The organism is Paracoccus subflavus, assembly GCF_004310345.1.
Classification (GTDB): Bacteria; Pseudomonadota; Alphaproteobacteria; order Rhodobacterales; family Rhodobacteraceae; genus Paracoccus; species Paracoccus subflavus.
On sequence record NZ_SISK01000002.1, the window covers coordinates 273,872 to 329,855 of the forward strand.

The 55,984-nt window shown below is 65.9% G+C and carries 57 protein-coding genes (1 of these 57 only partly in view); 46 read left to right on the forward strand and 11 right to left on the reverse strand.

Features of this window, described 5'->3' with window-relative positions; all coding sequences use genetic code 11:
• The 8 genes from mrdA to EYE42_RS04505 form a co-directional block, all read left to right on the forward strand.
• Positions 1-1,406: the 3' portion of a penicillin-binding protein 2 gene (gene mrdA / locus EYE42_RS04470; RefSeq protein WP_130990105.1), read on the forward strand. 538 nt of this gene lie to the left of the window's left edge; the window shows 1,406 of its 1,944 coding nt (coding positions 539-1,944); its start codon lies beyond the left edge, outside the window; it ends in the stop codon at positions 1,404-1,406.
• A 4-nt stretch (positions 1,407-1,410) separates the two neighbouring features.
• Positions 1,411-2,550, forward strand: coding sequence for a rod shape-determining protein RodA (gene rodA / locus EYE42_RS04475; protein WP_130990106.1), 1,140 nt, complete (start codon positions 1,411-1,413; stop codon positions 2,548-2,550).
• On the forward strand, positions 2,547-3,470 hold the full coding sequence (locus EYE42_RS04480; RefSeq protein ID WP_342772688.1) for a 2-hydroxyacid dehydrogenase: 924 nt from the start codon (positions 2,547-2,549) through the stop codon (positions 3,468-3,470). The genes rodA and EYE42_RS04480 overlap by 4 nt, the downstream gene beginning before the upstream one ends.
• A 104-nt stretch (positions 3,471-3,574) precedes the next feature.
• Positions 3,575-4,111 carry a biliverdin-producing heme oxygenase gene (locus EYE42_RS16145; protein WP_211657892.1) on the forward strand — a complete coding sequence of 179 codons (537 nt, stop codon included), beginning with the start codon at positions 3,575-3,577 and terminating at the stop codon, positions 4,109-4,111.
• On the forward strand, positions 4,108-6,690 hold the full coding sequence (locus tag EYE42_RS04490) for an HWE histidine kinase domain-containing protein (RefSeq protein WP_130990107.1): 2,583 nt from the start codon (positions 4,108-4,110) through the stop codon (positions 6,688-6,690). Before EYE42_RS16145 ends, EYE42_RS04490 begins: the two co-directional genes overlap by 4 nt.
• Positions 6,691-6,717: 27 nt before the next feature.
• Positions 6,718-7,767: an AbrB family transcriptional regulator gene (locus EYE42_RS04495; RefSeq protein ID WP_130990108.1), complete on the forward strand. Its 1,050-nt coding sequence runs from the start codon at positions 6,718-6,720 to the stop codon at positions 7,765-7,767.
• Positions 7,768-7,819: 52 nt separating this feature from the next.
• Positions 7,820-9,340, forward strand: a complete 1,521-nt coding sequence (locus EYE42_RS04500) for a malonate--CoA ligase (RefSeq protein WP_130990109.1) — start codon at positions 7,820-7,822, stop codon at positions 9,338-9,340.
• A gap of 153 nt (positions 9,341-9,493) precedes the next feature.
• A complete protein-coding gene (locus tag EYE42_RS04505; protein WP_342772689.1) occupies positions 9,494-10,534 on the forward strand; it encodes an endonuclease/exonuclease/phosphatase family protein in 1,041 nt (346 codons plus the stop codon).
• A gap of 294 nt (positions 10,535-10,828) precedes the next feature.
• Here EYE42_RS04505 and EYE42_RS04510 read toward each other — a convergent pair whose 3' ends face one another.
• Positions 10,829-11,389 (reverse strand): helix-turn-helix domain-containing protein, encoded by a 561-nt coding sequence (locus EYE42_RS04510; RefSeq protein WP_165455705.1) that lies wholly within the window; start codon positions 11,387-11,389, stop codon positions 10,829-10,831.
• A gap of 55 nt (positions 11,390-11,444) precedes the next feature.
• Here EYE42_RS04510 and EYE42_RS04515 point away from each other — a divergent pair, with 55 nt between their 5' ends.
• The gene (locus EYE42_RS04515; RefSeq protein WP_130990111.1) at positions 11,445-11,624 is read left to right on the forward strand and encodes a helix-turn-helix domain-containing protein; all 180 of its coding nucleotides are present in this window, start codon (positions 11,445-11,447) and stop codon (positions 11,622-11,624) included.
• 4 nt (positions 11,625-11,628) lie between these two features.
• A complete protein-coding gene (locus tag EYE42_RS04520; RefSeq protein WP_130990112.1) occupies positions 11,629-12,864 on the forward strand; it encodes a hypothetical protein in 1,236 nt (411 codons plus the stop codon).
• A 156-nt stretch (positions 12,865-13,020) separates the two neighbouring features.
• Here EYE42_RS04520 and EYE42_RS04525 read toward each other — a convergent pair whose 3' ends face one another.
• Genes EYE42_RS04525 through EYE42_RS04565 form a run of 9 tightly spaced genes read right to left on the reverse strand, consistent with a single transcriptional unit; the run spans position 13,021 to position 19,792 of the window.
• Positions 13,021-13,392 (reverse strand): hypothetical protein, encoded by a 372-nt coding sequence (locus EYE42_RS04525; RefSeq protein ID WP_130990113.1) that lies wholly within the window; start codon positions 13,390-13,392, stop codon positions 13,021-13,023.
• Positions 13,386-14,447, reverse strand: a complete 1,062-nt coding sequence (gene flhB / locus EYE42_RS04530; protein WP_130990114.1) for a flagellar type III secretion system protein FlhB — start codon at positions 14,445-14,447, stop codon at positions 13,386-13,388. The genes EYE42_RS04525 and flhB overlap by 7 nt, the downstream gene beginning before the upstream one ends.
• Positions 14,444-15,199 carry a flagellar biosynthetic protein FliR gene (locus EYE42_RS04535; protein WP_130990115.1) on the reverse strand — a complete coding sequence of 252 codons (756 nt, stop codon included), beginning with the start codon at positions 15,197-15,199 and terminating at the stop codon, positions 14,444-14,446. The genes flhB and EYE42_RS04535 overlap by 4 nt, the downstream gene beginning before the upstream one ends.
• On the reverse strand, positions 15,199-17,280 hold the full coding sequence (locus EYE42_RS04540) for a flagellar biosynthesis protein FlhA (RefSeq protein ID WP_130990116.1): 2,082 nt from the start codon (positions 17,278-17,280) through the stop codon (positions 15,199-15,201). Before EYE42_RS04540 ends, EYE42_RS04535 begins: the two co-directional genes overlap by 1 nt.
• On the reverse strand, positions 17,277-17,555 hold the full coding sequence (locus EYE42_RS04545; protein WP_130990117.1) for a hypothetical protein: 279 nt from the start codon (positions 17,553-17,555) through the stop codon (positions 17,277-17,279). Before EYE42_RS04545 ends, EYE42_RS04540 begins: the two co-directional genes overlap by 4 nt.
• Positions 17,555-18,421, reverse strand: a complete 867-nt coding sequence (gene motA / locus EYE42_RS04550; RefSeq protein WP_130990118.1) for a flagellar motor stator protein MotA — start codon at positions 18,419-18,421, stop codon at positions 17,555-17,557. The genes EYE42_RS04545 and motA overlap by 1 nt, the downstream gene beginning before the upstream one ends.
• A 3-nt stretch (positions 18,422-18,424) precedes the next feature.
• Positions 18,425-18,976: a MotE family protein gene (locus EYE42_RS04555; RefSeq protein WP_130990119.1), complete on the reverse strand. Its 552-nt coding sequence runs from the start codon at positions 18,974-18,976 to the stop codon at positions 18,425-18,427.
• Positions 18,969-19,328 (reverse strand): hypothetical protein, encoded by a 360-nt coding sequence (locus EYE42_RS04560; protein ID WP_130990120.1) that lies wholly within the window; start codon positions 19,326-19,328, stop codon positions 18,969-18,971. Before EYE42_RS04560 ends, EYE42_RS04555 begins: the two co-directional genes overlap by 8 nt.
• Positions 19,325-19,792, reverse strand: a complete 468-nt coding sequence (locus tag EYE42_RS04565) for a flagellar basal body-associated FliL family protein (protein WP_130990121.1) — start codon at positions 19,790-19,792, stop codon at positions 19,325-19,327. Before EYE42_RS04565 ends, EYE42_RS04560 begins: the two co-directional genes overlap by 4 nt.
• Before the next feature lie 118 nt (positions 19,793-19,910).
• Between EYE42_RS04565 and fliF the strand changes: the two genes are divergently transcribed.
• The 11 genes from fliF (at position 19,911) to EYE42_RS04620 (ending at position 29,064) form a co-directional block, all read left to right on the forward strand.
• Positions 19,911-21,479, forward strand: a complete 1,569-nt coding sequence (gene fliF / locus EYE42_RS04570; RefSeq protein ID WP_130990122.1) for a flagellar basal-body MS-ring/collar protein FliF — start codon at positions 19,911-19,913, stop codon at positions 21,477-21,479.
• Positions 21,476-22,051 (forward strand): hypothetical protein, encoded by a 576-nt coding sequence (locus tag EYE42_RS04575; RefSeq protein WP_130990123.1) that lies wholly within the window; start codon positions 21,476-21,478, stop codon positions 22,049-22,051. The genes fliF and EYE42_RS04575 overlap by 4 nt, the downstream gene beginning before the upstream one ends.
• On the forward strand, positions 22,039-22,296 hold the full coding sequence (locus EYE42_RS04580) for a FliM/FliN family flagellar motor C-terminal domain-containing protein (protein WP_130990124.1): 258 nt from the start codon (positions 22,039-22,041) through the stop codon (positions 22,294-22,296). The genes EYE42_RS04575 and EYE42_RS04580 overlap by 13 nt, the downstream gene beginning before the upstream one ends.
• The gene (gene fliP, locus EYE42_RS04585) at positions 22,293-23,036 is read left to right on the forward strand and encodes a flagellar type III secretion system pore protein FliP (protein WP_130990125.1); all 744 of its coding nucleotides are present in this window, start codon (positions 22,293-22,295) and stop codon (positions 23,034-23,036) included. Before EYE42_RS04580 ends, fliP begins: the two co-directional genes overlap by 4 nt.
• A 120-nt stretch (positions 23,037-23,156) precedes the next feature.
• On the forward strand, positions 23,157-23,873 hold the full coding sequence (locus EYE42_RS04590; RefSeq protein WP_246020579.1) for an energy-coupling factor ABC transporter ATP-binding protein: 717 nt from the start codon (positions 23,157-23,159) through the stop codon (positions 23,871-23,873).
• Positions 23,848-24,471 carry an energy-coupling factor transporter transmembrane component T family protein gene (locus EYE42_RS04595; RefSeq protein WP_130990127.1) on the forward strand — a complete coding sequence of 208 codons (624 nt, stop codon included), beginning with the start codon at positions 23,848-23,850 and terminating at the stop codon, positions 24,469-24,471. The genes EYE42_RS04590 and EYE42_RS04595 overlap by 26 nt, the downstream gene beginning before the upstream one ends.
• Before the next feature lie 3 nt (positions 24,472-24,474).
• Complete coding sequence (locus tag EYE42_RS04600; protein WP_130990128.1) at positions 24,475-25,020, forward strand: biotin transporter BioY; 546 nt, start codon at positions 24,475-24,477, stop codon at positions 25,018-25,020.
• Between the two features lie 125 nt (positions 25,021-25,145).
• On the forward strand, positions 25,146-26,270 hold the full coding sequence (locus tag EYE42_RS04605) for an extracellular solute-binding protein (RefSeq protein WP_130990129.1): 1,125 nt from the start codon (positions 25,146-25,148) through the stop codon (positions 26,268-26,270).
• A 52-nt stretch (positions 26,271-26,322) separates the two neighbouring features.
• Positions 26,323-27,387 (forward strand): ABC transporter ATP-binding protein, encoded by a 1,065-nt coding sequence (locus EYE42_RS04610; protein WP_130990130.1) that lies wholly within the window; start codon positions 26,323-26,325, stop codon positions 27,385-27,387.
• Positions 27,380-28,261, forward strand: a complete 882-nt coding sequence (locus EYE42_RS04615) for an ABC transporter permease (RefSeq protein ID WP_130990131.1) — start codon at positions 27,380-27,382, stop codon at positions 28,259-28,261. Before EYE42_RS04610 ends, EYE42_RS04615 begins: the two co-directional genes overlap by 8 nt.
• Positions 28,258-29,064, forward strand: a complete 807-nt coding sequence (locus EYE42_RS04620; protein WP_130990132.1) for an ABC transporter permease — start codon at positions 28,258-28,260, stop codon at positions 29,062-29,064. Before EYE42_RS04615 ends, EYE42_RS04620 begins: the two co-directional genes overlap by 4 nt.
• Here the strand turns inward: EYE42_RS04620 and EYE42_RS04625 are convergent.
• Positions 29,042-29,986 carry a LysR family transcriptional regulator gene (locus EYE42_RS04625; RefSeq protein ID WP_130990133.1) on the reverse strand — a complete coding sequence of 315 codons (945 nt, stop codon included), beginning with the start codon at positions 29,984-29,986 and terminating at the stop codon, positions 29,042-29,044. The genes EYE42_RS04620 and EYE42_RS04625 overlap by 23 nt on opposite strands.
• Before the next feature lie 184 nt (positions 29,987-30,170).
• Between EYE42_RS04625 and chvE the strand changes: the two genes are divergently transcribed.
• The 25 genes from chvE to EYE42_RS04745 all read left to right on the forward strand — a co-directional run bounded on the left by chvE (position 30,171) and on the right by EYE42_RS04745 (position 55,795).
• Positions 30,171-31,163, forward strand: coding sequence for a multiple monosaccharide ABC transporter substrate-binding protein (chvE, locus tag EYE42_RS04630; protein ID WP_246020588.1), 993 nt, complete (start codon positions 30,171-30,173; stop codon positions 31,161-31,163).
• A 52-nt stretch (positions 31,164-31,215) separates the two neighbouring features.
• Positions 31,216-32,748, forward strand: coding sequence for a multiple monosaccharide ABC transporter ATP-binding protein (mmsA, locus tag EYE42_RS04635; RefSeq protein ID WP_130990135.1), 1,533 nt, complete (start codon positions 31,216-31,218; stop codon positions 32,746-32,748).
• Positions 32,745-33,950: a multiple monosaccharide ABC transporter permease gene (gene mmsB / locus EYE42_RS04640; RefSeq protein WP_130990136.1), complete on the forward strand. Its 1,206-nt coding sequence runs from the start codon at positions 32,745-32,747 to the stop codon at positions 33,948-33,950. Before mmsA ends, mmsB begins: the two co-directional genes overlap by 4 nt.
• Before the next feature lie 3 nt (positions 33,951-33,953).
• Positions 33,954-34,943, forward strand: coding sequence for an AraD1 family protein (gene araD1, locus EYE42_RS04645; RefSeq protein WP_130990137.1), 990 nt, complete (start codon positions 33,954-33,956; stop codon positions 34,941-34,943).
• A 7-nt stretch (positions 34,944-34,950) separates the two neighbouring features.
• A complete protein-coding gene (gene araD / locus EYE42_RS04650; protein ID WP_130990138.1) occupies positions 34,951-36,693 on the forward strand; it encodes an L-arabinonate dehydratase in 1,743 nt (580 codons plus the stop codon).
• Entirely contained in the window at positions 36,693-37,604 is a 912-nt protein-coding gene (locus EYE42_RS04655; protein WP_130990139.1) for a Gfo/Idh/MocA family protein, read from the forward strand. The genes araD and EYE42_RS04655 overlap by 1 nt, the downstream gene beginning before the upstream one ends.
• 10 nt (positions 37,605-37,614) lie before the next feature.
• Positions 37,615-39,132: an aldehyde dehydrogenase (NADP(+)) gene (locus EYE42_RS04660; protein ID WP_130990140.1), complete on the forward strand. Its 1,518-nt coding sequence runs from the start codon at positions 37,615-37,617 to the stop codon at positions 39,130-39,132.
• Positions 39,129-39,971, forward strand: coding sequence for an SMP-30/gluconolactonase/LRE family protein (locus tag EYE42_RS04665; protein WP_130990141.1), 843 nt, complete (start codon positions 39,129-39,131; stop codon positions 39,969-39,971). Before EYE42_RS04660 ends, EYE42_RS04665 begins: the two co-directional genes overlap by 4 nt.
• The gene (locus EYE42_RS04670; protein WP_130990142.1) at positions 39,968-40,939 is read left to right on the forward strand and encodes an aldose epimerase family protein; all 972 of its coding nucleotides are present in this window, start codon (positions 39,968-39,970) and stop codon (positions 40,937-40,939) included. Before EYE42_RS04665 ends, EYE42_RS04670 begins: the two co-directional genes overlap by 4 nt.
• A complete protein-coding gene (locus EYE42_RS04675; RefSeq protein ID WP_130990143.1) occupies positions 40,936-41,817 on the forward strand; it encodes a 2-dehydro-3-deoxygalactonokinase in 882 nt (293 codons plus the stop codon). The genes EYE42_RS04670 and EYE42_RS04675 overlap by 4 nt, the downstream gene beginning before the upstream one ends.
• Positions 41,814-42,440: a 2-dehydro-3-deoxy-6-phosphogalactonate aldolase gene (locus tag EYE42_RS04680; RefSeq protein ID WP_130990144.1), complete on the forward strand. Its 627-nt coding sequence runs from the start codon at positions 41,814-41,816 to the stop codon at positions 42,438-42,440. The genes EYE42_RS04675 and EYE42_RS04680 overlap by 4 nt, the downstream gene beginning before the upstream one ends.
• A gap of 122 nt (positions 42,441-42,562) precedes the next feature.
• Complete coding sequence (locus tag EYE42_RS04685; protein ID WP_246020580.1) at positions 42,563-43,117, forward strand: hypothetical protein; 555 nt, start codon at positions 42,563-42,565, stop codon at positions 43,115-43,117.
• Between the two features lie 134 nt (positions 43,118-43,251).
• Entirely contained in the window at positions 43,252-43,866 is a 615-nt protein-coding gene (locus EYE42_RS04690) for a ribonuclease D (protein WP_130990145.1), read from the forward strand.
• Positions 43,867-43,940: 74 nt separating this feature from the next.
• The gene (locus EYE42_RS04695) at positions 43,941-44,885 is read left to right on the forward strand and encodes a KpsF/GutQ family sugar-phosphate isomerase (RefSeq protein WP_130990146.1); all 945 of its coding nucleotides are present in this window, start codon (positions 43,941-43,943) and stop codon (positions 44,883-44,885) included.
• A 20-nt stretch (positions 44,886-44,905) separates the two neighbouring features.
• Positions 44,906-45,478, forward strand: coding sequence for a hypothetical protein (locus tag EYE42_RS04700; protein ID WP_130990147.1), 573 nt, complete (start codon positions 44,906-44,908; stop codon positions 45,476-45,478).
• A 21-nt stretch (positions 45,479-45,499) separates the two neighbouring features.
• Positions 45,500-45,976 (forward strand): lipopolysaccharide transport periplasmic protein LptA, encoded by a 477-nt coding sequence (gene lptA, locus EYE42_RS04705; RefSeq protein ID WP_130990148.1) that lies wholly within the window; start codon positions 45,500-45,502, stop codon positions 45,974-45,976.
• Positions 45,976-46,725, forward strand: a complete 750-nt coding sequence (lptB, locus tag EYE42_RS04710) for an LPS export ABC transporter ATP-binding protein (RefSeq protein WP_130990149.1) — start codon at positions 45,976-45,978, stop codon at positions 46,723-46,725. The genes lptA and lptB overlap by 1 nt, the downstream gene beginning before the upstream one ends.
• A 185-nt stretch (positions 46,726-46,910) precedes the next feature.
• Positions 46,911-47,486, forward strand: a complete 576-nt coding sequence (hpf, locus tag EYE42_RS04715; protein WP_130990150.1) for a ribosome hibernation-promoting factor, HPF/YfiA family — start codon at positions 46,911-46,913, stop codon at positions 47,484-47,486.
• Between the two features lie 87 nt (positions 47,487-47,573).
• Entirely contained in the window at positions 47,574-48,035 is a 462-nt protein-coding gene (locus EYE42_RS04720; protein WP_130990151.1) for a PTS sugar transporter subunit IIA, read from the forward strand.
• A 238-nt stretch (positions 48,036-48,273) separates the two neighbouring features.
• Positions 48,274-49,011, forward strand: a complete 738-nt coding sequence (locus EYE42_RS04725; protein ID WP_130990152.1) for a hypothetical protein — start codon at positions 48,274-48,276, stop codon at positions 49,009-49,011.
• A 278-nt stretch (positions 49,012-49,289) separates the two neighbouring features.
• The gene (locus EYE42_RS15935) at positions 49,290-49,454 is read left to right on the forward strand and encodes a hypothetical protein (RefSeq protein ID WP_211657893.1); all 165 of its coding nucleotides are present in this window, start codon (positions 49,290-49,292) and stop codon (positions 49,452-49,454) included.
• A 302-nt stretch (positions 49,455-49,756) separates the two neighbouring features.
• Entirely contained in the window at positions 49,757-51,856 is a 2,100-nt protein-coding gene (locus EYE42_RS04730) for a hydantoinase/oxoprolinase family protein (RefSeq protein ID WP_130990153.1), read from the forward strand.
• A gap of 3 nt (positions 51,857-51,859) precedes the next feature.
• The gene (locus EYE42_RS04735; protein WP_130990154.1) at positions 51,860-53,635 is read left to right on the forward strand and encodes a hydantoinase B/oxoprolinase family protein; all 1,776 of its coding nucleotides are present in this window, start codon (positions 51,860-51,862) and stop codon (positions 53,633-53,635) included.
• Positions 53,636-53,661: 26 nt separating this feature from the next.
• Entirely contained in the window at positions 53,662-54,585 is a 924-nt protein-coding gene (locus EYE42_RS04740; protein ID WP_130990155.1) for a LysR family transcriptional regulator, read from the forward strand.
• 28 nt (positions 54,586-54,613) lie between these two features.
• Positions 54,614-55,795, forward strand: a complete 1,182-nt coding sequence (locus EYE42_RS04745; protein WP_130990156.1) for an oxidoreductase — start codon at positions 54,614-54,616, stop codon at positions 55,793-55,795.
• The last annotated feature ends 189 nt before the right edge of the window (positions 55,796-55,984 follow it).

The window sequence follows — 55,984 nt, forward strand, 5'->3', positions numbered from 1 at the left end:
GCCCCGTATCCGATTACGACCTGTCCAAGATCGAAAATCCCGATCCCGTCCTGATGCTGCCCGAATTCCAGCTTGGCAAGGTCGGCTTCGAGGCCCGGATGGAGGATGTGCTGCGCGGCAAGGCCGGCCAGCGCCGTGTCGAGGTGAACAGCGCCGGGCGCGAGATGCGCCAACTGTCCCGGCAAGAGGGCGATCAGGGCGCCACGGTGCAGATGACGCTGGATGCGCAGTTGCAGAACTATGCCGCGCAGCGCATGGGGGCCGAAAGCGCTGCCGCCGTGGTCATGGATGCCCAGACCGGGGACATCCTGACGATCTGTTCGTCGCCCAGCTTCGATCCCAACAAGTTCGTGCGCGGCATTTCGTCGGCAGATTACAAGGCGCTGATGAACCACGATCACCGCCCCCTGGCCGACAAGACGGTGCAGGGCGTTTATCCGCCCGGTTCGACCTTCAAGATGATCACGCTGCTGGCCGGGCTGGAATCGGGACTGATCACCCCCGGTTCGCGGTTCTATTGTCCCGGCTATACCACGGCCGGGGGCCGCAGGTTCCACTGCTGGAGCCGGGGCGGACATGGCAGCATGGACGCGGTCAACGGCCTGTCGCAAAGCTGCGACGTGTATTATTACGAACTGGCGCAGAAGATCGGTATCGACCGCATCGCCGACATGGCCCGCAGGCTGGGCCTGGGACAGCGCCATGACCTGCCCATGTCCGCCGTGGCCGACGGGATCGCGCCCGACGGTGCCTGGAAACAGGCGCGCTACGGCCAGGCCTGGCAGGTGGGCGACAGCCTCAACGCCTCGATCGGGCAGGGCTATGTGCTGGCCTCTCCCTTGCAATTGGCGGTGATGACCGCCCGCATCGCCTCGGGCAGGGAGGTCCGTCCCCGCCTGGTCCGGGCCATCGACGGCGTAACTCAGCCAGAGCCCGATTTCCCGGATCTGGGGCTGTCGCCCGAAAATCTGCGCATCGCCCGGCTGGGCATGGACGAGGTGATGAACGGCGCCCGCGGCACCGCCCGGCGGTCGCGCATCCTGCGCGAGGACTGGCGCATGGCGGGCAAGACCGGCACCAGTCAGGTCCGCAACATCACCGCCGCAGAACGCGCCCGCGGTGTCATCTCGAACGATCAACTGCCCTGGAACCGGCGCGATCATGCACTGTTCGTGTGCTATGCTCCTGTCCAGGCGCCGCGCTATGCGGTGTCGGTGGTGGTCGAACATGGCGGCGGCGGATCGGCCGTGGCTGCGCCGGTGGCTCGCGACATCCTGCTGTTTGCGCTGGCGGGCGGACTGCCGCCCCTGGACGCGGTGCCCGACGATCAGCGCGCGGCGATGGAAGAGCGCCACAATGCCATGACCCTGTTCGCGCCCGAGGCGCCCCGACTGACGCGGGCCTGAGGCGATGTCCTATCTTGACTACAACGTCGCCCATACCCCCACCGGCCTTCGCAAGATCCTGTATCTGAACTGGCCCTTGGTCTTTCTGATCGCCGCCGTGGCCTCGATCGGGTTTCTGATGCTGGTATCCGTGGCCGGGGGACAGGTGGATACCTGGGCCAAACCGCAGATGTACCGTTTTGCCGCCGGGATGGTCATCATGCTGGGTCTGGCCTTTGTGCCGATGTGGTTCTGGCGCGGGATTTCCATTCCGGCCTATGTCTGCTGCTTTCTCTTGCTGATCGCGGTCGATATGGTGGGGGTAATCGGCATGGGCGCGCAGCGCTGGATCGACATCGGGCCGATCCGACTGCAACCGTCCGAACTGATGAAGATCGCGCTCGTGCTCCTGCTGGCGGCCTATTACGACTGGCTGGCCCCGCACCGCGTATCGCGTCCGCTGTGGGTGCTGATCCCGGTGGTGCTGATCCTGGCGCCGACCGCGCTGGTGCTGATCCAGCCGGATCTGGGCACCTCGATCATGCTGGTGGCCGGGGGCGGCATCGTGATGTTCGCGGCGGGGGTGTCCTTGTGGTATTTCGGCGCGGTGATCGCCGCCGCCGTGGGGCTGGTGGCGGCGGTGATGAAAAGCCGCGGGACCGACTGGCAACTGCTCAAGGACTATCAGTTCCGCCGCATCGACACGTTCCTGGACCCTGCCGCCGATCCGCTGGGCGCAGGCTACAACATCATTCAAAGCCAGATCGCGCTGGGATCGGGCGGCTGGTCGGGTCGGGGTTTCATGCAGGGCACGCAGTCGCGGCTGAACTTTCTGCCTGAAAAGCACACCGACTTCATCTTTACCGTTCTGGCCGAGGAATTCGGCTTTGTCGGCGCCATGTCGCTGCTGGGACTTTACACGCTGATCATCGGGTTCTGCCTGTATTCGGCGCTGACCAACCGCGACCGGTTTGCCGCCCTGATCACCATCGGCATCAGCGGGACGTTCTTTTTGTATTTCGCCATCAACATGGCGACCGTGATGGGGATGCTGCCCGCCAAGGGCTCGCCGCTGCCGCTGGTCAGTTATGGCGGAACCTCGCTGATGATCCTGATGCTGGGCTTCGGTCTTGTGCAGGCGGCCCATGTCCACAGGCCGCGATGACCATGCGCGTCCTGTTTGCCGCCCGCGACACGCTGTGGACTGACTGGGCGCCCGCCCTGACGCGCCTTGCCCCCGAGATGGAACTGATCCGCGCCGACGATCAGGCCGATCCGGCCAGCATCGATGCCATCGTCTTTGCTCCCGGCGGCCCGGTCAGCGATCTGTCGCCCTATGTGAACGCTCGTCTGGTCCAGAGCCTGTGGGCCGGGGTCGAGCGGATCGTGACCAATCCCACGCTGACCCAGCCCCTGGCGCGCATGGTCGATCCGGGCCTGGCGCGCGGCATGGCCGAATTCTGCACCGGCTGGTGCCTGCGCGCGCATCTGGGCATGGATGCCTATGCCCAGGACGGCGTGTGGCGCCACGATCTGTCCCCGCCCCTGGCCGATGCCCGCCGGATCACCATCCTTGGCATGGGTGAGTTGGGCCGCAGCGTTTCGGCCATGTTGGGCGGGATCGGGTTCCGCCTGACGGGCGTCAGCGCCTCGGCCCGCCCGGTTCCGGGGGTCGAGGTTCTTGGCCCCGGCGATCTGCGCCAAGCCCTGTCGGGGGCCGAGATTCTGGTCAACCTGCTGCCCGACACGCCGCAGACCCGGAACCTTCTGGATGCGGATCGCCTGTCATGGCTGCCGCGGGGGGCATGGCTCATCAATCCGGGCCGAGGAACGGTTCTGGACGAAGCGGCCTTGATGGCGTCGATCGAGGCAGGGCATCTGGCCCATGCCGTTCTGGACGTCTTCCGGACCGAGCCGCTGCCCCCCGACCATCCTTTCTGGTCCGAGCCGCGCATCACCGTCACCCCCCATATCGCCGCCCATACGCGCCCCGAGACAGCCGCACCCGTCGCCATCGACAACATCCGCCGCGCCCTGGACGGTCGGCCCGTCCTGCATCTGGTGGACAGGCGCAAAGGCTATTGACGCAAGGGAAGTTAACTTTTTTCAGGATGCTGACCCCGGCGCACTGCTGTAGCGTTGCAGGCGATTGCGGCTAAACGAATATGGACAATAGGCAAAACAGGACGATGACAGGGCAGGATGGCACACTTCGCCGCGTTTTGCTGACGGAAACGCGGGATCTGCATGACGAACTGGACCGGCAGGTCGGCGCCTTTTCGGATGCGGCAGGATACGGCGCCTTTCTGGCGGGCAGCCATGCGTTCCGGGCGGCGATCGAACCGCAGCTTGTTTCCATGCGGGAATGGCCGGTGCAGCCCTTGGCGGACCTGATCGGGCAGGATCTTGCCGATCTGGGCAAGCCCTGTCCCCCGCCGGTTTCCGGGCCGCTTTTGTCAAGCCGCGCCGCACGGGCAGGGGCGTGCTATGTGCTGGAAGGTTCGGCCTTGGGCGCAAGGCTTCTGGCACGACGGGCGGCGGCCTTGGGGTATACCGGCGATCATGGCGCGCGGCATCTGGCGGCGCAAACCGCCCAGCGGCGGCGCTGGACCCGGTTCCTGGATTGGCTGGAACAGGCCGATGTGCCGCACCCCGAGGCTGTTCGGGCCGCGCGAGGCATCTTTGCCCTTGCGCTGCGGGCCTATGGCGCGAAGGCTGCGGCATGACCCGGAACGCGGCCTTTGACGCCGATCTTGCCGGCAAGCCGATCGACCTGACGAATTGCGACCGCGAGCCGATCCATATTCCCGGCAGCATCCAGCCGCACGGCTGCCTGCTGGCCTGCGACCACGCGGCCCGCATAGTGCATTTTCGTTCGGACAATGCCTGCGACATGCTGGGCCTGACCGGCGACCCGCTGGACATGCCGTTGTCGCAGGTGATCGGCGGGGATGCGGCCCATGCGCTGCTGAATGCCCTGGCGGTGACGGGCAATCGCCCGCACCCGTCGCTGGTTTTCGACATCGAGGTCAACGGACGCCGGCTGGATGCCACGATCCACCGCTATGACAATCGCACCATCATCGAGTTCGAACCCCCATCGACCCGGCTTGGACAGGTTATCAGCCTGTCCCGCATCGTCATCGAACGGCTGAAGGCGACCCAGACAGTCGAACAGCTAGTCCAGCAGACCGCGATGCTGATGCAGGCGCAACTGGGATACGACCGCGTGATGGTCTATGAACTGGGCGAGGACGGCTCGGGCAAGGTCGTCAGCGAGGCCAAGCTGGACCACCACGAAAGCTTTCGCGGCCAGTATTTCCCGGCGGGCGACATTCCCCGGCAGGCGCGGGCGCTGTATCTGCGCAACCCCATCCGGGTGATCGGCGACGCGGCCTTTACGCCGGTTCCCATTGGGGGCGCCGATTCGAACCACGCCCCCCTGGATCTGTCCCACGCCCATCTGCGCAGCGTGTCCCCCATTCATTGCGAATATCTGTCCAATATGGGGGTTTCGGCCTCGATGTCGGTGTCGATCATCATCGATGGCGCGCTGTGGGGGATGGTGGCCTGCCACCACTATGCGCCAAAGGTGCTGACCATGGCGGAACGCGCCGCCGCCGAGATGGTGGGCGAATTCCTATCGATGCATCTCGACGCGCTGAACAGGCGGCAGGCACGCGAAGGGGAACTGACCGCTCGCGCCGCACTGGACGATCTGCTTGTCAATGCCACCCGGTCCGAGGATGCGGGCCCCGCCCTTCGGACACGGCTGCCGCAACTGTCGCGGCTGATCCCGGCGGACGGGGCAGCGATCTGGTTTGACGGAGCTTGGTCCCCCATCGGCCATGCGCCGACCCAGGACCAGGCTGCGCCCCTGCTGGCGCTGGCCTGCGGCCTGGCCGAGGGGCAGGTCTTTCACACCGCCCGCCTGTCCGGCCTGCTGCCGGATGCGCCCGACCTGACCGCGCTTGCTGCCGGCGTGATGATCGTGCCCCTGTCCAAACGGCCTCGCGATTTCCTTTTTTATTTCCGCAAGGAGGCCGTGCTGACCCTGGACTGGGCGGGCGACCCGAACAAGACCTATGACACCGGCCGATTCGGCGACCGCCTGACCCCGCGCAAGAGCTTTGCCATCTGGAAGGAAACCGTCCGCGACACCAGCCACCCCTGGACCGACTCTGACCGCCGCTTTGCCGAGGCGCTGCGGATTGCCGTGGTCGAGGTGCTTCTGTTCAACAACGAAGTCCTGGCCGACGAACGCAGCCGCGCGGCGGTGCGCCAAAGGGTTCTGAACCGGGAACTGAACCACCGGGTCAAGAACATCCTGGCGGTCATCCAGTCGCTTGTCAGCCGCAGGCCCCCCGAGGGTCACTCTATTGACGACTACATCCGCACACTGCGCGGGCGGATCCGTGCGCTGGCCCATGCCCATGACCAGGTGATCCGCGACGAACATGGCGGTTTGCTGGGCGACCTGCTGGGCGCCGAACTTGGCCCCTATCTGGGCGAGGGGGGCACTGTGGCGCTGGACGGGCCTGCCGTTGCGCTGGATGGCCGGGCCTTTTCGGTAATGGCGCTGATCTTTCATGAAATGGCGACCAATGCCGCGAAATATGGGGCCTTGTCGCATCCCGACGGAACGCTGACGGTCCGATGGCAGGTCGATGACGACGGGCGTTGCCGCATCGACTGGACCGAAACCGGCCTGACGGACCTTGCCCCGCCCACCCGCACGGGGTTCGGCTCGGCGCTGGTGGAACAGTCGCTGCCCTTCGATTTGGGCGGGCAAAGCCGGATCGAATTCCGCCCGTCCGGCGTTCAGGCCGAATTCATCCTGCCTGCCCAGTTCGTCCGCCGTCTGCGCCCGGATGCCGCAGGCCCAGGCCACCGCCCGACCCCCGAACAGCCGCGTGTTCCCGGCACCGGGCTTGCCGGGCGGCGCGTTCTTGTGGTCGAGGATCAAACCCTGATCGCCATGGCGCTGGAAGCCGATCTTCAGGATCATGGGATGGAGATCGCCGGCCGGACGGCCACGGTCGCGGGCGCGCTGGCGCTGATCGACCGCGACCTGCCCGATCTGGCGGTGCTGGACGTGAATCTTGCAGGAGAGCTTTCGATGCCCGTGGCCGAACGGCTGCATGCAGAAGGCATTCCGTTCGTCTTTGCCACGGGCTATGGGGCCGACTTTGCCAGACCCGATCTGTTTTCCGCCGTTCCGGTCGTCAGCAAGCCGTATCGCGCCGCCGATGTCGTGACCAAGCTGGCCGAGGCCGAATTGCGGATGGCCGCCCCTTCGGCGTGACGGCGGCCCGGAAAGGATTCAGGCGCAATGTCGGGCAGCACGCTGAAGGGACAGATGGCCACGGTATTGGTCGGCTTGGCGGGGGTGGCTGCGTTCTGGATGTTGCGGCTGCCGCTGCCATTCCTGTTCGGCCCCATGATCGCCGCGCTGGCGGCGGCGCTGGCGGGGATGCGCCTGACGGGTCTGGGACCTGTTTCGGTCGCGGCCCGCGCCGTGCTGGGGCTGGCGATCGGCGCGTCGGTGACGCCTGCGCTGGTGGCCGTCCTGCCGTCGATGCTGGCATCCTTGGCCATCATTCCCGTCTATACCGCGATCATCGGCCTGATCGGCGTGCCGTTCTTTTGCCGGGTCTGCGGCTTTGATCCGGTGACGGCCTTTTATGCGGCGATGCCGGGCGGGGCGACCGACATGGCCATCTTCGGTGCCGAAGCCGGGGGCAACATGCGCCAGATCGCGCTGGTGCATGTCACTCGGCTGCTGGTCATCATGGTGGTCGCGCCGCTGCTGCTGGTTCTGGCCTATGGCGTGGAACTGTCCCGCCCCATCGGCCTGCCCGTCACCCAGATTCCCGTGTCCGAACTGGCGATCATGGCGGCAGCCGCCTTGGCCGGATGGAAAGGGGCTGAACGTCTGGGCCTGTTCGGCGCAGCCATCGTCGGTCCCCTGATCCTGGCCGCCGTCCTGTCGTTGTCCGGCATCCTGCACATGCGCCCCCCGCGCGAGGCGCTGCTGGCGGCCCAGTTCCTGATCGGGATCGAGATCGGCGTCAGCTATGCGGGCATCACGCTGCGCGAGCTGCGCGAAACCGTCGCGGGCGGGGTGGCCTTTGTCCTGATCCTGGCCATTGTGGCCGGGGCCGTCACCGAGGTCGTGACAGTGACCGGCCTTGCCCCGCCGGTCGAGGGCTTCCTGGCCTTCATCCCCGGCGGACAGGCGGAAATGTCGATGCTGGCCCTGATCGCGGGGGTCGATCTGGGGTTCGTGGTTGCCCACCACCTGACGCGCATGGTTCTGGTGCTGACCGCCGCGCCGATCCTGTTCCGCCTGATCCGCCACTGGCAGCGGCGGCGAGGTTGATGCTATCCGGGAACCAGGCATCGCCGATCAACGGCCGGGGGACCATGTCGTCATGAACGCCAACCTGTTCGACATCTTGCACAACGCCATTCCGGACTTCGGGGCCCTGGCGATCGAGACGGTCGGGGGCGGGCGCCTCCTTTATGGCGATCTTGTGGAAAGATCCGGGCGGATGGCCAATGCGCTTGTGGCGCTTGGCGTCGCGCCCGGCGACCGGGTGGCGGCCCAGGTCGAGAAATCGCCCGAGGTCATCGTCCTGTATCTGGCGACCGTCCGGGCCGGCGCGGTGTTCCTGCCCCTGAACACCGCCTATACGTCCGCCGAGATGGATTATTTCGTCGCCGATGCGCAGCCTGCCGTGCTGGTCTGCGATCCGGTGCGGGTAGACGGGCTGTCGGATGCGGCAGGCCGGGCGGGAACGCGCATCGTCACGCTGGACGCCGCGGGGCAGGGCAGCCTGACGGATCTTGCCGCCGGGGCGCCCGCCGATTTCGCCACCGTGCCGCGCGAGGCCGAGGATCTGGCGGCGCTGCTCTATACCTCGGGCACGACGGGGCGGTCCAAGGGGGCGATGCTGACCCATGGCAACCTGGTCTCGAATGCGGCGGCGCTGCGCGAGGCGTGGCATTATGGGGCAAGTGACGTGCTGATCCACGCCCTGCCGATCTTTCACACCCACGGGCTGTTCGTGGCCAGCAACGTGACGCTGTTCTCCGGCGCTTCGATGATCCTGCTGCCGCGCTTCGACCCCGACTGCATCCTGGCGCTGATGGACCGCGCGACTGTGCTGATGGGGGTGCCGACCTTTTACACCCGCTTGCTGGGCGACGACCGGCTGGACCGCAACCGGGCCGCCCGGATGCGGCTGTTCATTTCCGGATCGGCGCCGCTGCTGGCCGACACGCATCGCGCCTGGCAGGCCCTCACCGGCCACGCGATCCTGGAACGATACGGCATGACCGAGACGAACATGAACGCCTCGAACCCGTATCACGGCGACCGGATCGCGGGCACCGTGGGCCTGCCCCTGCCGGGGGTCCGGATCGCCGTGACCGATCCCGATTCGGGTCGGGAACTGCCGAGGGGCGAGATCGGCATGATCGAGGTGCGGGGCCCCAACGTGTTCAAGGGATATTGGCGGATGCCCGACAAGACCGCTGCCGAACTGCGCGCAAACGGGTTCTTCATAACCGGCGATCTGGGACGTTTCGACGACCGGGGCTACCTTCATATCGTCGGGCGCGCCAAGGATCTGGTCATCACCGGCGGTTACAACGTCTATCCCAAGGAAATCGAGGACGCGATCGATGCCCTGCCGGGGGTGGCCGAATCCGCCGTCATCGGCCTGCCCCATCCCGACCTGGGCGAGGCCGTGACGGCCGTGGTGGTGCCCGACGCGCCGGATGCCGCGTCTGAATCCGCCGTTCTCGCGGCCCTCGACGGTCGGCTTGCACGGTTCAAGCAACCCCGGCGGGTGCTGCCGGTCGATGAACTGCCGCGCAACACCATGGGCAAGGTGCAAAAGAACCTGCTGCGCGAACGGTTCGCCGATCTTTATCTTGGCAAGAATTAGGCATCGTCGCGGACGGCGCGGTGCTGCAGAGCCATGATGGCCAGGGCGACGGGCAGAATGCAGAGGCGGCTCAAGGCGGTCCGCCGTCCTGCCTGGGCCCTTGGCAGATCCGGCCGGCCATGCGACATCTGGCGGATGAAAGCATCTGTCTGCATGATGGCGATCTGCCTGGCCACCGGGGCGGAGGCCCGCGATCTGCGCATTGCCACCTATGATCCCGGCCTGTCGCGCAAGGGGCCCGGCCTGCTGCTGCGCGACATCCGCCGGTCCGATCCGCAGGTGCTGGCGGCGGCGCAGGTGATCGCTGCGGTGGCGCCCGATGTGATCGTCCTGACCGGACTGGACTGGGATCACGACGGTCTGGCGCTGGCGGCCTTTGCCGAGGTTCTGGGGGCTGCGGGCCATCCGATGCCGCACAGATTTGCCGGCCGCCCGAACAGCGGCATGGCGACGGGCCTTGATCTGGACGGCGATGGCCGGACGGGAGGGGCAGAGGACGCGCAGGGGTTCGGACAGTTTTCCGGGCAGAACGGCATGGCGGTCCTGTCGCGGCTGCCCCTGGGGCCGGTCACCGATCATTCCGCGACCCTGTGGCGCGACCTGCCGGGCAACCTGATGCCCCCCGCCGGGCCCGGCGTGGCCGAGGCGCAGCGCCTGTCATCGACCGCGCATTGGGACGTGCCGATTCTGACGGACGGGGGGCCGCTGCACCTCTTGGCCTGGTCCGCGACGCCGCCGGTCTTTGACGGACCCGAAGATCGCAACGGCCGCCGCAATCACGACGAGGCGGCCTTCTGGCTGCACCACCTGCCCTCGGCGTCCTTTGTGCTGATCGGCAATCCGAACCTGGATTTGGTGGATGGCGAGGGCCGGCCCCAGGCGATGACCGCGTTGCTCGACCATGCGCAGGACCCCCGGCCCCGGGGCGCGTTCCAGCCCGAACAGGCGGGGGCCAATGCATCCCATCGTGGCGACCCGGCGCTGGATACCGGCGTTTTCGATGAAGCGGGGCCAGGAAACCTGCGTGTGGATTACGTCCTGCCGGCCATTTCGCTGCGCGTCACGGACAGCGGCGTATTCTGGCCCGCGCCCGACGATCCCCTTGCCACGGCGGTCGAGGCCGCCTCGAACCACCGGCTTGTCTGGGTCGATATCGACCCCCGGTCGCTGGCGGCGATGCAGGAAGGCCCATAGGCGGTCGGCAAGGCCGCATTGGACCTCTGGACATGGTCGGATCGGCCATGACGGCAGGATGATCCCGCCTTGCGGATCGCCGCCCGGACCCGTGCAGGGCAGGGGGGCCGCCCGCCAATGGAAAGCATGGTCCAGTGACGCGCGACTAATTATTCCGCAACGAGCGGAAGCCCATTGAGGATCTTTCCCTTCGGATAATATCAAGCACCGTCAAATGCTTATCCTTCCTGATTGCGGAATAATTAGTCACATGGCGCTTTGATCGTAAGTCATTGTTTTTGCTAAGTTCGGCGCTTATTGCGGCAACGATTGCGGAAGCTTCTTCGACTCACGCTGTTTCGACAGCACATCTACTATGGCAGCAAGTGCGTCAGGGGTAACCCCGCGCTCATAGGCACCATCGTTCTTCGCAATTTGGTATAGGCGCGCAACATCCGTGGGCGCGGTGGCAGGATCGGCCAAGCGCCGGTCGAAATCCTGCGCTTCCACACCCGAGATCATGGCAGTGACGACGCGGTTGACAACCGGAGTGCTGCAAAGTCGCAAAATTCGAATAATAGCTTTTTCGTCTTCCGTGAGTCCTGGAAGCGTTCCCCCTTCCTCGTGGATCCCCAACGCTGCAACCAGGTCTCCTAAATTTGACAGTCTACCTTGTGGTAGCAAAGCCTCTGAAATCCCCAGCTTCTGGCAAATCTGCCGGAGTACTGCTGGTTTGGGCTTTGTTCGACCAGTTTCATAATTCGCAAGAGCAGACCGCGTGATGCCAACACGACGGCTGAAAGCCTCTTGGCTTTCATCGCCTCTCAGCGCACGCAAGCGGGCAGCAACGCTGTCTGTGCTGATCTGTGTTGACATGTGCTGTTTTGTGTATAAACTGTGTACTTGTGTATGTTTGCACAAAGGCTTTGGCATGGCAACCGAACTTGAACTCGCCCGCGAAGAACTGCGCCGCCAAGGCAAGTCGATACCGCAGTGGGCGGAGGACAATGGCTTTCCTGCGCGGGCTGTTCGGGCTGTGCTCTACGGCCATAACAAAGGTCTGCGGGGCCAGAGCTTTCGGATAGCTGCGGCGCTCGGCCTCAAGGAGTGAGGAAATGAACCTCATCACTTGTGCTGATTTTGCCCAACGAATGCACATAACAGATCGAGCGGCTCGCAACGCATTCGCCAAGGCAGAATGGCGGGGCCACAAGCTGCCAGTCACGCAGCTCCAAGACAGACGTGGCGGTGCGGGTGGAGCCTGCTGGGGTCTACATGCAGAACTATGCTCGCCCGAACTGCGTGCGCTTCTGGCGGGCGATGAACTGGCAGTTTCAACGGCTATTGAAGGTACCCTTCACACCCCTCTTGACAATAAGCAGGTTGCGGTTGCGCGCGACCGGCAGCGGATCATCGCTCCGATCCTGAAGACCTCCTCCGGCTCGCCTGAGCGCGCTCAGGCGTTCCGCGAAACCGCAGCACAGCCCGCTCACCAGATTGCAGGGACGTTGCGCCCGGTGGCTGAACGGACCCTGCGCGAATGGGTCAACGAAACAGAGCGGAAGAGCGTGGCTGCGTTGCTTCCAAAGGCCCGAAAGGATCGCGGAGTTCGGCGCGTTCAGATCACCCGCGCATGGGATAGTGCGATCGGCCTGGACGAGGCCACGCAAGAGAAGCTGGCGGCTGAGATCGAGCGACTGGCGCGCAGCATGGTTACCAACGATTGGACATCCACACGCGAGGTGCTGCGGCTGTGCAGTGATCATCTGGCCCGCGCTTCGGCCGAGGTCGGCTCGCCTCTGCCAGTGAAGCAGTTGCGCCGCATGTGCGCGCTCAACCCCAAATGGGCCAAGCGGGTCGGTCTGGACCGGTTCCGGCTCGTGCACGACAAGGATCACAAGACATGGCAGGACAAGGCGGTCCCGCGTGTTCGCCGCGATCTGCACGATACTCCCATGGGGCTGCTGATCGGCGACGTCCACTATGTGGATATGCTGGTCGAGGAAGGCGATCAGCCTATCCGTGTCCGGCTAATCGCCTGGATGGACGCCGCCAACATGTTCGCGTGGGTGACGCCTGAAAGACCCCTTGAAGCCCTGCGTGAAAGGGCCGTTCAAGGCCAGTCCGTGGCCCTGCCACCCTGCACCGTGCCCATAACGGAACATCGCCGCCAGCATCGCTCGGGCCGCCCGCCGGTCATCGACAGCAACCCGGTGTTGCAAGCATTCATCGTCGCGCGCCTCGACCGCCTGACGTTCAAGGAGATCGCGGACGACATCGCCCGGCACTTCCCGGCCGATCAGCACCTGCATCAATCGACCATTCACCGCTGGTCCCAGAAGCGCCGCTGACCCGTCCGCGACGACGCGCGACCATCTCCGATAAGCGCAAGACCTCTATAGGTCTTCGCATATCGATTGCGGAATAATTGGTTACACTGCGGAATAATTAGTTACGGAACACCAGGGCAGTCTGCCGGACGCAATCACGGCCATCCTGGCCGGACCTCAATACCGTTCGGAATTGCTCTTGGCGCGGGACTGGGCCGACAAGCTCAACAGAACCTCGGCCCGGCCGAATTCCCGCGCGGCATCAAGACGGGCCGCCTCGAACCGGGGCAGCATCCGGGCAAGGTTCTGTTCGGCCTGGTGCAGATCGCGTGCGCTTCGGCCTGCCTGGGCACTGGCGATCCGCGCCTCGGCCACGGACAGGGGGGCCTGGCTGCGATAGCTTTGGTCCAAGGCCGTGCGCATGGCATCGGCCTGTCCCTGGGCCTGCTTCATATGAAGGCTGAAGGCGGCGAAACGCTTTAGTTCGCGTTCGGCCTTGATCCGGGCAAGACGTTCCAACTGGGCCAGCATGTCGGCCTTGCCTACCATCCCGCACGCGCCTTTTCCCGCATCTTTTCGGCAAACCGGATCGCGGCGGCGACCGCGGCGAACTGTTCGCGGCGGATTTCCTGGCCGATCTGGACCGTGGCGTGGATCGCACGCGCGCTGGGGGGGTCGGGAAAGATCGGAACGCGGTGCTCGCGAGCGCGCTCGCGGATGCGGGCCGCGACCTCGTCGGTGCCCTTGGCCAGGCAGACCGGCGCGCGCCCGCTGCCGCGCTTCCATTCCAGGGCGACGGCGTAATGGGTGGGGTTCACGATCACCACGTCGGCGCGGGCCACATCTGACAGCATCTGGCTGGTGGCGATGTCGATGGCCCGCTGGCGTCGGGCAGCCTTGAAATGGGGATCGCCCTCCGAATCCTTGAATTCATCCTCCATCTCCTTGCGGCTCATGCGGTTCTTGCGGCGATGGTCGAACCATTGCCAGCCCATGTCGAGGCCCGCGAACAGGACCGAGATCGCCAGCGCCAGCGCCAGCACCCGCCCCATCAGCACGCCCAGGTCCGCAATCCAGCGATCCCCCGCCAGCGGGCTGGCCGCCAGATGGTCCAGCAGCGCCCTGAACAGGAACCAGCCCCCCGCGCAGACCAGCGCCGCCTTGCCCAGCGAAATGGCGAATTGTACCAGGCCGGTCCGCCCGAACTTTTGCCCGGCAGTCTTGAAGGGATTGATCCGGTTGATGTCGAAGGCCAATTTTTGCGGCGCAAAGACCAATCCCCGCCCGGCGATCAGCACGACAAAAAGCACCATGACCGGAATCGCCGACAGGGCCAGCGTCGTCCAGCCCGCGAAGTGTCCAAGGGCGGCGGCAATGGTGCTGGTGCTGCCGGGCGCCCAGCCCTCGGCGCCCAGGGCCCGGGTCGCCATCGTCATCCAGGCCTTGACGGCCAGGCCCGCGCCCAGGGTCAGCGCCAGCCAGGCGCCCAGATACATGGCCGCGGTGTTCAGCTCGATCGATCGCGGGATGTCGCCCTTTTCACGGGCCTGGCGCAGCTTCTGCTCGGACGCGTCAAAGGGTTTGTCGTTGTCTTCCTCGCTCATGGCCCCTCCGGCAGCATGTAGCCCAGGACGGCATCGGCCCACAGGGCGATCATCATCGGCGCCAGGATGGCCAGTGCCGCCAGCGCCAGAAGAATCGCGGCGGGCGAGCCGATGAAGACCACCGGCAAGGCTGGCATGACGCGGTTTATCACCCCGGACAGGGCCTGAAACATGAACCCTCCCAATGTGAAGGGCGCGGCCAGCAGCAGGGCGATCCAGAAACTGCGCGCCACCAGCCCGATTGCCCCCAAGGCCAGCCCTTCCGCCTCGGGCCAACTGCCGCTGGGCCACAGGGTCAGGCTGTCGGCCATCAGATCCATCAGCATGACCGGCAGCCCCATGGCCATCAGGACGGCAAGACCGGCCAGATGAAGCAGATTGCCGATGGGATGCGGCGCGGCCTCGTTCTGGCCGCCGACAAGCTGCGACAGCGAGGTGGTTGCCGCGATGGCCGAGGTTGCGATGTCCAGAGACAAGACCAGAAGGCGCAGGCCCATCCCAGCGGCAAGGCCGATCACCGTTTCGGCCAGGGCCTGTCCGATGATCGGGATCGGACCCGTCGGCAACGGCAGCGGCGATACCGTCCCCGCCAGCAGCGGCGTCGCCGCCAGGGCGACGGCGGCCCTCACGCGTACGGGAATCACCCGCTCGCCAAGTCCGGGCAGCACCACCACGAAGGCTTGTACGCGCAGATAGACCAGCACCCAAGCCCAATTGAAGTCCGGCAGGATACGGGTCAGTTGATCCCACATCACCCGACCTCGATGGTGCCGACCAGATGCAGTTCTGCGGCGGGGTCGATTTCCTCGAGCCCCAGCACCGGCAGGGCGATCGCGTTCGAACCCAGAACCGCGCGCAGCATCCGCCGCCGATGGTCGGGCGCCACCAGCACCGTGTTCAGGGCAGGCTCGACCGTCGTCATGGCCCGGCGCGTCGCCTCAAGCAGCTTGCGCGAAAGGGCCGGGGTCAGCGCACCGCCGCCGGCCCGCCCGGTTTCGGCATCGGCGCGCACGAACTCGGCCTCCCAGGCGGGGTGCAGTTGCAGGGCCGAGATGGCCCCCGCAGGATCGGTATACTGCTGGGTGATCTGGCCGCGCAGGCGCTTGCGCACCAGTTCATAGACCGTTTCGATCGATTCGACGCTGCGGAACTCGCTCATGGCATCGACGATCAGGGGAAGATTGCGGATGGATACCTTTTCGTCCAGAAGCGCCCGCAGCACGGCCAGCAGAGTTTCGGGGGCCACCTTGTCAGGGATCATGCCGTCGAAATAGCGCCGGTTGCGTTCGGCCCGGGCCGTGTCGGTCAGGGTTTTCAACTCCTCGATCTGGCGCTGCATGGCGCCAAGGGTCAGAAGCGCCGACAGATTGGCCTTGACCACCTCCATCAGGTGGGTGGACAGCACCTCCATCGGGGTCACGACGGTGGCACCCCGGGTGGCGGCATCGTCCTGGGTGCCCCGGTCGATCCAACGCGCAGGACTGTGATAAACGGGCTCGCGCACCGGATCGCCGGGCAGGGCGTGCAGAACGGGGTCGGGGCCAAGCGCCAGAATCGCATTCGCCCGCAGGCTGCCGCGTCCGCGCACGACGCCATGGACGCGGATCTGATAGTCGCCCGGCAGAAGGTCGTCGGTGTCGGTGATGCGCACGTCGGGTAGGATCAACCCATAGGCGCGGGCGATATGGATGCGCAGGTTGGTGATCCGGCTGCCGAGGCCGCGCGCCTGGTCGAGCGCGATCAGAACCAGATCGGACCCGATCTCGACGCTGATCTCGTCCGTGTCCAGAACGTCGCCGATGCGCGCGGCGGGACGCTGGGGCATGGGCTTGTCCGCCGGTTCCGCGGGGGCGGCCTGCAAGGCCTTCCGGTGCAGGCGCCATGCCCCCAGGGCCAGGGCCGCGGCTATCCCCAGGAACAGGGGACGCGGCATTCCGGGCACGAAGGACATCAGCAGCATGGCGGCGGCGACCACGGCGGCGGGCTGCCAGCGGGTCATCATACCAAACAGAAGCCGCGTCGTCGTATCGCTCGCCCCGCCCCGCGATAGCAGAAGGGCCGCGGCCATCGAGGTGATCACGGCGGGAATCTGACTGACCAGACCATCGCCGATCGTCAGGTGGGAATAGGTTTTCAGGGCCTCGCCTGCCGGCATTCCATGGGCAATGATGCCGATCCCAAGGCCCATCAGCAGGTTGATCAGCGTGATGACGATGCCGGCCACCGCATCGCCCTTGACGAATTTCGACGCCCCGTCCAGGGAGCCGAAGAAGTTGATTTCCTGCTGGTCGCGAAGGCGCCGCCGCTTGGCCTCCTGATGATCGATAGCACCGGCATTCAGGTCGGCGTCGATGGCCAACTGCTTGCCGGGCAGCGAATCCAGGGCAAATCGCGCCGCGACCTCGGCCATCCGGCCCGAGCCCTTGGTAATGACCATGAAGTTCACGATCGAGATGACGGCGAACACCGTCAGTCCCACCATCAACGACCCGCCCGCCACAAAGCTTGCGAAGCCGTTGATGATCTGGCCGGCAGCCTCGGTTCCGGTATGGCCCTGGGTCAGGATCAGCCGGGTCGAGGATACGTTCAACGACAGCCGGATCACCAGGGTCACCAGCAGCAGCATGGGAAAGGCCTGGAAATCCGTAGGCCTGTCGACCAGGGCCGCCATGACCAGCACCAGCGTGGCTGCGGCGATCGACAGCGCAAAGCCCATGTCCAGCACCGCGGCCGGCAGCGGAATGACCATCGAGATGACGATCAGCACCAGCCCGCCCGTGACAAGCACCGAGGCATCGAAGGATCTCAGGCGGCTCGCTGCGGAAACGCTCATGGCCGGTCCGGTCCTGCGGGAGCGGGGTCCAGGATATCTGCCAGAGGCCAAGCGCCGGCAGTCAGCAGACCCGCCCGGCGCAGAAAGACAATCGCTTGCAGCCGCGCCTCCGGCGGCATCTGCATCAGCCGCGTCCGGTAATCGGGGGGCAGGGGCTCGCCCGCCAGCAGCCAGGCGGTCGCCTCCTCGGCCAGGGCTGCGGCGTCGGGCAACAGCCGGGTATCTGCTGCTGCGGCGTCTGCCAGGGCCATCGTCAGGATCATGGCGCCGATCATCAGGCGGCCTTCTTCAGGTCGCGAAGCGCGGTTTCCAGGGTGTCGAAGCTGGGCCGCACATGGTCAGGCACGGTCTGGCGCCCAACCTCGACGCAAAGGGTGGTGGCGTGCTGGTGCAGACCGGCGATCAGAACCGATTTGATCACGTCGAAGAACACCAGATCCTGCTTGATGACGCCGCTCAGCCGGCTTGCCAGGGGCGCCACGAAGCCATAGGCCAGAAACACCCCCAGAAAGGTGCCGACCAACGCCCCGCCGATCATCTTGCCCAGCACGGCGGGCGGCTGGTCGATCGAACTCATGGTCTTGATGACGCCCAGCACGGCGGCAACGATGCCCAGGGCAGGCAAGGCATCGGCCATGGTCTGCAGGGCGTGGGGCACGTGCATGGCTTCTTCGCGCAGGGTGGCAAGGCGGCGCGACAGCATTTCCTCGACCTGGTAAGGGTCATCGTAGTTGAGGCTGGCCGAGCGCAGGGTATCGGTTATCAGCGATACGACCTCGTGATCGGCCAGAAGCCGGGGATAGGCCGTGAAGATCGAAGATTCCTGCGGGTTCTCGACATGCTGCTCGAGACCCACAGGGTTTTCGCGGGCGATCTTCAGCAGTTGGAACATCAGGCACAGCACATCCTGATGGTCGGATTCCGTCCATTTCGGGCCTTTGAAGGCCTGGACGATGCCCGAAAGCGTGTGTTTCAGCACATAACTGTCGTTCGACAACAGATAGGACCCCACGGCGGCGCCCATGATTATCATCATTTCGAAGGGCAGCGAATACAGGATCACTCCCATCTTGCCCCCGGCGAGGATATAGCCGCCAAAGACCATCACAAACGTAACGACGATGCCAACGATGCCAAACATGGATTATCTTTCCTGATCGTTGCTGACGCTGCGCGCGCCCATCTGGGCGGTCAGCAGCGCGGCTTGACGCGGCTCGACCGAGGCGATGATGCGGGCGCCGGTCTGGGGCTGGACGCGCATCAGGATCTCGGCTGCGAAATCGGGGGGAAGGTTGGTCAGGACGGCGGCGGCCTCGGCGGGCTTCATCTGGTCATAGACGGCGACCAGCCGGTCGATGTCCTCGCGCACCGCCTGGGAAGCGCCATCGCGGCGGGTCTGGATGCCGGACTTTTGCTGGCGCAACTCGGTCGCACGGGCGCGCAGGGCCGCTTCGGCGGTGGCGATCTCGGCCTTGCGTGCGTCCAGGGCTTCCATATAGCGCTCGATCCGCAGGGCGCGGTCGCGCAGCTCTGTCGCCAGCGCCACGGCCTCGGGGACATCGGTGCAGCCTTGCAGCAGGTCGGCCGAACTTGCGCTGGCCGCGAAGAACCGCGACAGATCGCCCGCCTGCCAGACCGCCGCGCCCGCCGGAACCGCAAAGGCCAGCGTCAGAATCAGCAGCGGGGATCTACGCATCGGCGGCCATCATGCGCTTGCGCAGCCGGCGCAGGGGAATGACGGGGGCGGGCGGGGCGGTCGTCGTCTGGGCCTGCGTGATCTTTTGACGCAGATCCCACAGCGCGCGCTCCTTGCGCGCGGCGGCGATCTCGGCCGACAGGGCCTCGCCCGCGGCCGTGGCCTCGGCGCGCGCTGTCCGGATGGCCCGGTCCAGCCGGTCCACCTCGGCGGCCATGACGGCAATGGCGCCGCCGAGCCCCGTTTCCAGATCGTTCAGCCGCCGCAGACGGCGCGAGAGAATCAGGCAAAAGGTACCGAGGCCCAGCGATGCCGCCAGCAGCGCAGCCTGAAAAGCATGTTCCAGTGTCATTTGAAGCGAAACTCCGTAATCAGCAGATCCTTGAGCGCCTCGGCGCCCAGGACATAGCGGGACCGGGTGAGCAATTCGGCCCGGATGATCTCGAGCACGCCACGCTTGTCATAGGCGGCGGGGTCGATGCCCGACAGGAAAGCGGTAAAGGCGTCCAGGATGCGCGGCATCAGGTGCGCGATCTGGGCTTGATGTGCCTGGTCCGTCTCGAGGCTGGCGGACAGCACGATGCTGCGCCCCGACCCGCCGGGGATCGCCAGCTCGATGGTCGGGACCGCAATAAAAACGGCATCCGAGACAGCCGGCGCGGCTTTCGGCTGCGTGGCCAGCATCGCCGAAGGCGACCACAGCCCCAGATAGGTCGATCCGAACCCGCCACCGGCCAGCAGAACGGCCGCGAGGATCGGGATCAGCTTTTTTCTGCCCGAGGTTTTCGGCGGCGGATCGAGGGTCGCATCGGTCATTGTGATTCTCCGTCGTGACAAGACGGGAATAGCACCGCGCGACTAACCAATTCTTAATGCCGTTCATGCGATCACCGTCGGGACAAAGGAACCTGACGCTGATTCGAAAGGGCCGGTTTTGCAAAAATTGCAGGACTATTGGACAGAGCGAAGCTCTCAGCAGAAAGCCGTCCTGGCGGCGGCTTTTCTGGCAACATTTCTGGCTATTGCAGGCTTTGCCTGGCTGGCGAACCGCCCTTCGATGAGCCTGCTTTACGGAGGTCTGGATTCCGCCCAGGCGGGCGAGGTCGTGGCCGGGATCGAGCGCGCCGGCGTCCCATACGAGGTGCGGGGCGATTCGATCTGGGTCGATTCGGCCAGCCGCGACAAGCTGCGCATGGATCTGGCCGCGCAGGGCCTGCCCGCCGCAGGCGGCGCGGGCTACGAGCTGCTGGACGGCATGTCGGGATTCGGCACCACCTCGCAGATGTTCGACGCCGCCTATTGGCGTGCTAAGGAGGGCGAACTGGCGCGGACGATTCTGGCCTTGCCCAACGTGCAGACCGCGCGGGTCCATCTGGCGATCCAGACCGGTCGCGGCTATCGCCGCGACGGCCAGGCCAGCGCATCGGTCACCATCGCCACCAACGGGCAGCCGATCGACCGCACCCAGGCGGCCGCGCTGAAATACCTGATCTCTTCTGGCGTTCCGGGCATGTTGCCCGAGGCCGTGACCGTGATCGATACCCGCAACGGCATCGTTTCGGCCGGAGAGGACAAGGCAGGCGCCGACCGGGCAGCCGAGATGAAGCGCAATGTCGAACGCATCCTGGAGCCCCATGTCGGCCTCGGCAACGCCATCGTCGAACTGAACCTCGATGTGGTGACAGAAACAGAACTGCTGACCGAACACCGGTTCGACCCCGATCAGCGTGCCATGATCTCGCAAGTGACCGAGGAAACGACCGACCAGAGCAACTCGACCGGCTCCGGCGCGGTCACCGCGGCGTCGAACCTGCCCGACAACGAGGCCGCGCAGGGTGACCGGTCCGAGGCAAACCGTCAGGAAACCCGCCAGCAGTCCAATTTCGAGGTGACACGTGTGACGCGCGAGGTGTCGCGCCAGCCCGGATCGACCCGGCGGCTGACCGTCGCCGTGCTGGTCAATGGCGTGTCCGAGGAAAACGCCCAGGGCGAGACGCAGATGGTGCCTCGCCAGCAGGCCGAACTGGACGTGCTGCGCGAACTGGTCGCCTCGGCCGTGGGCTATGACGAGGCGCGGGGCGACCAGATCACGGTCAAGTCGCTGCCCTTCGCGGGCCTGGACCAGGGCAGCACGGCCGCCGCGCCGGGCCTGCTGGATCGGCTGGAGCTGAACGGGCTGGCCCGCATCCTGCTGGTGGGACTGTTCGCCCTGGCGCTGACGATGCTGGTCCTGCGTCCCGTCCTGCGTTCGCGTTCGGCCCGGTCGGCGCTGGACGACAGCCTGCCCGCCCCCGGGGCGCCTGCCCTGACCGGGACAATTGTCTCTGAAACAGAGGTCATGGCCGAACCGGTTGTCGCGCCGGAAGCCCCCCGTCTGCCCGAGCATCTGGCGCTGCCGTCTGGCGATCCGGTGGCGCGGCTGCGCAACATGATGCGCGAGCGCCATGACGAAAGCGTCAAGATCCTGACCGGCTGGATCGACAACAAGGAGAATGCCCATTGAGCCTCGCCGTTCTCAAGCTTGAATCCTTTAGCACGTTGAGTGCCTCTCAGGACGCGCAGCCGACCTTCAGCCGCGAGGCGCTGGACCAGGCCTATGCCGACGGTCTGACCGATGGACTGGCGCGCCAGCAGGACGAACAGATCCGCACCCTGAATGCCGGACTCGACCGGCTGGTCCGGGCCTTGGACGACGACGAGGCCCGACTGGCGGGGCTGCGCCGCGACGTGATCGACGCACTGGCCCCGATCCTGATCCAAATCCTCGATTGCCTGGCCCCCGCGGCCGAGTCGCGTCGCCTCGAGGCTGCGCTGACCGAGGAGCTTTTGCGGCTGTCGCGCATGGCAAAGCCCCTGCGCGCCAGAATCGCCTGCGGCCCCGCATTGCGTGCGATGGTCGAACGCTGCCTTGCCGAATGCGGGCTTTCGGAAATCGAGCTTACCGAAGCCGATTCAGAGCGGATCGCACTGTCGCTTCACGGTGGCCGGATCGATCTGAACCCGGCCGACACCGCCCGGGACATCCGGTCGCTTATCGCTGAAATCAACGGAAACGACGCATCATGGACGAATTGAGTCATCTTATCGACACGGACGCCATTCAAATCGAGGTCACGGTGCGGCTGGGCCGCACCCGCCAGACCGTCGCACAGCTTTCCGCGCTGCGGCCCGACGATATCCTGCTGCTGGACCAGAACATCGACGAAGGGGTCGAAATCTGCGTGGGCGACAAGGTGATCGCACGGGGCGAACTGACGGCGGACGGCACGGCCGAGGACCGGCTGTGCGTGCGCATCCTGCCGGCACCTGGCGCCGCATGACCTTTCGGAAAGCCCCCGTCACAACCCTGGCTGCCATCCTGGCCGTGCTGCCGGCTGCCGCTCTGGCTCAGGACGGGTTGGGCCAGATCGCGGACCAGTTGGGTCAGGGTCTGGATCAGGGGCTGGGGCAGAACGCCGTTCTGCTGGTGGGGGCGCTGACGCTGTTGTCGCTGGCGCCGGGCATCGCCATCACCGTGACCTGCTTTCCCTTTATCGTCACGGTGCTGTCGATCCTGCGCCAGGCGATCGGGCTGCAATCCTCGCCTCCGAACATGCTGATCGTCAGCCTCTCGCTGTTTCTGACCTGGTTCGTGATGGACCCGGTGTTGCGCGAAGCCTGGGCCGTCGCGGGCGCGCCGCTCCAGGATGGAGCCATTCCCTTGGGAGAGGCGATCCGCCGCGGCATCGTTCCGTTCCAGGATTTCATGGCGGCGCGCACCGATCCCGACACCCTGGCGGGCCTGGCCGAGATCGCGCCGGGCGCGGGCGATCCGGGCGGCAGGCTTTCGGTTCTGATCCCGTCCTTCATGCTGTCCGAAATCCAACGCGCCTTCGAGATCGGCTTTCTGATCGCGCTGCCGTTTCTGATCATCGACCTGGTCGTGTCGGCGGTCCTGATGTCGATGGGCATGATGATGGTGCCGCCGGTCGTCGTCTCGCTGCCCTTCAAGCTGGCCTTTTTCGTCGCGGTGGACGGCTGGACGATGATTGCGGGCGCGTTGGTGCGCAGTTACCAGTGACCCCTGCCTTCGGGCTTGCGCAAGGGCATCGTTCCAAGGCAGAGGCGGGCCGAACGCGCGAAAAGGGTCCATGGCGATGGCAGCACCAGAACAGGGATGTCCCGCCCGGACTGCCGGACGATGAGCGTCGATCTGCGCGATGTCGGCGTTTCGCTCGACGGGCAGAGGGTGCTGCACGCCATCTCGGCCAGTCTGACCGAGCCGCGCATCGGCATCGTCGGCCGCAACGGGTCGGGCAAGAGCACGCTGGCGCGGGTCATCGCCGGGCTGATTGAACCGGATCAGGGACAGGCGCGGATCGGCGGTCAGGACATGGCGCGCGACCGCCGGGCGGCCCTGGCAGCCGTCGGGATCATTTTCCAGAATCCCGATCACCAGATCATCTTTCCCACCGTCATCGAGGAGATTGCCTTCGGCCTGACCCAGCAAGGATTGGGTCGGGACGAGGCCCAGAATGCCGCACGCGCCATTCTGGCGCGGTTCGGCAAGGCACATTGGGAAGCAGCCGCCACCTATGCCCTGTCGCAGGGGCAGAAGCAGCTTTTGTGCCTGATGACGGTTCTGGCCATGCGGCCACGGACCATCGTCATGGACGAACCCTTTTCGGGGCTCGATATTCCCACCCGGATGCAGATCGCCCGCCATTTGTCCTGCATCGACGCACAACTGGTGCTGATCACCCATGATCCCGAACAGGTCAGGGGTTTTGATCGCATCCTGTGGCTGGACGGAGGTCGGCTGGTGGCCGACGGTCCGCCGGATGCGGTGCTGCCCGCATTCCGGCAGCGGATGGAGGATTGGGGGAACGGGGATGATCTCGCTCACCTCGCCGGTTGAAACCTGGGCGCACCGCCTGCCTGCGGGCATCAAGCTGGCGGCGCTGTCGGGCCTGACCGTGACACTGTTCCTGACCGACCGGCCTGGTGCCCTGGGCGCGGCCCTGCTGGCGGTCTTTGGGTTGTATCTGTCGGGGGGGCCGGTCTTTCTGCGCCAAGGCCTGCGCCACCTGCGGATGCTGTGGCCTTTCCTGCTGCTGATCGCACTGTGGCACGGCGCGACGGGCCAGTGGCAGGCCGGGCTGGTCATCGCCCTGCGGCTGCTGACGGCGCTGGCGCTGGCGAATGTCGTGACCATGACCTCGCGTCTGACAGACATGATCGCGGTGCTGACATGCCTGCTGGCACCCCTGCGGGGAATGGGCCTGCAGACGCGCGCGGTAGAGCTTGCCATTGCGATGGTGCTGCGCTTTACACCGATGCTGACGGAAAACGGCCGCAGGCTGGCAATGTCCTGGCGCGCGCGGTCCCCCAGGCGGCCTTCATGGCGGATCGTGATGCCGATGGTGGCGCTGGCGCTGGACGACGCCGATCATGTGGCCGAGGCCCTGCGTGCGCGGGGCGGAATCCTGAACGACAGGGATGCAGGGAAGGATTGAGTGATGGAACACAACATGACCCGGATCGCGCTGTTTGCCGCGCTGATCGCCGCGCTGGGGCTGATCCCCAGCCTGACGCTGGCCTTCGGCGTGCCGATCACCGCGCAAAGCATGGGCGTCATGCTGGCCGGCGCGGTTCTGGGCGCGAAACGCGGGGCGCTGGCGGTGCTATTGTTCATGGCGCTGGTCGCACTGGGTCTGCCCCTGCTGGCCGGGGGACGCGGCGGCCTTGGGGCCTTCGTGGCACCCACGTCGGGATTCTTCCTCGGCTGGCCGGTGGCGGCCTTTGTCACCGGGCTGATCGTCGAACGCTGGCGCAAGGGCCCGCTGGCGCTGACGGTTGCCATGGCCTCGATCATCGGCGGCATCGTCGTCATGTATGGTTTCGGCATCGTCGGCATGTCGATCGCGCTGGACAAGACCCTGGCCGAATGCGCCCTGCTGGTCACGGCCTTCATCCCGGGGGACCTGATCAAGGCGGTACTGACCGGCCTGATCGTGCAGGCCCTGGCCCGGTCCCGGCCCGCTGCCCTGCTGTCGCGCGGGTGAAGGCCGAAGGCCGTTCGGCGGCCCGATAAGTCTTTGACCTGTCACGGGGCGTGGATATGCTGCCGCCGATCACGGACCATACCGCCCGGCGGATGCCGCCCGGCGGTCCAATCGGGGGATGACGCATGAACAGACTTGATCGCCGCGGGCTTCTGAAGGGCGCGACCGCAACCGCCGGGCTGGCGCTGGCCGCGCCTTGGATCGCGCGGCCGGGATTTTCCCAAGGATCGGGCACGGTCAACATCTTTGCCTGGGCGGGCTATCTGAACGACGAGATCCTGGGCGCCTTCCAGCAGGCCACGGGGATCACGCCGAACTATACCCCCTATGGCACCAACGACGAATTGCTGAACCAGTTGCGCGCCAACAACGGCGCGGGCTTCGACCTGATCTGGCCGACCGTGGACCGGGTGCCGAACTATGTCGAGTTCGGCCTGGTCCAGCCGCTGGACGAATCGAAGATCGAGGTGGCGAAGGTGTTGCCGAGCGCCTGGGAAAACTCGACCAACCTGGGCGCGGTGGTGGACGGCCAGCGTTACCAGGTTCCGACCGACTGGGGGACCGAGGCGGTGGCCTTTGACCGCGACCAGATGCCGCTGGAATACGGCAGCGCCTCCTATGGCGATATCTGGGGTGAATCGGCGGCGGGCAAGGCAACCGTGCGCGCTCATTCGGCCCTGGTGGGCCTGGGCCTGTGGCTGGAAGCCGAGGGCAAGCTGCCCCGTCCGCTGCGGGATGCCTTTGCCAGCCCCGAGGCGCAGACCCAGGTTTTCGACGTGATCCTGGCCGAGGCCGTGGCCCGCAAGGGCAACATCATCCAGTTCTGGAACAACGAGAACGAGGCCCAGGGTGCCTTTCGCCTGAACGGCGCGGCCATCGGGCAGACCTGGGATTCGACCGCGGCCGCGCTGGCCAAGGAGGGCCTTCCTATCGGCTTCATTGCCCCCAAGGAGGGGGCGCTGGCCTGGATGGAGGGGCTGTCGATCCCGGCGGGGGCCGAGAACCTGGACAACGCCTATGCCTTCATCAACTGGTTCCTGACCCCCGAAGCCGGGGCCATGTACACCAACGCGACCGCGATCAATTCGACCGCGGTGGGATCGGCCGACCTGCTGTCGGACGAGGCCAAGGCCTTCTTCGCCGCCGCCTATCCGGGCGATGCGCTGGACAAGCTGTGGTGGTGGCCGATCCAGGAAAGCTGGTACGTCACCAAGCGCAACGAATACCAGGACCGCTTCCTGTCGGCCTGACGGCAGCCGGGGCAGGGGGCGCCCCCTGTCCCCACCAACAAACGGGGGACGGATGTCGCATTCGGTGGAACTGGACGGGATCGGGATGACCTTCGGGACGACCCGCGCGGTCAGCGACGTGTCCTTTACCGTTCAGGCGGGCGAGTTCTTCTCGATCCTGGGGCCGTCCGGCTGCGGCAAGACCACCATCCTGCGCATGATCGCCGGGTTCCTGGAACCGACCGAGGGCCGCGTGCTGATCGGCGGGCGCGACATGCGCGGCCTGGGTCCAAACCAGCGGCCCACCGCGATGATCTTTCAGTCGCTGGCGCTGTTCCCGCTGATGCCGGTGTGGGAAAACATCGCCTTCGGGCTAGAGGCGCGGGGCATGGGCCGCACCGACCGCCGCAGGCGCGCCGACGACCTGCTGCGCCTGATCGCGCTGGAGGGTTACGGCGACCGGATGCCCGGCGAACTGTCGGGCGGACAGCGCCAGCGGGTCGCGATCGCCCGCGCGCTGGCGGTCGAGCCGGGCGTGCTGCTGCTGGACGAGCCTCTGTCAGCGCTGGATCTGAAGCTGCGCCAGCACATGCGGGCCGAGTTGCGGGACCTGCAGAAGCGCACGGGCGTCACCTTCATCTATATCACCCATGACCAGTCCGAGGCGCTGGCCATGTCGGACCGCGTGGCGGTGATGAGCAACGGGTTGCTGCAACAGACAGCCACGCCCCGTGCGCTTTACGACAACCCGGCCACGCCCTTTGTCGCCCGCTTTGTCGGCGAAACGAACGCCATCGGGGGCCGCATCAGCGCCATCGGCGACGGCATGGCGCGGGTCGATACCGCCATGGGTCCGCTGCACGGGCGTGCGGACCGGCATCTTGCCATCGGGCAGGGCGCGACGCTTTATGTCCGGCCCGAGGCTTTGGTGCCCGGCGCGGGCAGGAACGTGCTGTCCGCCCAGGTCGAGCGGGTCGATTTCGAAGGGGCCTTTGCCATGGTCCATGGCCGTTTTGCGAACGGGGCCGCTCTGGCCGCCGCGGTGCCCTCGACCCGGCTGGCCGAAGCACCCGCGCCGGGCAGTCGGGCCAGCTTTTCCTTTGCCCCTGAACATGCCGTGGTCTTGGCCGATGCGTGATCTGTATCACCGCTTCGGACCGGGCCTGGCGACGGTCTTTCTGTCGTTGGTGCTGGTCTGGCTGGCGGCGATGGTGCTGGCGCCGAACCTCATGATGATCGACTATGCCCTGCGCCCGAACCTGCCGCCGGCGCAGCAGGGCGGGCCGCTGGATGTCCGGTCGCTGGACAATGTCCTGTATCTGGCGAACGAAGGCGTGCATCGCGCGATCTTCTTCAAGACGGTCTGGGCCAGCGCGCTGGTCGCGGGCCTGACCCTGATCGTCTGCTATCCCATTGCCTTCTGGATGGCGCAGCGCGCCACGCCCGGCCAGTTGTCCATCGCGCTGATGCTGGTCATCATCCCGTTCTTCATCAACGAGGTGCTGCGCACTCTGGCCTGGTTCATCCTGCTGGCCTATCGCGGGCCCTTGAACGCGGTTCTGCTGAACCTGGGTGTGATCGACGCGCCGATCCGCTGGCAGGGGGACGGCGGCGTGCTGGCGGGCATGGTCTATGCCTATATCCTGTTCATGCTGCTGCCGATCTACAACGCCATCGAGAGCCTGGACAAATCCCAGATCGAGGCGGCGCGCGACCTGGGCGCATCGACGGTGCGTACCCATCGCCGCATCGTGATTCCCCATGCCAAGGCGGGCATCGCCACGGGCTGCGTCTTCACCTTCATGCTGGCGGCCGGGTCCTATGTCGCGCCCGCGCTGCTTGGCAGCCCCGGCAGCCGCTGGTTCACCGAGATCATCTACAACTGGTTCTTCGAGGGCGGCGACTGGAACCGGGGCGCGGCCTATGCGCTGACGCTGCTGGTCCTGTGCCTGGCCGTGGTGCTGGTCACACTGCGACTGTTCCGCGTCAACCTGACGGATGTGGCGAAATGACGGCGGCCGACCGGATCTTTCGCGGGCTGTTCGTTCTCTATCTGCTGGTTTTCGTTGTCTATCTGTTCGCGCCGCTGGCCGTCATGGCGGCGGCGGCCTTCAACGAAAGCCGCTTTCCGACCGTGATCCCCTGGCAGGGCACGACCCTGGACTGGTTTTCCGCCATGTGGGCGGACGCCGCGATGTGGCGGTCGCTGTGGACATCCGCCATCGTCGCGGTGCTGGTGGTGCTGGTCGCGCTGCCGGTGGGCACCGCCGCCGCGCTGGTGCTGACGACGCTGCACGCGCGGGCGCGCAGTTTCGCCTATGCGGTGATGGTCTCGCCCCTGCTGACGCCGGGGGTGGTGATCGGGATTTCCACGCTGATCCTGTGGCGGCAGGTGGGCGTGAGCGGCGGGATCGCCCTGATCGTGGTGGCGCAGACGACCTTTATCATCTGCTATGTGATGCTGATGGTGATGGCGCGGCTGCAACGGTTCGACCGCACGCAGGAAGAAGCCGCGCTGGGCCTGGGCGCATCCCGGCTGATGGTGTTCCGCCGGATCCTGCTGCCCTTCCTGCGGCCCGCGCTGCTGGCTTCGGGGGGGCTGGCGATCCTGCAATCGGTGGAAAACTACAACACCACGCTGTTCGTGCGCGGCTTTGAAACCCCGCTGACGGTGTTCATCGCGACCAAGGTGCGCACCGGCCTGACCCCGGCCGTCAACGCCCTGGCGCTGGTCGTCATCGCGGCCACCGTGATCGGCGCCATCGCTTGGGAAATCGCGCGGCGTCGCCATGTCACAAAAGCCCCGCAGTCGTGATCGGGCTTTGCGACATCTGCGCCACGGCGTCGCGCAATTGCCGGGCCAGGGGCGACAGGGGGCGGCGCTTCAGGTCCAGCAGGAAATAGGGCGGCACGCGGATCGGTCGTGGCGTCGGAATGACGGTCAGGCGTGCCTTGACAGGAGGATGGATCATCAGGTCGGCCACCTCTTGCGATACCGCGGTGACGGCATCGGTTTGGGCCAGATAGGCGATCGTCAGCAGCAGCGACGGGCTGTTCACGACATTGCGGGGGGCCGCCAACCCGACATCGGCAAAGGCTGCGGCCACCGCTTCGCGGATCGGATAGCCGCGTTGCTGCATGATCCATTCCTGGCCCGCCAGTTCGGTCAGCGTGACGACCCGTGCCCGTGCCAGCGGGTGATCGGCCCGGACCATCAGCACGGCCGTTTCCCCGGACATGGGCAGGATGTTGAAACTGTCATTGTCGAAATCGGGCAGCAGCCGGCCCAGAACGAAATCCATCGCTCCGGCGGACAACTGGGACAGAAGCTCACGCGAGGGCATCACCTCGGCGGTGATGTCGGCCTGAGGGCTTTGCTGCTTGATCTGCCGGATCGACGAAACCAGATGGCTGATCGCAGGCCCGGTGACGGCGCCCACCCGAACCGATCCCGCCAGCCCCCCGCGCAGCGCGCGCACGTCGGATTCCATGCTGGCCAGTTCGCGCAGGATTACCCGCGCCCGTCGCAGCACGCTGGCCCCGATCTCGGTCGGCTCCATGCCCTTGGGCTGGCGTGTGAAAAGCAGCGCGCCGATCTGGCGTTCGGCCTCGGCCAGCATCCGGGACGCGGCCGGCTGGGTCATGGTCAGGGCATCAGCCGCCAGTTGCAACTGGCCCTGCTGCGCAACTTCATGGATCAGCCGCAGTTGCGATGGCTTAAGCGTACGGATGGACATGGCGTTTCCGGTATTCGGATTGTCGATTTTATCATTTTACGGGCATGACGTCTCTTTGCTACACCGGCTGAACGAAAAACAGGATGCGTGGCCCTGCCGCCGCGCAAGGGGGAGATTACTCATGATGTTCAAAACCGCTGCGGTCGCCTTGGCGATCGGGGTTTCCTGGCTTGCGACGGGCGCCATGGCCCAGACCATCGGCATTGCGATGCCCACGAAATCCTCGGCCCGCTGGATCGACGACGGCAACAACATGGTCAAGCAGCTTGAGGAAGCCGGCTATCAGACCGACCTGCAATATGCCGAGGACGACATCCCGAACCAGTTGGCCCAGGTCGAGAACATGATCACCAAGGGCGTGAATGTGCTGGTGATCGCGGCCATCGACGGGACCACCCTGTCGAACGCTCTGGAAAACGCCGCCGCCGCCGACATCAAGGTGATCGCCTATGACCGCCTGATCCGCGGGTCAGAGCATGTCAGCTATTACGCGACCTTTGACAATTTCGAGGTCGGCGTCCAGCAGGCCACCAGCCTGGTCGAGGGGCTGAAGGAACGGTTCCCCGACGTGAAGCCCTGGAACGTCGAACTGTTCGGCGGCAGCCCCGACGACAACAACGCCTTCTTCTTCTATGACGGCGCGATGTCGGTGATCCAGCCGCTGATCGACGACGGGTCCATCGTCATCGGGTCGGGCCAGACCGGCATGGAAACCGTGGGCACGCTGCGCTGGGATCCGGCGGTGGCGCAGTCGCGCATGGACAACCTGCTGTCCACGAACTATGCCGACAAGCAGGTCCATGGGGTTCTGTCGCCTTATGACGGGCTGTCCATCGGCATCCTGTCCTCGCTCAAGGGCGTGGGCTATGGGTCGGGCGACATGGAGATGCCCATCGTCACCGGCCAGGACGCCGAGGTTCAGTCCGTGAAGTCCATCGAGGCGGGCGAACAGTATTCCACCATCTTCAAGGACACCCGCGAACTGGCCCGCGTGACGGTCGGCATGGTTGACGCCGTGCTGAAAGGGACCGAGCCGGAAATCAACGACACCGAAACCTATGACAACGGCGTCAAGGTCGTGCCGTCCTATCTGCTGGAGCCGGTGCCGGTGAACAAGTCGAACTGGCGCGAGATCCTGGTCGATTCCGGCTACTATACCGAAGACCAGTTGAAGTGATGCCTGTGCGGCCCCGGTGTGTCCGGGGCCGCATCCGCAAGGGGGGAACGCGATGACGGCCATCCTGGAAATGCAGGACATCACCAAGACCTTTCCCGGCGTCAAGGCGCTGAGCAATGTCAACCTGTCCGTGGCCGAGGGCGAGATCCACGCCATCTGCGGCGAGAACGGGGCAGGCAAGTCCACGCTGATGAAGGTGCTGTCGGGCGTCTATCCCCACGGCAGCTATGACGGCGAGATCCTGTATGACGGCAAGCCCGCGCGGTTCCGCGACATCCGCGACAGCGAACAGGCGGGGATTGTCATCATCCATCAGGAACTGGCGCTGGTGCCCCTGTTGTCGGTGGCCGAGAACCTGTTTCTGGGCAACGAGGTCGCATCCGGCGGCGTCATCAACTGGCCGCTGGCCTATCAGAAAACCGAAGCCCTGCTGAAAAAGGTCGGGCTGACCGAAGCGCCGACCACCAAGGTGGAAAAGCTGGGCGTGGGCAAGCAGCAGCTTGTGGAAATCGCCAAGGCGCTGGCCAAGAACGTGCGCCTGCTGATCCTGGACGAACCGACCGCCGCCTTGCAGGAAAACGACAGCCAGAAGCTGCTGGATCTGATGCTGGAACTGAAATCCCAGGGCGTCACCCAGATCATCATCAGCCACAAGCTGAACGAGATTCGCCGCGTGGCCGACCGCGTGACGGTGATCCGCGACGGATCGGCCGTGTCCACCCTGACGCGCGCCGAAATCTCGGAAGACCGGATCATCCGCGACATGGTGGGCCGCGACATGGCCCACCGCTATCCCGACCGTACGCCCAAGATCGGCGAGGTGCTGATGGAGGTGCGGAACTGGTCGGTCATGCATCCCGAACAGCCCCGGCAGGTGATCCGCAACGTGTCCATCACCGTCCGCAAGGGCGAGATCGTGGGCATCGCGGGCCTGATGGGTTCGGGGCGCACCGAATTTGCGATGAGCCTGTTCGGCCGCAGCTATGGCCGCGACATCAGGGGCGAGGTGACGCTGGCGGGCGCCCGGCCGGATCTTTCGACGGTATCGAAGGCCATCGACGCCGGGCTGGCCTATGTGACCGAGGATCGCAAGGCCCTGGGTCTGATCCTGGACGAGCCGATCCTGCGCAACATCTCGCTGGCGAATCTGGAAGGCATCGCCAGCGGCGCGGTTCTGTCGCGGGGCCGCGAACAGCAGGTGGCCGAGAAATACCGCAAGGCCATGAACATCCGCACGCCATCGGTGTTCCAGCGGGTCGTGAACCTGTCGGGCGGCAACCAGCAAAAGGTGGTGCTGTCGAAATGGCTGTTCACCGACCCCAAGGTGCTGATCCTGGACGAGCCCACGCGCGGCATCGACGTGGGCGCCAAGTTCGAGATCTACAACATCATGAACGAACTGGCGGGCCAAGGCCACGGCGTCGTCATGATCAGTTCGGAAATGCCCGAACTGCTGGGCATGTGCGACCGCATCTACGTCATGAACGAAGGCCGGATCGCCGGTGAATTGACCCAGGCCGAGGCCAGCCAGGAACGGATCATGGCCCTGATCCTGCAAGACGGAATGAAAGGGGAGGCCGCATGAGCACCGCCGAAACCAACAAGCCAGCGACGACAGGTATCGGCGCCCATCTGGGCAGCCACCTGCGCGAAAACGGGATGATGCTGGCGCTGATCGCCATCGTCCTGTTCTTCTTCATCATGGTGCGCGCGACCCAGGGCGTCGATTTCCTGTCCGCCCAGAACATCACCAACCTGTTCCTGCAAAACTCTTATGTCATCATCATGGCCCTGGGGATGCTGCTGGTGATCGTGGCGGGCCATATCGACCTGTCGGTGGGGTCGGTCGCGGCCTTTACCGGGGCGGTGGCGTCCATGCTGCTGGTGCGGATGGACCTGCCGGTGCTGATGGTGATCCCCATGGTGCTGGTCGTGGGCGGGCTGATCGGGGCCGCGCAGGGCTATTGGATCGCCTATTGGCGCATCCCGTCCTTTATCGTGACGCTGGCCGGGATGCTGGTGTTCCGCGGGCTGACGCTGTGGCTGCTGGGCGGCCAGAACATCGGCCCGTTCGAACGGTCCTTCCAGTCGCTCTCCACCGGCTTCATCCCCGACCTGTTCGGCGCCGACAAGCCCAACTTCACCGCGCTGGCCCTGGTGGCCCTGGCCGCCGCCGCGATTGTCTGGTCCGGCATCCGTGCCCGCACCCGAGAGGCCGAGTTCGGCATCGCCCCTGAACCCGCCGGGTTCTTCTGGGCGCGCAACGCCGTGGTGGTGGTCGCGCTGCTGTTCGTCGGCTGGAAACTGGCCAGCTTCCGGGGTCTGCCGAACGTGCTGCTGATCATGTCGGTGCTGATCGTGCTCTATGCGTTCTTTACCGAAAGCACGACGACCGGGCGGCGCATCTATGCCCTGGGCGGCAATGAAAAGGCGGCCAAGCTGTCGGGGATCAAGACCGAGCGGCTGGTGTTTTTCACCTTTGTGAACATGGGCGTGCTGGCGTCCCTGGCGGGCATGATCGTCACCGCGCGCCTCAACAGCGCCACGCCCAAGGCCGGCGTCGGGTTCGAGCTGGACGTGATCGCCGCGGTCTTCATCGGCGGGGCGTCGATGTCGGGCGGCGTGGGGCGCATCATCGGCGTCGTGGTCGGCGCGCTGATCATGGGGGTGATGAACAACGGCATGTCGATCATGGGCATCGGCATCGACTATCAGCAGGTCATCAAGGGTTTGGTGCTGCTGGCTGCCGTGATCTTCGACGTCTACAACAAGACCAAGCAAGGCTGAACCATGTTTCTGTCGCAACTGAAAAGCCCCGGTGGGGACCGGGCTGTCGCCGCACGCGAAAACGACCGGGCCTGGATCGTGCCGGCCGCGCGGTCCACCCGCGACCTGGCGCAGGCCGCCATCGCCGCAGGCCACAGCCTCGAGGCCGAGGTCATGGCGCGCGGGCAGGGCGAAACCGTTGATCTGGCCGCCGCCCTGGCCGAGGACAGGATGCTGTTGCCGCTGGACCACGACGACCCGGCGCATCTGCACCTGACCGGCACCGGGCTGACGCATCTGGGCAGCGCTGCCACCCGCAACTCGATGCACGCCACGGCGGACGCGGAAACGCTGACCGACAGCATGAAGATGTTCCGCATGGGCCTGGAAGGCGGCAAGCCGCAGGGCCACGCGGTGGGTGTGCAGCCCGAATGGTTCTACAAGGGCAACGGCCTGGCCGCCGTGCCGCCGGGTGCGGCCCTGGTCTCGCCCGGCTTTGCGCTGGATGCGGGCGAAGAGCCCGAGATCGCGGGCCTGTACCTGATCGGGCCCGACGGCACGCCGTATCGGCTGGGCTTTGCCCTGGCCAACGAGTTTTCGGACCATGTGACCGAACGCGGCAACTATCTGTGGCTGGCGCATTCCAAGCTGCGTCCGGCGAGCTTTGGCCCCGAGATGCTGGTGGGCGAGCTGCCCCCGCATGTCGAGGGCACCAGCCGCATCCTGCGCAGGGGCCAGGTGATCTGGGAAAGGCCCTTCCTGTCCGGAGAGGCGAACATGTCCCACAGTTTGGCCAATCTGGAACACCACCACTTCAAGTATGCGCTGTTCCGCCATCCCGGCGATGTGCATGTCCATTTCTTCGGCACCGCCACCCTGTCCTTCGCCGACGGCATCAAGGCGCAGGCCGGCGACGTCTTCCAGATCGAATCGCCCGCCTTCGGGCTGCCGCTTTCGAACCCGCTGGACCAGCAGCAGACCGGCGAGATCCCCGTCGCCGTCACCACTCTCTGAGGCCATCATGACGTTCAAACCTGCCCCCTGGCCGCGTCCGCTGCGATCCCAGCACTGGTATGGCGGCACCTCGCGCGACACGATCTATCATCGCGGCTGGATGAAGAACCAGGGCTGGCCCCACGACCTGTTCGACGGCCGCCCGGTAATCGGCATCCTGAACACCTGGGCCGACCTGACCCCCTGCAACGGCCACCTGCGCGAACTGGCCGAAAAGGTGAAGGCCGGCGTCTGGGAGGCCGGCGGCTTTCCGGTCGAGGTGCCGGTGTTTTCCGCGTCGGAAAACACCTTCCGCCCGACCGCGATGATGTTTCGCAACCTCGCCGCGCTCGCGGTCGAGGAAACCATGCGCGGCCAGCCGATCGACGGCGCGGTGCTGCTGGTCGGCTGCGACAAGACGACGCCGTCGCTGCTGATGGGTGCGGCCTCCACCGACATCCCGTCCATCGTCGTCACCGGCGGGCCGATGCTGAACGGATACTTCCGCGGCGAGCGGGTCGGGTCCGGCACGCATCTGTGGAAGTTCTCGGAGGCCGTGAAGGCCGGCGAGATGACGCAGGAGGAGTTTCTGGAGGCCGAGGCGTCGATGTCGCGGTCCTCGGGCACCTGCAACACCATGGGCACTGCGTCCACGATGGCCTCCATGGCCGAGGCCCTGGGCATGGCCCTGTCGGGCAATGCCGCGATTCCGGCGGTGGATTCGCGCCGCCGCGTGATGGCGCAGCTTTCGGGGCGGCGGATCGTGCAGATGGTCAAGGACGATCTGAAACCCAGCGACATCCTGACCCGCGAAGCGTTCGAGAACGCCATCCGCACCAACGGCGCGATTGGCGGGTCTACCAATGCGGTGATCCACCTTCTGGCCATCGCCGGCCGGGTGGGCGTGGACATCACTCTGGACGACTGGGACCGCTGCGGCCGCGACGTGCCGACGATCGTGAACCTGATGCCCTCGGGTCAGTATCTGATGGAGGAGTTCTTCTATGCCGGCGGGCTGCCCGTCGTCCTGAAGCGGCTGGGCGAGGCCGGGCAGTTGCACAAGGACGCGCTGACGGTCAGCGGCAGCACGATCTGGGACGAGGTCAAGGATGTCGTGAACTGGAACGAGGACGTGATCCTGCCTGCCGACCGTCCGCTGACGGCGCAGGGCGGCATTGCCGTGCTGCGCGGCAACCTGGCGCCCAGGGGGGCGGTGCTGAAGCCGTCGGCCGCCAGCCCGCATCTGCTGGTGCATCGCGGCCGCGCGGTCGTGTTTCAGGACATCGACGACTACAAGGCGCGCATCGACGACGAGGCGCTGGATATCGACGAGACCTGCGTGATGGTGATGAAGAACTGCGGTCCCAAGGGCTATCCCGGCATGGCCGAGGTGGGCAACATGGGCCTGCCGCCCAAGGTGCTGCGCCGGGGCATCACCGACATGGTGCGCATTTCCGACGCACGCATGTCGGGCACGGCCTATGGCACCGTGGTCCTGCACACCAGTCCCGAGGCGGCGGCGGGCGGCCCGTTGGCCGTGGTCCGCGACGGCGACATGATCGACCTTGACGTGCCGAACCGCCGGTTGCATCTGGACATTTCCGACGCCGAACTGGCCGCCCGCCTTGCCGACTGGCAGCCGCTGCCCGACCAACCGGCCAGCGGCTACGCCTGGCTGCATCAGGCCCATGTCGAAGGGGCCGATACCGGGGCGGATCTGGACTTTCTCAAAGGCTGCCGGGGCAGTCCGGTCGGAAGGGACAGCCATTGATGAAACTCGCGCTCGTCGGCATCGGCAAGATCGCCCTGGACCAGCATCTGCCCGCGCTGAAGTCCAGCCCGGATTGGGACCTGGCCGCGACCGTCAGCCGTCGCGGCACGGTGGATGGCGTCGAGGCCTTCACAGACCTGACCACCATGCTGGAGGCCCGGTCCGACATCGGCGCGGTCAGCCTGTGCCTGCCCCCGGTGCCGCGCTTTGATGCGGCGCAGGCCGTGCTGCGCGCGGGCCGCCACCTGATGCTGGAAAAACCCCCCGGCGCGACCCTGGCCGAGGTTCACGCCCTGTGCAATCTGGCCCGCGCCCAAGGCGTCACGATCTATGCCACCTGGCATTCGCGCATGGCGATGGCGGTGGGTGCCGCGCGCGACTGGCTGGCGGGCAGGACCGTGCAGGAGGGCCGCATCACCTGGCGCGAGGACGTGCGCAAATGGCACCCCGGCCAGGACTGGATCTTCGAGGCGGGCGGGATGGGCGTCTTTGACCCCGGCATCAATGCCCTGTCGATCCTGACGGAAATCCTGCCCCAGCCCGTTCGCCTTCTGTCTGCGGATCTGGATTATCCCGCCAACCGTCAGGCCCCGATCGCCGCGCGGTTGCAGTTCAGTCAGAACATCGCCGCCGATTTCGACTTTCGCCAGCAAGGCCCGCAGACCTGGGACATGGAGTTCCGGACCGACGGGGGCCGGATGGCGTTGCGCATGGGCGGCAACCGTCTGGAAATCGACGGGCGTCCCGTGCAGGGCGGCGACGACATCATGGGCGAATACCCCGCGCTCTATGCGCGGATGGCGGCGCTGGTCGCCGCGGGGGAATCGGATGCGGACCTTGCGCCCATGGTTCTGGTGGCCGATGCCTTCACCCTCGGGCGGCGCAACATCGTCGCGGATTTCCATTTCTGAGGAGCACGCAATGACCTTTACCCCTCATGGCAAACATCTGATCGCGGGCGAATGGCTGACGGGCGAGGGCGTGTTCCAGTCGGCCCCGGCGCATGGCGCCCCGCACGACTTCAGCGGCGGCACCGTCGATCTGGTGAACCGCGCCGCCGAAGCCGCCGAGGATGCCTTTGCCGCCTATGCCGCGACCGGCCGCGACGAGCGCGCCCGCTTTCTGGAAGCCATCGCCGAAGAAATCGAGGACCGCGCCGAGGCGATCACCGCCATCGGCACCGCCGAAACCGGCCTGCCCGAGGCCCGGCTGCAAGGCGAGCGCGGTCGGACCACCGGCCAGTTGCGGCTGTTTGCGAACCATATCCGCACGGGCGACTATCTGGACCGCCGCCATGACCCCGCGCTGCCCGACCGCCAGCCCCTGCCGCGCCCCGACCTGCGCCTGATGCAGCGCCCCATCGGTCCGGTCGCGGTGTTCGGCGCGTCGAACTTTCCGCTGGCCTTTTCGACGGCGGGCGGCGACACGGCCTCCGCGCTGGCCGCAGGCTGCCCGGTCGTGGTCAAGGGCCACCCCGCCCATCCCGGCACCGGAGAGATCGTGGCCGAGGTAATCCATGCGGCCATCCGGGCCACGGGAATGCCCGCGGGCGTCTTCAGCTTTCTTCATGGCAACAGCCATGCCGTCGGCGCGGCTTTGGTCCGGCATCCACTGATCAAGGCGGTGGGTTTCACCGGCAGCCTGCGCGGGGGGCGCGCCCTGTTCGACCTCTGTGCCGCCCGCCCCGAGCCGATCCCCTTCTTTGGCGAGCTGGGCAGCATCAACCCCGGTTTCATCCTGCCGCAGGCCCTGGCCGCGCGCGGCGCCAAGCTGGCAGAAGGCTGGGCAGGCAGCCTGACCATGGGCGCGGGCCAGTTCTGCACCAATCCCGGCCTGATCGTGATGCCCAGGGGCGTGCTGGCCGATGCCTTTGCCAAGGCGGCCGGCGACGCGCTGTCCAGGGTCGGCCCGCAGATGATGTTGACCGACGGCATCGCGGACGCCTATCGCAGCGGGGCCAACCGCGCGGCGGGCATCGCCACCGCGATCTTTGAAGGTATCGCCGAGGGCCGCAACGCCCTGCCCGCCGTCTACAAGACCACGGCCGAGGAGTTCCTGCGCGATCACACCCTGTCCGAGGAAGTGTTCGGTCCCCTGGGCCTGATCGTCACCGTCCAGGGCGAGGATCAGATGCTGGACGTGGCCCAGGCGATGGAAGGCCAGTTGACCGCGACGCTGCATCTTGACGATGGCGACATCGATCTGGCCCGCCGGCTGATGCCGGTGCTGGAACGCAAGGCGGGTCGCATTCTGGCCAATGGCTGGCCCACCGGGGTCGAGGTCGCCGATGCCATGGTCCATGGCGGACCCTATCCCGCCAGCACAAATTTCGGGGCGACCAGCGTCGGGACCATGGCGATCCGCCGGTTCCTGCGCCCGGTCAGCTATCAGAACATCCCCGAGGCGCTGCTGCCCGAGGATCTGCAGGATTTCCGATGATCCACGATCACCGCATCTGCCAGTTGGGCGAAGGGGCGCTGTGGCACCCGGAACGGGGGCAGTTCTTCTGGTTCGACATTCTGGGCAGGCGGCTGCTGTCGCAGGATGACGGCGGCGGGCCGCTGGAATGGAGATTCGACCGCATGGCCTCGGCGGCAGGCTGGAGCGACCGGGACCGGCTGCTGATCGCGACCGAAACCGGATTGTCCGTGATGGACTTGCGCGGCGGCGACCTGGACCGCATCGCGGATCTGGAAGCAGGGAATGCCGCGACCCGGTCCAACGACGGTCGCGCCGACCGGCAGGGCGGGTTCTGGATCGGCACCATGGGCAAGAAGGCCGAACCCGGAGCGGGGGCGATCCATCGGTTCCATCGGGGGGAAATCCGCACGCTGGTCGATACCATCACCATCCCCAATTCGATCTGCTTTTCGCCCGATGGGGGAACGGTTCATTATTCGGATACCGACCGCCGCATCGTCTGGCGGCAGGGCCTGGACGCAGACGGCTGGCCGATCGGCGAACGGCAGGTCTATCTGGATCTGTCCGCGCAGGGCTGGTCGCCCGATGGCGCGGTGATCGACGCGGCGGGTGGGTTCTGCTGCGCGATCTGGGGGCAGGGCGCGGTGGTGCGTTTCGATGCCGATGGCCGGCAGACGCATCGCTGGGATGTCGGCGGCAGGCAGTCGTCCTGCCCCGCCTTTGGCGGTCCCGGCCTGTCGCAATTGCTGGTGACGACTGCGCGCGACGGGATCGACAATCCCGACGACGCGCAGGGCAAGACCTGGCTGCTGGATGCCGGCCTGTCCGGCCTGCCGGAACCCAGGGTGATCCTGTGAGCCGATGGACGCTGCCGGACGGGCGCCGCGTCGAGCGCCTGTCCCTGGGCGGCGGCGGGCTGACCGCGCATCTGCTGACCTTGGGCGCGACGGTGCAGGATCTGCGGTTAGAGGGGGTGGACCATCCCCTGGTCCTTGGCTGTCCCGATCCGGCGGATTATCTGGACAGGGGTCTGTATATGGGCGCCATTGTCGGTCGTTTTGCCAATCGCATCGGCGGCGCGGGCTTTGCGCTGGACGGGCAGGAATACCGCAGCGACCCGAACTTTCGCGGCCGCCACACGCTGCACGGCGGATCGCACGGCACCCATTGGCATCTGTGGACCGTCGAGGACGCGGGCGAGGACAGCGCCGCCCTGTCGCTGACCCTGCCGGATGGCGAGATGGGGTTTCCGGGCACCCTGTCGATCCGTGCCGACATCGCCCTGCGCGATCAGGCCCTGGTTTTTGCCCTTTCGGCCTGGACCGATGCCCCCACCCCCTGCAATCTGGCGCATCACGGGTATTTCAACCTTGATGGCAGTGACGATGTGCGCAGCCACCGTCTGCACATCGCGGCGAATCGTTACCTGCCCGTCGATGACGACCTGATCCCGCTGCCCGGTCTTGCGCCGGTGGACGGGACGCGCTTCGATTTCCGGCAGGCGCGCGCCCTTGCGCCCGGCGGATACGACCATAACCTGTGCCTGTCGGATGGCCCGGTCGCCAGTCGGATTGTGGCCGAACTGACCGGGCAAAGCGGGATTTCCATGCGGATCGAAACCGACCAGCCCGGCTTGCAGGTTTATGACGGCGCGCATTTCAGGGGGCTGCCGGGACTGGACGGCCGCCGCTATGGCCCCTTTGCCGGGGTGGCGCTGGAAACCCAAGGGTGGCCCGATGCGCCGAACCGGCCACATTACCCCGATTCCATCTTGCGCCCGGGTCGAACCTGGCGGCGTCGCACAGCCTATCGGTTCGGCCGATGACCGCGCTGATCGGCATCGACTGGGGCACGACCTCGTTCCGGGCCTGGCGGATGGGGCCGGGGGGCGAGGTTCTGGAGACGGTTTCCGATGGCCCCGGCATCCTGGCCGCAGGCGCCCTGCCGGGCGGATTTGCCCAGGCCCTGCGGGACCGGATCGGCGGCTGGCTGGACGGCGCGCCGGTGATCGCCTCCGGCATGATCACCAGCCGCAACGGCTGGGTGGAAACGCCCTATCTGCCCCTGCCCCTGGACGCGAACGCCCTGGCGGCCGGCCTGACCCTGCACGACGGCATCCATTTCGTGACCGGCGCCGTCAGCGACCCCGACGGTCCTGCCCCCGACGTGATGCGCGGCGAGGAAACCGAGATCATCGGCCACCTGGCGGCCGGAGGCGGGGAGGGTCTGTTCGTGCTGCCCGGCACGCACAGCAAATGGGCCCGGGCCGAAGGCGGCAGGCTGGTGGCCTTTCGCACCGTGATGACGGGCGAGGTCTTTGCCGCCCTGCGCGACCACACCATCCTGGGCCGCCTGATCCAGCCGGGACCGGACAGCCAGTCGGCCTTTCGCCGGGGCGTGCAGGCTGGGCGGCAGGACGGTGCGCTGCTGGGGCGCATCTTTTCGGCGCGGACGCTGGCCCTGATGGACCGGCTGGCGCCCGACCAGATCGCGGACTACCTGTCGGGCCTGCTGATCGGGGACGAGGTTGCCCACGGCGTGCAGGATGCGGCAGCCGGGCCGGTCACGATCATCGGGCGCGGCGATCTGGCCGTGCGATACCGCATGGCCCTGGCCGAGATGGGCATCGCCGCCAAGATCGCGCCGCCGGGCATGGCGCGGCAGGGCCTTTGGGAAATCGCCCGGTTGAGGGGACTTGCATGACCGATTTCGATACCGCCTTTGCCGCCAATCCGCTGATCGCGATCCTGCGCGGCCTGCGCCCGGACGAGGCCGCCGATACGGCCACCGCCCTGACCGGCGCGGGATTCACCATCATCGAGGTGCCGCTGAACTCTCCCGACCCGCTGGCCAGCATCGCCCGGATGGTGGCGGCCGTCCCCGATGCGGTCATCGGCGCGGGCACGGTGCTGGCCCCCGAACAGGTGGGCGCCGTTGGGGATGCGGGGGGACGGATCATCATCGCCCCGAACTTCGACCCTCGCGTCGCGGCCGAGGCGCGGCGGCTGCGTCTTTCCTATTGCCCGGGGGTCGGCACCGTCAGCGAAGCTTTTGCGGCACTGGAGGCGGGGGCCGCCGCGCTGAAACTGTTCCCGGCCGAGATGATCCCCCCCGCCGCCGTCAAGGCCATGCGCGCCGTGTTGCCGCGCCAGACCCGGCTGCTGCCGGTGGGCGGTATCGACCCCGCCAGGATGGCGGCATACCGCCAGGCGGGGGCGGACGGGTTCGGGCTGGGATCGGCGCTGTACAGGCCCGGCCAGCCTGCCGAAACCACGGGTGCGCGGGCACGCGATTTCATGGCAGCCTGGCGGGCGCTGGAGGAATAGGGACTGCGGGGTATTCGGCCGGTCTGGTCCCTTTGGGGGATAAGGGAACATTGCCCAAAGACTATGCGTTTGTGGCGATGCGCCAAAGGGGATGGCGTGTCACACAATCCGGGAGAACTCAGATGAAACCCATGTTCACAGGGGTTGTCGGTGCTGCGCTGCTGGCCCTGACGACGGTGGCCGCACAGGCCGACTGTGCCGCCGAGATTGCGCGCCTGACGACAGGCGGCGAGACGTCCGGGGGCGGCCTTGCCAAGGACGGCTCGCTTGCCCCCTTGGAAGAGGCGTCGGATACCGCATCGGACACGGATGCAGCGGCCATGGATACGACCGCTGCGGCAGATGCGGCGGCGGCGACCGAAACGGCTGCGGCCGCAGGCATGAACAGCGCGGCGCCGACCGATGGCGCGAGTGCCGAGGGCGGCGAGGGCATTGCCAAGGATGGATCGCATGTACCGCTGGAAACCGCGGGCGGGGCGCAACCGGGCGTCGCCATGTCGGGCGCCGATGCGCAGGCCCAGCAGGAGGGCGAGCCCACAGCCGCCGAACAGGCGGCAGAGGGTGCCACAGACAGCCAGTCCACCCGCGAGGTCCATATCCAGGCCGCGCGCGACGCGCTTGCCGCCGGGGACGAGGAAACCTGCATGAAGGCGATCGAGGCCGCGGAATCGGCCTGATTGTTCGCTCGGCCGGGGGCAGGCCCCCCGGCCATTCCGCGGTTCTGTCGGGTCATGGCGAATAAGGACTGGAATGCCGGACCTGTTTCTGATGAGACAGGCGCCAGCGCAGCCTGGCCTGGATGAACGACGCGATGAGCATACATCTCTACCCCAACGACCTTCCCGACGATCTGACCCTTGGCCCCGTGGTGGCCATCGACACGGAAACCATGGGGCTTGATCCACGACGCGACCGGTTGTGTCTGGTGCAGTTGTCGTCGGGAGACGGCGATGCCCATCTGGTCCAGATCGACCGTGGCCAGACCGAGGCGCCGAACCTGTGCCGGGTTCTGACCGATCCCAAGGTGCTGAAGCTGTTCCATTTCGGTCGCTTCGACATCGCCGCGCTGGAGAATGCCTTTGGGGTGGTGACGGCGCCTGTGTGGTGCACGAAGATCGCATCCAAGCTGGTGCGGACCTATACCGACCGGCACGGGTTGAAATACCTGCTGAACGAACTGGTCGGTGTCGACGTTTCGAAGCAGCAGCAGACCAGCGACTGGGGTGCGGCGGATCTGACCGACGCGCAACTGGAATATGCCGCCTCGGACGTTCTGCACCTGCATAAATTGAAGGAGGGGCTGGAGGAGCGGCTGCGCCGCGAAAACCGCATGGGACTTGCTCAGGCCTGTTTCGATTTCCTTCCTGCCCGCGCCCATCTGGACCTGTTGGGCTGGGGGGATGAAAACGACCTTTTCCGGCACTAGATCGTCCAGGACCGGGGGCGCTTCGCCCCCCGGACCCCCCGAGGATATTTGAACCAAGGCAAAGGCAGACGGGTTTGAGCGATTATCTGGACACGGCGCGGCGGGTGATCCTGACCGAGGTGCAGGGCCTGGAACTGCTGGCCGAGGGACTGGACGATGGCTTTGCGCGCGCGGTCGATCTGATCCTGGGGGCCACCGGCCGGGTGATCGTGTCGGGCATGGGCAAGTCGGGCCATGTCGGCCGCAAGATCGCGGCGACGCTGGCATCCACCGGAACGCCCGCCCAATTCGTCCATCCGGCCGAGGCGAGCCACGGCGATCTGGGCATGGTCACGCGCGCCGATGTGGCGCTGGTCCTGTCCAACAGCGGCGAGACGCCGGAACTGGCCGATCTGATCGCCCATACCAAACGGTTCGGGATTCCGCTGATCGGGGTGGCCTCGCGCCCCGGCTCGACCCTGCTGCGGCAGGCGGACGTGGCGCTGGTTCTGCCCGCGGCGCCCGAGGCCTGCGGCAACGGCATCGTGCCCACAACCTCCACGACCATGACGCTGGCGTTGGGCGATGCCCTTGCGGTGGCGCTGATGGAGCATCGGCAGTTCACGCCCGAGCATTTCCGCACCTTTCATCCCGGCGGCAAGCTGGGCGCGCGACTGGCCAAGGTGGGCGACCTGATGCACCGCGACATGCCGCTGGTGCCCGAGGATGCGCCGATGTCGGATGCGCTGCTGGTCATCAGCCAGAAAGGCTTTGGCGTGACGGGCGTAACAGATGCGGCCGGCCATCTGGTGGGCATCATCACCGATGGCGATTTGCGCCGCCATATGGACGGACTGCTGGATCGCCGCGCGGCCGAGGTGATGACCCCCGGCCCCCGGGTCATCGCGCCCGATGCCCTGGCCGAATCCGCGCTGGCGCAGATGCAGGCCCGCAAGATCACCTGCCTGTTTGCCGTGACCGACGAGATGCCTCAGGGTATCCTGCATATCCACGACTGCCTTCGCGCCGGGATCGTCTGACCGATGCGCCGCAACCGTTCATGAACCGCACACGCATCGTCCGCTGGCTGCGTGTCCTGCTGCCGCTGGCGGCCCTGGCGATGCTGTCAACGCTGTTCCTGTTTTCGCGCGAAAGAGACAGCGAATCGCAAATCCCCTATGCCGAGGTCGATGCCGAATCGATGGCCCGCGACCCGCGTCTGGTGGGTCCGGAATATGCGGGTGTGACCGATGACGGCGCCCGGCTTTCGCTGCGCGCAGACGAGGCCATGCCTGCCGATGGCGGCGGCGGGCGGGCCAGCCGGATGCGGCTGGACTGGCAGCGGGCCGACGGGCTGCGGGCCGAACTGACCGCGCCCCAGGTCGGGGTTGCCGATGGCACCATCCGGCTGGACGGGGGGGTCCGGGTGACGACCTCGACCGGCTGGACCCTGGACGCCGCCACCGCCGAGGCCGCCACCGACCGCTCTCGGATCGCGGCAAGCGGCGGCATCAAGGCCAAGGCCCCCTTTGGCACCCTGTCCGCGAACACCATGCGGATCGTCCCGGACAGCGGCAGGGACGCTTCGATCTTGAATTTCACGGGCGATGTCCGTCTGATATACCAGCCCTGAACCCTCCGGAAGGACATTTTCATGCTGCGTCCGCTGCTGACAGCCCTGATCCTTGCCGCTTCCCCGGCTGTTGCGCAGGACACCGCCTTTGGGGGAATGCGCGCCGACATCACCGCGCCGGTCGAGGTTGCGGCCGACAGCCTGTCGGTCAACCAGGCCGACGGCAGCGCGGTCTTTACCGGCAATGTCGTGATCGGGCAGGGCGAGATGCGGCTGTCGGCCGACAGCGTGACGGTGGTCTATGGCGAAGGCGGGCAAAGCCGGATCCGGTCGCTGGAGGCCAGGGGCAATGTGACGCTGGTATCCGGCCCAGACGCGGCCGAGGCACAGGCCGCCAGTTATGACGTGGAAACCGGCAACGTGACCCTGACCGGCGATGTGGTCCTGACTCAGGGACAGAATGTTCTGACGGGCGACCGGATGGAGGTGAACCTGGGATCAGGGACGGCACAGGTTCAGGGGCGGGTGCGGTCGGTCCTGCAGCCGGGCGGCAACTGATGCGCGCATCGGCGGCACGAACCGGCGACGGGCTGCGTATCCGCAACCTGCGCAAGTCCTATCGAAACCGCCCGGTGATCCGCGACGTGTCCGTCGATCTGGCGCGCGGAGAGGTCGTGGCCCTGCTGGGACCGAACGGATCGGGCAAGACCACCTGCTTTTACTGCATCGCGGGCCTGGTGCCGCCCGATGCGGGGCAGGTGCTGATCGACGGCGAGGACGCCACGCGCCTGCCCATGTTTCGACGGGCGCGTCTGGGCATCGGCTATCTGCCGCAGGAAATGTCGATCTTTCGCGGGTTGACCGTGGAACAGAACATCATGGCCGTGCTGGAGGTCGTGCACGAGGATCCCCGCCACCGCCGCGACCGGCTGGAGGAATTGCTGGGCGATTTTTCCATCGGCCATCTGCGCGCGGCCCCTGCGCTCGCCCTGTCAGGGGGCGAGCGGCGGCGGACCGAGATCGCGCGCTGTCTGGCCTCGGACCCCAGTTTCCTGCTGCTGGACGAACCCTTTGCCGGGGTCGATCCGATCGCCGTGGGCGAAATCCGCGAACTGGTCCACGACCTGAAATCGCGCGGCATCGGGGTTCTGATCACCGATCACAATGTGCGCGAAACGCTGGGCATCGTGGACCGTGCCTATATCCTGCACGACGGTCATGTGCTGATGTCGGGCGACACGGCGCAGATCGTTGCCGACCCCCGCGTGCGCGAGGTCTATCTGGGCGACAGCTTCCGGATGATGTGACTGGAATCGGCTGGAGAAATCGTCGCAGGCGGGGCCGGTTCCCGTTGACAGACGCCGTTGGCTGTCACCACATTGACATTTGCGGGCCCGGTTGGAACAGGGCCTTGCCATCCCCGTTTTCCGCCGCGCGCCGGCTGCCATGAACGGGCCGGCGCATGGAAGACGGGCAACCGAAAGGATACAGGATGCGCTTTACCATCAGCGGAAAACAGATCGACATCGGCGATGCGCTTTCGACGCATGTAAAGACCGAACTGGGCGAAACGGTCGGCAAGTATTCGCAGCGTCCCACGGACGCCACCGTGACCTTTTCCAAGGACGCCCATCAGTTCCTGTGCGACGCCGTGGTGCACCTGTCCACCGGGCTGAACGTGACCGCCCACGGCACCGCCACCGAGATTTATGCCGCCTTCGAGACCTGCCGCGAAAAGATGGACAAGCAGCTTCGCCGCTATAAGCGCCGGCTCAAGGATCACCACAAGGACAGGTCCGAGCCGGTTGAATTCGGTCAGGCCGGGATGTATGTGCTGGCGGCTGACGAGGATGAATGGGAATCGCAGGACAGCGGCCTGCAGCCGATCATCATCGCTGAAATGGAAACCCGCGTGCCGACCCTGTCGGTCGGCGATGCGGTGATGCAGATGGAATTGTCCGGGACGCCGCTGCTTGTGTTCCGGAACGAAAAGCACGGGGGCGTCAATGTCGTCCATCGCCGCGACGACGGCAATGTGGGCTGGATCGACCCGCGCGGCAATGGCTGAGGCCGCCGCCGCGCCTGCCTGACGGAACGAACCTGCCGCCCTCGGCGTCATGCCGGGGGCGCTTGAGCATTGGGAAAGACGCAAGCGATGCTGCTGACCGAAATCCTGAAACCGGGCGCCGTGCGCTCGCTGGGACAGGCTACCTCGAAAAAACGCCTGTTCCAGGAACTGGCCGATTTGGCCCATGCCGAATACGGCCTGAACGCGTCCGAGGTTCTGGATGCGCTTCAGGAACGCGAAAGCCTGGGGCCGACCGGGGTGGGGCAGGGCGTGGCGCTGCCCCATGCGCGGCTGCACGGACTGGACCGGGTGGTGGGGCTGTTCGTGCGTCTGGACAAGCCGCTGGATTTCGACGCGGTGGACCGCCAGCCGGTGGATCTGGTCTTTGGCCTGCTGGCGCCGGAAACCAGCGGCGTCGATCACCTCAAGGCGCTGGCCCTGGTATCCCGGACCCTGCGCGACCCCGACCTGCGCGCGAAACTGCGCGCCAACGATGACCCGGTCAAGCTGCACGCGGTGCTTTCGGCCCAAGGCGTCAAGGCTGCTTAAGGATTTCGGGTTTGTCTGATGCGGTCCCATACAGGGCTTCCACCTGATAAAGGAGGCCGACGATGACCAGAAAGATCAGCGAATAGTTGCGCAGGCAAAGGGAAATTGCCCTGGTGCGCCATAATAGCACATGGCACGATAAACTGGCTGCATGTGCTAGCCTTTACTTTCAGGCACGCTGGCACGCAGGTATAAAATCCTAAACTGGAATGCAAGGATATGGTGTAACGGTGTAGCAATGCCAGGCCGGTCGGGAACCACCTATCTGGCCGCTGCTCTCGGTGCGCATCCTGCAATCGCAACATTTCCCGGCGTGGAACTGAAAATCCTGTTCGAGCGCGACGGTCTGGTCGATTTGGGCTGGGTGTTGTGCGAAACTTTCTCTCCCAACCGGGCATGGGTAGGGCTCGCGCGATTTCGAACACTGATGAACCAATTGCGCAATGGTGGCTTCGACCAACCATTATTGGCAGGCCCGGGCGTCTATTCAGGCGTCAATCGCGCGCTTGAGCGTTTCTACAAGCTAATCGCCCCCGAAGGGGTGGGGTTGCCCCTGAAGCGGGCCGCGTATCGTGACGCAGCGCGCTGCTTTTTCTTCGACCTTGCGTATTTGGGCATGGCCTGCAATCCAGGGGCAACGCATTTCCTGGAAAAAACACCGCACAATCTCTTGGCACCACAATTTCTGGCGGATTTTGTGGGTCTTCCATGGTGCGTGCATGTGATCCGCGATCCCAGGGCAACGGCATGGTCCCTGATGGCGCAAGACTGGGGCCCCAAATACTTTGTCATCGGCTGCATCTTGGATGCAAAGCTACTACGAGCAATGGTTCGCGGTTCGTGGCCTCTATGCAACCTTGGGACTATCCCTGACCGAACTGCGAATCGAAGATGTCGTGGCAGACCCCTCTGGTCATGCCGATCATCTACTGTCTGCCCTCAACCTCGCGCGGATGCCGGTTTTTGCAAACATTGACGGTAGTCAGTTGATTGCGGGCCGGAGCAGCATAGGAGCCGACGATATGCGCCTTCTGCACGACAAACTTGGTCAGGTGGCTGCAAAGCTTGGACATGAGGCGATCTGGACAAAGCAGTAATTGCAAGTGGATCTGTCCCGGTCTCGTGCCGCCCCGAGTGCTCATTTAGGCTGCGCGACGTTCGAATGTCCATGGCTTTTCCCACTCCTGTACAACGATGGCAGAGGTTGTAGGGCTTTTGATATATTCGAAATTTGCCGTCTAGCCCTGCCGGCGGATGACGATGGAGGACGAGGTGATCACCGCGAAATGCGACCTAGACATGGGGCGCATCTACAAGGAGACGATCTTCAACTTTGCCCGCCACCGGAGGCCGGGACATTACGGCCTGATCGTCGAACGTGAGAGGGCGATCCTGCTGCCTGAGACGGACGGATCATGACTGCATCTTGTGCGCTGAAGAGCAGCAAAGTTAAACCAGCTATCTGTTTCCGGCATGAATATTCCGACAGACCTGCGCCAGAAGCATAGTGACGCATTCAATGATTGGTAATTTAAGGAAAATTTTCTCACCATTCCTTTCTGCGGGGATCGTCGGGTGGGTCATGCCGGGCAAAGACTGTATGCAAAATTCTCTTTGAGTTGGGCATCGGTCATGTCTCAATCCAGCAAGAGGATCTGCCCGCCGCGTGGCGTCGCGGTCAGATCCAAGTGCCGCTAACCGGCCGGAACAGGGAGAGCAAGATGATACGTGTAGGAGTTGACGTCGGTGGCACATTCACCGATCTCGTACTGGAACAGGTCGATACGGGCGGGCGCAGGCGCGTCTTCACGCACAAGGTTTCCTCGACCATCGGGGACCAGTCGGTCGGCGTTGTGCGGGGCGTGGTCGAACTCTGCGCCATCGCGGACGTGCAGCCCGGCCAGATCGACGCGCTGTTCCACGGCACGACGGTCGCGACCAACATCGTGATCGAACGCAACGGGGCCGAGGTAGGGATGATCACCACCAAGGGCTTCCGCGACATCCTGCACATGGGCCGCCACAAGCGCCCGCACAACTTTTCGCTGCAATTCGACGTGCCGTGGCAAAGTGCGCCGCTGATCAAGCGTCGCAACCGGATCGTCGTGGATGAACGCATCCTGCCGCCCGATGGCCGGATCGAAACCCGCCTGGCCGAGGATCAGGTCGAACAGGCGGCGGAACTCTTCGCCGAACGTGGGTTGGAAGCGGTGGTGATCGGCTTCCTCTTCTCGTTCCTGAACAACGATCACGAACTGCGCGCGGCCGAGATCGTGCGCCGCGTGATGCCCGGTGCCTTCATCTGCGCCTCGTCCGAGGTGGTCAACACGATCCGCGAATACGAACGTTTCTCGACCGCGGCGATGAACGCTTATATCGGCCCGCGCACGAAACGGTACCTCGACAACCTGAAGGCGCGGCTCAGAGAGGCGGGCGTGAACGCCTATGTCCGCATCATGCAGTCGAACGGCGGCGTCAGCACCATCGAACAGGCCAGCCGCAACCCGGTGGGTCTGCTGCTGTCGGGTCCGGCGGGCGGCGTGATCGGCGGCCGCTGGACGGGCGAGGCCTGCGACCAGCGCGACATCATCACCATCGACATCGGCGGCACCTCGGCCGACATCAGCGTGATCCGCGACGGGGCGCTGACGATCAAGAATCCGCGCGACACCGAAGTGGCGCATCTGCCCGTGCTCGTGCCGATGATCGACATCGACGCGATCGGTGCGGGTGGCGGGTCCATCGCCTATGTCGACAGCGGCGGCGCCTTCCGCGTCGGCCCGAAATCGGCAGGCGCCGAGCCGGGGCCTGCCTGCTATGGCAAGGGCGGCACCCAGCCCACGGTCACCGACGCGCAGGTGGTGCTGGGGCGGCTTGACCCCGAACATTTCCTCGGCGGCGGTCTGGCCATCGACCCGGCCCTGTCGGAACAGGCGATCCGCACCCATCTGGCCGAACCGCTGGGCATGTCGGTCAAGGAAGCCGCGCTTGGCGTGTTGAAGATCATCAACAACAATATGTCGCTGGCCATCGCCTCCAACTCGGTGGCGCGCGGCATCGACCCGCGCAACTACAGCCTGATGGCCTTTGGCGGGGCGGGCCCGCTGCACGGCGTGGCACTGGGGCAGATGATTGCCGCCAAGAACGTGATCTCGCCGCTGCATCCGGGGATCACGGCGGCGATGGGGCTTCTGGTCACCGAACCGCGCTATGAATTCACCCAGTCGTCGCTGGCGATCCTGCAATCGGCCGGCAAGGCGGAACTGGAGGCGGTGAACGCCGTCTTCGACCGGCTTCAGGCCGAGGCTGCGGCGCAACTGGCGGCCGATGGCATCCCGCCCGACCGCCAACGCTTCGAACGGGTGGCGGAATGCCGCTATGTCGGGCAGGGGTTCGAACTGCGTGTCGCGGTCCCGCACGGGCCCTTTACTGCGGGCAGCGCGCAGGAAATGGCGCGGCGCTTCTTCGCCGTCCACCGTACCGAATACGGCCACGCCTTTGAAGATCAGGCCGTGCAGATGGTCACGCTGCGGGTGATCGGCTCGTCGTCTTCGGACACGCTGGCGCTGCCGTTGCTGGAAAAGGGCGGCCGCCGCAACCCATCGGAAGCCGCGCTTTATGCCCGCCCGACAACCTTTGACGATGGCGAGACGGTGCAGACCGCGCGCTTCGACCGCATGAAGCTGCGCGCGCAGGATGTCGTCGTCGGTCCTGCGGTGATCGTGCAGCAGAATTCCACCACCATCGTGCCGCCGGGCTATGCCGCCACGGTGATAAAACTCGGCGATCTGGTGATCGCCCGCGTCGGACAGGAGGGCTGAGGAATGGCCAAGGAAATCGATCCCATCACCCTGCAAGTCATCGGCGGCGCGCTGCATGCTATCGCCGAACAGATGGGCAACGTGCTGTATCGCATGTCCTATTCTTCGATCATCCGCGAAAGCCAAGACCTTGGCGCGGGTCTGTTCGACCTTGACTACAACACGCTTTGCGAAAGCGATTCCACGCCCATGCACATCGGGTCGATCCCCGGCTACCTGCACGGGATCGAGAAGAACATCCCGAAGACCGACTGGAAGCCGGGCGATGTGGTGATCCACAACCACCCCTATTATGGAGCCAGCCATTCGCCCGACATCGGCATCGTCATGCCGATCTTCTATCACGGCGAACTGGTCGGTTTCTCGGCCAACACGGCGCACCATCTGGACATCGGCGCCGCGACTCCAGGCCTGATCATCGACGTGCCCGACGTCTTTGCCGAAGGGATGCTTCTGAACGGGCTGAAGCTTTACGAGGCTGGCAAGCGGAACGAGACGCTCTGGCGCTACATCAGCGGCAATACCCGCGTTCCGGGGCTGGTGATGCGCGACCTCGAAGCGCAGATCGCCGCCGCCGAACTGGGCGTGAAGCTTTATTGCGAGCTGATGGACACCTATGGTCGCGACACGGTGGAACAGGCGTCGAAGCAACTGATGGACTATTCCGAACACATGCTGCGGCGTGAGATCGCGAAGATCCCCGACGGCGACTACACCGCCGAAGGCTTCATGGATGATGACGGGCGCACCCGTGACGTGCGCTTGCCGATCAAGGTCACCGTCCGCGTGCGCGGCGACGACGTCGAGGTGGACTTGACCGGATCGTCGCCGCAGGTTCCCACCGCCTTCAACGTGCCGTTCGAAGGATCGACCAAGGTCGCCTGCTACTTCGCCTTCCGGGCACTGCTGCTGGATACCTACACCAATCAGGAATACATCCCGCAGAACGAGGGGTCCTTCCGCCCTGTCAAGGTGACGGCGCCGCTCGGGTCGATCTTCAACCCGATCCCGCCCGCCGCCTGCGAGGCGCGCTTCAACCAGATCCAGCGCGTCGTCGACCTGATCATCAAGGCGCTGGCGCCGGTGCTGCCCGACAAATGCACTGCGGGCAATGCGGCCTGCCTGTCCTTCGCCAGCTATTCCGGCGTCCGCGAGACGGGCGATTACTGGGTGCTGATCGAGGTGAACGAGGCCGCGATGGGCGGGCGCCCGAACTCTGATGGGCCCGACACGATCGAAGAGCTGATGCGCAACACCCGCAACAACCCGCTTGAAGATCTTGGCATGCATCTGCCGATGATCTGCGACCGCTACGAGATCCGCGACGACGTCTTTCCCGGCGCGGGCAAGTATCGTGGCGGCATGGGTGTGGTGAAATCGCAGCGCTTCCTGACGCCCGGCTTCATGACCCATGAAAGCGACCGCAACGAGGATGCGCCCTGGGGCATCTTCGGCGGGCAGGATGGCATTCCCGCGCGGGTCCGCATCCACAACGCGGCCCGGGCCGAGGAACCCCGCGACGTCTATGCCAAATTCTCGGGCATGCGGGCGGAACTGGGGGATGTGGTCAGCTACCTGTCGCCCTGCGGCGGCGGCTTCGGCAACCCGCTGGAGCGCGATCCCGCCAAGGTGCTGGATGACCTGCTCGACGAGTTCATCACGCCCGAGCACGCGCTCGAAGTCTATGGCGTCGTGCTGGCGCCCGTGTCCAACGGGTACAAGTGGGGCCTCGACCTGCCCGCAACCGAGGCGCTTCGCGCCACGATGCGGGCGGCCTGACGGTCACAGATCAAGGAACCGGGCGGATGGAATTCGTCGATCTGCAATATTTCGTCAGCATTGCCGAAACCGGCAGCTTCACGAAATCCGCCCTGCAGAACAATGTCGCGCAATCGGCGCTTAGCCGTCGGGTGCGCGACATCGAGACAGAGATGGGCACCGCGCTGTTCTACCGCAACGGGCGCGGCGTGGTGCTGACAGAGGCAGGTGAAACCTTCCTGACCGCGGCGCGCGCAATGCTGGCCCAGCGCGAAAGCCTGCGTCAGGAGATGCGCCGCGCCGCAGGTGAACTGGACGGCACGGTCAAGCTGGCCGTGCCGCCTTCGGTCGGGCTGGTGCTGCTGGCCCCGCTTCTGCGCCAGATCAGGACCGACCATCCCCGCATCCGCATGCGCGTGCTGGAAGGGTTCAGCGGCCATGTCGCGGATTGGCTGGCGGCGGGCAAGGTCGACCTTGCCGTGCTTTACAAAATGAAGGCCAGCGCGCTGCTGGGTGCCGAACACCTGCTGTTCGAGGACATGTTCCTGATCTCTGCCCTTGATGCACCGCGCGTGGGCGGGGCGGACAGCGTGCGGATGGCCGACCTTGCCACCGAGGAGCTGGTGCTTCTCGGCGTGCCGCACGGCCTGCGCGTGCTGGTCGAGGATGCCGCCGCCCGCGCTGGCGTGACGCTGAACGTCGCGATGGAGGTGGAGACTCTTCCCACCATCTACGACCTTGTCCGCACCGGGGGCTTGCGCACCGTACTGCCGCTGGCCGCAGTAAAGCAGGAAGTGACCGAGGGTCGGCTGATCGCGCAGCGCATCACCGATCCGCTGATCAGCCGCGAACTGATCCTTGCCCACGCGCCGCACCGCGCGGCGGCACCTGTAACCAAGGCGGTGGTCAAGTTGATCCGCAGCAAGATTTCAGAACTGGTCCGGTCAGGCGTCTGGGACGGGCGTCTGTAACGGGCCGAACAACAAGGGGGAACCACCAATGAGCGAAGCCTTTCCGACACTGTTTTCACCGATCAAGCTGGGTCCGCTGACCGTGCACAACCGCATCGCGATGGCGCCGCTGACGCGCCAAATGGCCGATGCCGACGGCACACCGACCGACGAGATGGTCGCCTATTACGCCCGCCGCGCGCGGGGCGGGCTGGGGCTGATCGTGACCGAAGGCACCTATGAACAGGATGCCTTCCAGTCCAAGGCCTATCTGTCGCAACCCGGCATCGCCAATGCGGCGCATGTGGCGGGCTGGCGGCGGGTCTGCGACGCGGTCCACGACAACGGCGCCAAGATCATCATCCAGCTGATGCACGGCGGTCGCGTGTCCGATCCGCGCGTTCTGGGCGGTCAACCGCCGGTCAGCGCCTCGGCCACACAAAGCGGGGGTTGGACGCTTTACACTGATAACGACTATGAAAAAGGCATCCGCAACATAAAGGGCGACTGGCCGAAGGTCACCTTCCCGCCCGCCCGTGCCCTGACGGTCGAGGAAATCCACGCCGTCGCCGACGGCTTTGCCGAAGGCGCCCGCCGCGCCGTGGAGGCCGGGGCAGACGGGGTCGAGGTGCATGGCGCCAACGGCTATCTGCTGTGGCAGTTCATCACCCCCAAGACCAACCTGCGCACCGACCAATTCGGCGGCAGCCCGGAAAACAACGTCCGCTTCGCGCGGCTGGTGGGCGAAAAGATCCGCGCCGCCATCGGACCCGACAAGCTGATCGTGCTGCGCCTGTCGCAGGACGGGGTCGACGATTTCACCGGCGCATGGCCGGGCGGCACCGCCTATGCCGAGGCGGTGGGCAAGGCGCTTTCCGACAGCGCCTTTGACGCGCTGCATTGGGCCAGCTTCAACTATCGCGACAACCGTTTCGCCGATGATCCGACGCCGATGCCCACCGTGCTGAAGCGCGCCTCGGGCAAGCCCGTCATCACCAATGGCGGGATCGAGGACGGCCCGCAGGCCGAAGCGGCGCTGGTGTCGGGCGCGGCCGACATGGTGGCGATCGGGCGGCCCATCTTTGCGCATCCCGACTGGGCCTACATCGTGCGGTCGGGCGCGCCCTATCCGTGGCTGCCCTTCGACCGCAAGTATGTGATCCAGCCGCCGCTCGATTACGGCCATGCCTATCCGATGGGACTGGTCGATCCCGAATGGCCGGTTCCGTAAGGTGGGCTGGGGATGGCAGGATATTCCGACTGGATCGGGCGCGGTTTCCAGTGGCGGGACCGGCTTTCGGCGCGGCTGATCGACCAGTTCCGCGCCACCTTACCCGGACCTTCTGGCCGAGGCAGAGGTGCCGCTCGGCCTGTTCTGGGCGCTGTCCCCCGATGCCCTGCCGCCCGCCGATCTGGACCG

Bases quoted from the DNA above. Each gene is read 5' to 3' on its own strand.
- rodA (WP_130990106.1), top strand. From the start codon at position 1,411: ATGTCCTATCTTGACTACAACGTCGCCCATACCCCCACCGGCCTTCGC.
- EYE42_RS04480 (WP_342772688.1), top strand. From the start codon at position 2,547: ATGACCATGCGCGTCCTGTTTGCCGCCCGCGACACGCTGTGGACTGAC.
- EYE42_RS16145 (WP_211657892.1), top strand. From the start codon at position 3,575: ATGACAGGGCAGGATGGCACACTTCGCCGCGTTTTGCTGACGGAAACG.
- EYE42_RS04490 (WP_130990107.1), top strand. From the start codon at position 4,108: ATGACCCGGAACGCGGCCTTTGACGCCGATCTTGCCGGCAAGCCGATC.
- EYE42_RS04495 (WP_130990108.1), top strand. From the start codon at position 6,718: ATGTCGGGCAGCACGCTGAAGGGACAGATGGCCACGGTATTGGTCGGC.
- EYE42_RS04500 (WP_130990109.1), top strand. From the start codon at position 7,820: ATGAACGCCAACCTGTTCGACATCTTGCACAACGCCATTCCGGACTTC.
- EYE42_RS04505 (WP_342772689.1), top strand. From the start codon at position 9,494: ATGATGGCGATCTGCCTGGCCACCGGGGCGGAGGCCCGCGATCTGCGC.
- EYE42_RS04510 (WP_165455705.1), bottom strand. From the start codon at position 11,389: ATGTCAACACAGATCAGCACAGACAGCGTTGCTGCCCGCTTGCGTGCG.
- EYE42_RS04515 (WP_130990111.1), top strand. From the start codon at position 11,445: ATGGCAACCGAACTTGAACTCGCCCGCGAAGAACTGCGCCGCCAAGGC.
- EYE42_RS04520 (WP_130990112.1), top strand. From the start codon at position 11,629: ATGAACCTCATCACTTGTGCTGATTTTGCCCAACGAATGCACATAACA.
- EYE42_RS04525 (WP_130990113.1), bottom strand. From the start codon at position 13,392: ATGGTAGGCAAGGCCGACATGCTGGCCCAGTTGGAACGTCTTGCCCGG.
- flhB (WP_130990114.1), bottom strand. From the start codon at position 14,447: ATGAGCGAGGAAGACAACGACAAACCCTTTGACGCGTCCGAGCAGAAG.
- EYE42_RS04535 (WP_130990115.1), bottom strand. From the start codon at position 15,199: ATGTGGGATCAACTGACCCGTATCCTGCCGGACTTCAATTGGGCTTGG.
- EYE42_RS04540 (WP_130990116.1), bottom strand. From the start codon at position 17,280: ATGAGCGTTTCCGCAGCGAGCCGCCTGAGATCCTTCGATGCCTCGGTG.
- EYE42_RS04545 (WP_130990117.1), bottom strand. From the start codon at position 17,555: ATGATCGGCGCCATGATCCTGACGATGGCCCTGGCAGACGCCGCAGCA.
- motA (WP_130990118.1), bottom strand. From the start codon at position 18,421: ATGTTTGGCATCGTTGGCATCGTCGTTACGTTTGTGATGGTCTTTGGC.
- EYE42_RS04555 (WP_130990119.1), bottom strand. From the start codon at position 18,976: ATGCGTAGATCCCCGCTGCTGATTCTGACGCTGGCCTTTGCGGTTCCG.
- EYE42_RS04560 (WP_130990120.1), bottom strand. From the start codon at position 19,328: ATGACACTGGAACATGCTTTTCAGGCTGCGCTGCTGGCGGCATCGCTG.
- EYE42_RS04565 (WP_130990121.1), bottom strand. From the start codon at position 19,792: ATGACCGATGCGACCCTCGATCCGCCGCCGAAAACCTCGGGCAGAAAA.
- EYE42_RS04580 (WP_130990124.1), top strand. From the start codon at position 22,039: ATGGACGAATTGAGTCATCTTATCGACACGGACGCCATTCAAATCGAG.
- fliP (WP_130990125.1), top strand. From the start codon at position 22,293: ATGACCTTTCGGAAAGCCCCCGTCACAACCCTGGCTGCCATCCTGGCC.
- EYE42_RS04590 (WP_246020579.1), top strand. From the start codon at position 23,157: ATGAGCGTCGATCTGCGCGATGTCGGCGTTTCGCTCGACGGGCAGAGG.
- EYE42_RS04595 (WP_130990127.1), top strand. From the start codon at position 23,848: ATGATCTCGCTCACCTCGCCGGTTGAAACCTGGGCGCACCGCCTGCCT.
- EYE42_RS04600 (WP_130990128.1), top strand. From the start codon at position 24,475: ATGGAACACAACATGACCCGGATCGCGCTGTTTGCCGCGCTGATCGCC.
- EYE42_RS04605 (WP_130990129.1), top strand. From the start codon at position 25,146: ATGAACAGACTTGATCGCCGCGGGCTTCTGAAGGGCGCGACCGCAACC.
- EYE42_RS04610 (WP_130990130.1), top strand. From the start codon at position 26,323: ATGTCGCATTCGGTGGAACTGGACGGGATCGGGATGACCTTCGGGACG.
- EYE42_RS04615 (WP_130990131.1), top strand. From the start codon at position 27,380: ATGCGTGATCTGTATCACCGCTTCGGACCGGGCCTGGCGACGGTCTTT.
- EYE42_RS04620 (WP_130990132.1), top strand. From the start codon at position 28,258: ATGACGGCGGCCGACCGGATCTTTCGCGGGCTGTTCGTTCTCTATCTG.
- EYE42_RS04625 (WP_130990133.1), bottom strand. From the start codon at position 29,986: ATGTCCATCCGTACGCTTAAGCCATCGCAACTGCGGCTGATCCATGAA.
- chvE (WP_246020588.1), top strand. From the start codon at position 30,171: ATGGCCCAGACCATCGGCATTGCGATGCCCACGAAATCCTCGGCCCGC.
- mmsA (WP_130990135.1), top strand. From the start codon at position 31,216: ATGACGGCCATCCTGGAAATGCAGGACATCACCAAGACCTTTCCCGGC.
- mmsB (WP_130990136.1), top strand. From the start codon at position 32,745: ATGAGCACCGCCGAAACCAACAAGCCAGCGACGACAGGTATCGGCGCC.
- araD1 (WP_130990137.1), top strand. From the start codon at position 33,954: ATGTTTCTGTCGCAACTGAAAAGCCCCGGTGGGGACCGGGCTGTCGCC.
- araD (WP_130990138.1), top strand. From the start codon at position 34,951: ATGACGTTCAAACCTGCCCCCTGGCCGCGTCCGCTGCGATCCCAGCAC.
- EYE42_RS04655 (WP_130990139.1), top strand. From the start codon at position 36,693: ATGAAACTCGCGCTCGTCGGCATCGGCAAGATCGCCCTGGACCAGCAT.
- EYE42_RS04660 (WP_130990140.1), top strand. From the start codon at position 37,615: ATGACCTTTACCCCTCATGGCAAACATCTGATCGCGGGCGAATGGCTG.
- EYE42_RS04665 (WP_130990141.1), top strand. From the start codon at position 39,129: ATGATCCACGATCACCGCATCTGCCAGTTGGGCGAAGGGGCGCTGTGG.
- EYE42_RS04675 (WP_130990143.1), top strand. From the start codon at position 40,936: ATGACCGCGCTGATCGGCATCGACTGGGGCACGACCTCGTTCCGGGCC.
- EYE42_RS04680 (WP_130990144.1), top strand. From the start codon at position 41,814: ATGACCGATTTCGATACCGCCTTTGCCGCCAATCCGCTGATCGCGATC.
- EYE42_RS04685 (WP_246020580.1), top strand. From the start codon at position 42,563: ATGAAACCCATGTTCACAGGGGTTGTCGGTGCTGCGCTGCTGGCCCTG.
- EYE42_RS04690 (WP_130990145.1), top strand. From the start codon at position 43,252: ATGAGCATACATCTCTACCCCAACGACCTTCCCGACGATCTGACCCTT.
- EYE42_RS04700 (WP_130990147.1), top strand. From the start codon at position 44,906: ATGAACCGCACACGCATCGTCCGCTGGCTGCGTGTCCTGCTGCCGCTG.
- lptA (WP_130990148.1), top strand. From the start codon at position 45,500: ATGCTGCGTCCGCTGCTGACAGCCCTGATCCTTGCCGCTTCCCCGGCT.
- lptB (WP_130990149.1), top strand. From the start codon at position 45,976: ATGCGCGCATCGGCGGCACGAACCGGCGACGGGCTGCGTATCCGCAAC.
- hpf (WP_130990150.1), top strand. From the start codon at position 46,911: ATGCGCTTTACCATCAGCGGAAAACAGATCGACATCGGCGATGCGCTT.
- EYE42_RS04720 (WP_130990151.1), top strand. From the start codon at position 47,574: ATGCTGCTGACCGAAATCCTGAAACCGGGCGCCGTGCGCTCGCTGGGA.
- EYE42_RS04725 (WP_130990152.1), top strand. From the start codon at position 48,274: ATGCCAGGCCGGTCGGGAACCACCTATCTGGCCGCTGCTCTCGGTGCG.
- EYE42_RS15935 (WP_211657893.1), top strand. From the start codon at position 49,290: ATGACGATGGAGGACGAGGTGATCACCGCGAAATGCGACCTAGACATG.
- EYE42_RS04730 (WP_130990153.1), top strand. From the start codon at position 49,757: ATGATACGTGTAGGAGTTGACGTCGGTGGCACATTCACCGATCTCGTA.
- EYE42_RS04735 (WP_130990154.1), top strand. From the start codon at position 51,860: ATGGCCAAGGAAATCGATCCCATCACCCTGCAAGTCATCGGCGGCGCG.
- EYE42_RS04740 (WP_130990155.1), top strand. From the start codon at position 53,662: ATGGAATTCGTCGATCTGCAATATTTCGTCAGCATTGCCGAAACCGGC.
- EYE42_RS04745 (WP_130990156.1), top strand. From the start codon at position 54,614: ATGAGCGAAGCCTTTCCGACACTGTTTTCACCGATCAAGCTGGGTCCG.